The sequence below is a fragment of the Sulfitobacter sp. HI0027 genome, from assembly GCF_001634775.1.
Classification (GTDB): Bacteria; Pseudomonadota; Alphaproteobacteria; order Rhodobacterales; family Rhodobacteraceae; genus Sulfitobacter.
The window spans coordinates 1-50,219 of the sequence record NZ_LWER01000182.1 but is presented as its reverse complement, the minus strand read 5'-3'; the positions used below and the strand labels follow the sequence as shown (position 1 = coordinate 50,219).

General features: G+C 62.0%; 42 protein-coding genes. 10 read left to right on the top strand and 32 right to left on the bottom strand.

The window, feature by feature from the left end:
- Window positions 1-389, top strand: a 389-nt coding sequence (locus tag A3722_RS11400) for an HAD-IA family hydrolase (RefSeq protein WP_150120471.1), incomplete at its 5' end; no start/stop codon positions are given.
- 3 nt (window positions 390-392) lie between these two features.
- Here A3722_RS11400 and A3722_RS11395 read toward each other — a convergent pair.
- The 11 genes from A3722_RS11395 to A3722_RS11345 form a co-directional block, all read right to left on the bottom strand.
- Window positions 393-1,127: an ABC transporter permease gene (locus tag A3722_RS11395; protein WP_067627422.1), complete on the bottom strand. Its 735-nt coding sequence runs from the start codon at window positions 1,125-1,127 to the stop codon at window positions 393-395.
- Entirely contained in the window at window positions 1,124-2,059 is a 936-nt protein-coding gene (locus A3722_RS11390) for an ABC transporter ATP-binding protein (protein ID WP_067627420.1), read from the bottom strand. Before A3722_RS11390 ends, A3722_RS11395 begins: the two co-directional genes overlap by 4 nt.
- Window positions 2,056-3,222 carry an ABC transporter permease gene (locus A3722_RS11385; RefSeq protein WP_067916139.1) on the bottom strand — a complete coding sequence of 389 codons (1,167 nt, stop codon included), beginning with the start codon at window positions 3,220-3,222 and terminating at the stop codon, window positions 2,056-2,058. Before A3722_RS11385 ends, A3722_RS11390 begins: the two co-directional genes overlap by 4 nt.
- 17 nt (window positions 3,223-3,239) lie before the next feature.
- The gene (gene osmF, locus A3722_RS11380; RefSeq protein ID WP_067626232.1) at window positions 3,240-4,154 is read right to left on the bottom strand and encodes a glycine betaine ABC transporter substrate-binding protein OsmF; all 915 of its coding nucleotides are present in this window, start codon (window positions 4,152-4,154) and stop codon (window positions 3,240-3,242) included.
- 186 nt (window positions 4,155-4,340) lie between these two features.
- Window positions 4,341-7,391, bottom strand: coding sequence for an efflux RND transporter permease subunit (locus tag A3722_RS11375; RefSeq protein WP_067916137.1), 3,051 nt, complete (start codon window positions 7,389-7,391; stop codon window positions 4,341-4,343).
- Window positions 7,392-7,395: 4 nt separating this feature from the next.
- Complete coding sequence (locus A3722_RS11370) at window positions 7,396-8,475, bottom strand: efflux RND transporter periplasmic adaptor subunit (protein WP_082849459.1); 1,080 nt, start codon at window positions 8,473-8,475, stop codon at window positions 7,396-7,398.
- A 2-nt stretch (window positions 8,476-8,477) separates the two neighbouring features.
- The gene (locus A3722_RS11365) at window positions 8,478-9,068 is read right to left on the bottom strand and encodes a TetR/AcrR family transcriptional regulator (protein ID WP_067630886.1); all 591 of its coding nucleotides are present in this window, start codon (window positions 9,066-9,068) and stop codon (window positions 8,478-8,480) included.
- Window positions 9,069-9,186: 118 nt separating this feature from the next.
- Window positions 9,187-10,098, bottom strand: coding sequence for an AEC family transporter (locus tag A3722_RS11360; protein ID WP_067630889.1), 912 nt, complete (start codon window positions 10,096-10,098; stop codon window positions 9,187-9,189).
- A gap of 110 nt (window positions 10,099-10,208) precedes the next feature.
- Window positions 10,209-12,449 carry a TRAP transporter permease gene (locus tag A3722_RS11355; protein ID WP_067630892.1) on the bottom strand — a complete coding sequence of 747 codons (2,241 nt, stop codon included), beginning with the start codon at window positions 12,447-12,449 and terminating at the stop codon, window positions 10,209-10,211.
- A 111-nt stretch (window positions 12,450-12,560) separates the two neighbouring features.
- A complete protein-coding gene (locus A3722_RS11350) occupies window positions 12,561-13,541 on the bottom strand; it encodes a TAXI family TRAP transporter solute-binding subunit (protein WP_067630894.1) in 981 nt (326 codons plus the stop codon).
- Window positions 13,542-13,828: 287 nt separating this feature from the next.
- Window positions 13,829-14,815, bottom strand: coding sequence for a zinc-dependent alcohol dehydrogenase family protein (locus A3722_RS11345; RefSeq protein ID WP_067630895.1), 987 nt, complete (start codon window positions 14,813-14,815; stop codon window positions 13,829-13,831).
- Between the two features lie 157 nt (window positions 14,816-14,972).
- Between A3722_RS11345 and A3722_RS11340 the strand changes: the two genes are divergently transcribed.
- Window positions 14,973-15,878, top strand: a complete 906-nt coding sequence (locus A3722_RS11340) for a LysR family transcriptional regulator (RefSeq protein WP_067630897.1) — start codon at window positions 14,973-14,975, stop codon at window positions 15,876-15,878.
- 18 nt (window positions 15,879-15,896) lie between these two features.
- Here the strand turns inward: A3722_RS11340 and A3722_RS11335 are convergent, their stop codons facing one another.
- The 16 genes from A3722_RS11335 to A3722_RS11260 form a co-directional block, all read right to left on the bottom strand.
- Window positions 15,897-16,610, bottom strand: a complete 714-nt coding sequence (locus tag A3722_RS11335) for a hypothetical protein (RefSeq protein ID WP_236627394.1) — start codon at window positions 16,608-16,610, stop codon at window positions 15,897-15,899.
- A 47-nt stretch (window positions 16,611-16,657) separates the two neighbouring features.
- Window positions 16,658-17,017, bottom strand: coding sequence for a response regulator (locus A3722_RS11330; protein WP_067630899.1), 360 nt, complete (start codon window positions 17,015-17,017; stop codon window positions 16,658-16,660).
- A complete protein-coding gene (locus A3722_RS11325; RefSeq protein ID WP_067630901.1) occupies window positions 17,014-19,017 on the bottom strand; it encodes an ATP-binding protein in 2,004 nt (667 codons plus the stop codon). Before A3722_RS11325 ends, A3722_RS11330 begins: the two co-directional genes overlap by 4 nt.
- Window positions 19,004-19,969, bottom strand: coding sequence for a response regulator (locus tag A3722_RS11320; protein ID WP_067630904.1), 966 nt, complete (start codon window positions 19,967-19,969; stop codon window positions 19,004-19,006). The genes A3722_RS11325 and A3722_RS11320 overlap by 14 nt, the downstream gene beginning before the upstream one ends.
- A gap of 4 nt (window positions 19,970-19,973) precedes the next feature.
- On the bottom strand, window positions 19,974-21,389 hold the full coding sequence (locus A3722_RS11315) for a hypothetical protein (RefSeq protein ID WP_067630912.1): 1,416 nt from the start codon (window positions 21,387-21,389) through the stop codon (window positions 19,974-19,976).
- Complete coding sequence (locus A3722_RS11310) at window positions 21,386-23,278, bottom strand: glycosyltransferase family 2 protein (RefSeq protein ID WP_067630914.1); 1,893 nt, start codon at window positions 23,276-23,278, stop codon at window positions 21,386-21,388. The genes A3722_RS11315 and A3722_RS11310 overlap by 4 nt, the downstream gene beginning before the upstream one ends.
- 6 nt (window positions 23,279-23,284) lie before the next feature.
- Window positions 23,285-25,207 (bottom strand): cellulose biosynthesis cyclic di-GMP-binding regulatory protein BcsB, encoded by a 1,923-nt coding sequence (locus A3722_RS11305; RefSeq protein ID WP_067630916.1) that lies wholly within the window; start codon window positions 25,205-25,207, stop codon window positions 23,285-23,287.
- 33 nt (window positions 25,208-25,240) lie between these two features.
- On the bottom strand, window positions 25,241-25,576 hold the full coding sequence (locus A3722_RS11300; protein WP_067630919.1) for an Hpt domain-containing protein: 336 nt from the start codon (window positions 25,574-25,576) through the stop codon (window positions 25,241-25,243).
- Between the two features lie 235 nt (window positions 25,577-25,811).
- Complete coding sequence (locus A3722_RS11295) at window positions 25,812-28,112, bottom strand: xanthine dehydrogenase family protein molybdopterin-binding subunit (RefSeq protein ID WP_067630924.1); 2,301 nt, start codon at window positions 28,110-28,112, stop codon at window positions 25,812-25,814.
- A 4-nt stretch (window positions 28,113-28,116) separates the two neighbouring features.
- Entirely contained in the window at window positions 28,117-28,587 is a 471-nt protein-coding gene (locus A3722_RS11290; protein ID WP_007117687.1) for a (2Fe-2S)-binding protein, read from the bottom strand.
- 148 nt (window positions 28,588-28,735) lie between these two features.
- Entirely contained in the window at window positions 28,736-29,482 is a 747-nt protein-coding gene (locus tag A3722_RS11285) for an SDR family NAD(P)-dependent oxidoreductase (RefSeq protein WP_201722018.1), read from the bottom strand.
- A 39-nt stretch (window positions 29,483-29,521) separates the two neighbouring features.
- On the bottom strand, window positions 29,522-31,144 hold the full coding sequence (locus A3722_RS11280) for an ABC transporter ATP-binding protein (protein WP_067630931.1): 1,623 nt from the start codon (window positions 31,142-31,144) through the stop codon (window positions 29,522-29,524).
- Complete coding sequence (locus tag A3722_RS11275; RefSeq protein ID WP_082849458.1) at window positions 31,141-31,980, bottom strand: ABC transporter permease; 840 nt, start codon at window positions 31,978-31,980, stop codon at window positions 31,141-31,143. Before A3722_RS11275 ends, A3722_RS11280 begins: the two co-directional genes overlap by 4 nt.
- The gene (locus A3722_RS11270) at window positions 31,977-32,948 is read right to left on the bottom strand and encodes an ABC transporter permease (protein ID WP_067630932.1); all 972 of its coding nucleotides are present in this window, start codon (window positions 32,946-32,948) and stop codon (window positions 31,977-31,979) included. The genes A3722_RS11275 and A3722_RS11270 overlap by 4 nt, the downstream gene beginning before the upstream one ends.
- Window positions 32,949-33,023: 75 nt before the next feature.
- Window positions 33,024-34,598 (bottom strand): ABC transporter substrate-binding protein, encoded by a 1,575-nt coding sequence (locus A3722_RS11265; protein WP_067630939.1) that lies wholly within the window; start codon window positions 34,596-34,598, stop codon window positions 33,024-33,026.
- Window positions 34,599-34,699: 101 nt separating this feature from the next.
- Complete coding sequence (locus A3722_RS11260; RefSeq protein ID WP_236627393.1) at window positions 34,700-35,359, bottom strand: GntR family transcriptional regulator; 660 nt, start codon at window positions 35,357-35,359, stop codon at window positions 34,700-34,702.
- 123 nt (window positions 35,360-35,482) lie between these two features.
- On the opposite strand from A3722_RS11260, the gene A3722_RS11255 reads away from it, so the two are divergent.
- From A3722_RS11255 to A3722_RS11235, 5 genes are read left to right on the top strand one after another with little or no spacing between them, the layout of a single operon-like run.
- Window positions 35,483-36,511, top strand: coding sequence for a histone deacetylase family protein (locus A3722_RS11255; protein WP_067630945.1), 1,029 nt, complete (start codon window positions 35,483-35,485; stop codon window positions 36,509-36,511).
- The gene (locus tag A3722_RS11250; RefSeq protein ID WP_067630948.1) at window positions 36,508-38,070 is read left to right on the top strand and encodes an acetolactate synthase large subunit; all 1,563 of its coding nucleotides are present in this window, start codon (window positions 36,508-36,510) and stop codon (window positions 38,068-38,070) included. The genes A3722_RS11255 and A3722_RS11250 overlap by 4 nt, the downstream gene beginning before the upstream one ends.
- A 19-nt stretch (window positions 38,071-38,089) precedes the next feature.
- Window positions 38,090-39,379: an ArgE/DapE family deacylase gene (locus A3722_RS11245; protein WP_067630952.1), complete on the top strand. Its 1,290-nt coding sequence runs from the start codon at window positions 38,090-38,092 to the stop codon at window positions 39,377-39,379.
- Window positions 39,376-40,488, top strand: coding sequence for a phosphotransferase (locus A3722_RS11240; RefSeq protein ID WP_067630997.1), 1,113 nt, complete (start codon window positions 39,376-39,378; stop codon window positions 40,486-40,488). The genes A3722_RS11245 and A3722_RS11240 overlap by 4 nt, the downstream gene beginning before the upstream one ends.
- 3 nt (window positions 40,489-40,491) lie before the next feature.
- Window positions 40,492-41,823 (top strand): aspartate aminotransferase family protein, encoded by a 1,332-nt coding sequence (locus A3722_RS11235; RefSeq protein WP_067630954.1) that lies wholly within the window; start codon window positions 40,492-40,494, stop codon window positions 41,821-41,823.
- 12 nt (window positions 41,824-41,835) lie between these two features.
- Here the strand turns inward: A3722_RS11235 and A3722_RS11230 are convergent, their stop codons facing one another.
- The 5 genes from A3722_RS11230 to A3722_RS11210 form a co-directional block, all read right to left on the bottom strand.
- On the bottom strand, window positions 41,836-43,452 hold the full coding sequence (locus A3722_RS11230; RefSeq protein WP_067630958.1) for an ABC transporter ATP-binding protein: 1,617 nt from the start codon (window positions 43,450-43,452) through the stop codon (window positions 41,836-41,838).
- Between the two features lie 19 nt (window positions 43,453-43,471).
- A complete protein-coding gene (locus tag A3722_RS11225) occupies window positions 43,472-44,290 on the bottom strand; it encodes an ABC transporter permease (protein WP_201722017.1) in 819 nt (272 codons plus the stop codon).
- A 2-nt stretch (window positions 44,291-44,292) separates the two neighbouring features.
- Window positions 44,293-45,249, bottom strand: a complete 957-nt coding sequence (locus A3722_RS11220) for an ABC transporter permease (protein ID WP_067630964.1) — start codon at window positions 45,247-45,249, stop codon at window positions 44,293-44,295.
- Window positions 45,250-45,331: 82 nt separating this feature from the next.
- Entirely contained in the window at window positions 45,332-46,903 is a 1,572-nt protein-coding gene (locus tag A3722_RS11215; RefSeq protein ID WP_067630967.1) for an ABC transporter substrate-binding protein, read from the bottom strand.
- An 892-nt stretch (window positions 46,904-47,795) separates the two neighbouring features.
- Window positions 47,796-48,074 (bottom strand): metal-sensitive transcriptional regulator, encoded by a 279-nt coding sequence (locus A3722_RS11210; RefSeq protein WP_067630970.1) that lies wholly within the window; start codon window positions 48,072-48,074, stop codon window positions 47,796-47,798.
- 199 nt (window positions 48,075-48,273) lie between these two features.
- Here A3722_RS11210 and A3722_RS11205 point away from each other — a divergent pair, with 199 nt between their 5' ends.
- The 3 genes from A3722_RS11205 to A3722_RS11195 all read left to right on the top strand — a co-directional run bounded on the left by A3722_RS11205 (window position 48,274) and on the right by A3722_RS11195 (window position 50,076).
- Window positions 48,274-49,176, top strand: coding sequence for a DUF305 domain-containing protein (locus tag A3722_RS11205; protein ID WP_067630972.1), 903 nt, complete (start codon window positions 48,274-48,276; stop codon window positions 49,174-49,176).
- Window positions 49,177-49,318: 142 nt separating this feature from the next.
- A complete protein-coding gene (locus tag A3722_RS11200; protein ID WP_067630975.1) occupies window positions 49,319-49,699 on the top strand; it encodes a hypothetical protein in 381 nt (126 codons plus the stop codon).
- Between the two features lie 83 nt (window positions 49,700-49,782).
- Window positions 49,783-50,076, top strand: coding sequence for a hypothetical protein (locus A3722_RS11195; RefSeq protein ID WP_082849457.1), 294 nt, complete (start codon window positions 49,783-49,785; stop codon window positions 50,074-50,076).
- Window positions 50,077-50,219: the final 143 nt, after the last annotated feature.

Sequence of the window (50,219 nt, the reverse complement as noted above, 5' to 3'; positions counted from 1 at the left end):
CCGCCCTGCGCAAGCTGCGCGAGGCAGGTTTCCGGCTGGTCACGCTGACCAACTCGCCCCCCTCCCCCGCGCCGACACCTTTGGAGAAAGCCGGCATCGCTGACTTCTTCGACCGCAGCTTTAGCGTTGATGAGGTGGCAAAGTTCAAACCCCATCCGGCGACCTACCAGATGGTGGCCGATGCGTTGGACCTACAAACCGATGACCTTTGCATGGTGGCCTGCCATCTGTGGGACACCATCGGTGCGCAGGCGGCGGGCTGTCAGGGGGCCTTTCTGACCCGCCCCAACAACAACCTGATCAAGGCCGAAAACGTGCCGCAGCCGCACTACCTCTCGAACGATCTGGAGGATTTGGCCGAGCAGATCATCGCCGCGAACGGGGGCTGATCCTCAGCCCCCCATGCGCCGCGCCAGCCGCGTTTCAAGCTGCACCATCGCGTCATAGATCAGCACCGCAAACAGCCCCACCGCCAGCCCGCCTTGCACCACGAAAGCGGTGTTATTCGTCAGCAGCCCCGCGATGATCACCTCACCCAAGGTCCGCGCCGCCACGGTCGAGCCGATGGTCGCCGTGCCAAGTGCGATGACCACCGACAGCCGGATGCCCGTCAGCGTCACCGGCAGGGCAAGCGGCAGTTCCACCCGCCACAGCCGTTGCCAACGGCTCAGCCCGATGCCGCGCGCGGCCTCCATCGTTGCGGGCGGCAGATTGGTCAGCCCCGTCACCGCGTTCTCAAAAATCGGCAGAAGCCCATAGAGAAAGAGCGCCACCAGCGTTGGCCCGGCACCAAAGCCCAAGGCGGGCACGGCCAGCGCCAGAACCGCGACAGGCGGAAAGGTCTGCCCCATGTTGGTGATGGTGCGAGACAGCGGGCGGAACGCCGCGCCCGCTGGCCGGGTCACAAGGATCGCCAGCGTCACCGCCACCACCGTCGCCGCAGCCGAGGCCATCGCGACCAGCGCCAGATGGCTCAGCGAGAGCGACAGAAGAGAGGCGCGCGTGTAGATCACCGGACCATTGGCCGGGGCCAAAGGCGCAAGCAGCGGCGTGAACCACTCAGGCCGCAGGACCAAGGCCAGCAATACCGCCACCAGAAGCGGCCGCAGGAACCAGCTGATCCTCATGCGTGCTGCCCGGCCCGGGCGCGGATTGCGTCGAGGGTCACCCGACCCATCGGCACCCCGTCTTTCGCCACCGGCACCGCTGGGCGCCCCGTCCATAGGCAGGCCGAGAGCGCGTCGCGTAGGCTGGCGTCGGCGGACAGCACTTCGCCTTCGGCGCTGCCCTCTTCCACCAACTCGGCGGCGGGGATCAGCGAGAGAAGCCGCAGGGGCCGCTCCACATCGCCGACCATATCCGCGACGAAATCCGTCGCGGGATCGGCGATGATCTCGGCGGGGGTGCCGTGCTGCACCAGATGCCCCCCGTCCATCACCGCCACCCGATCACCCAGCCGGATCGCCTCTTCCATGTCGTGGGTCACCAGCATGATGGTCGAGCCAAGCCGCTGCTGGATGTGCCGCAGGTCTTCTTGCGCGCGGGTGCGAATGATCGGGTCCAGCGCGCCAAAGGGTTCGTCCATCAACAAAAGATCGGGCCGCGAGGCCAAGGCCCGCGCCACACCGACACGCTGTTGCTGCCCGCCCGACAGTTCCGCCGGATAGCGGTCGCGGAATTGCGCAGGGTCCATCGAGAATAGCGCCAGCAGTTCATCCACCCGCGCCGCGATCTTGTCGCGTGGCCAGCCCAGCAGTTGCGGCACCGCGCCGATGTTGCGCCCCACAGTATGATGCGGGAACAGCCCGTGCCCTTGGATGGCATAGCCAATCCGCCGTCGCAGGATATGCGGCTTGACCGATAACGTAGACTCGCCATTGATCCGCACCTCGCCCGAGGTGGGTTCCTCCAACCGGTTGATCATCCGCAAAAGCGTGGTTTTGCCTGAGCCGGAGGTGCCGACGATCACCGTGATCGTGCCCGTCTCCACCGTCATCGACACGGAATCCACCGCGCGGATGTCGCCATAGGTCTTGGTAATGCGGTCGATCTCGATCATGTGCTGTCCTTTGGGGTCTTGCGGGTCAGTTCGACCAATATGTCCATCACGATGGCTGCCGTAAGCGCCAGCACCACCGTCGGCAAAGCACCCAGCAGGATCAGGTCGGTCGCGGTCTGGTTCAGCCCTTGGAAGACGAACGTGCCGAACCCGCCGCCGCCGATCAGCCCGGCGATGACCGCCAGCCCGATGTTCTGCACCAATACAATGCGCAGCCCGGTCAGGATGATCGGCAAGCCCAGCGGCAACTCTACCCGAAACAGACGCTGCAGCGGCGTCATCCCCATGCCCCGCGCGGCCTCAAGCGCGGCTGGCGGGGCGGATGCGAGCCCCGCAACCGTGTTGCCGACCACGGGCAGCAGCGAATAAAGCACCAGTGCGAGAAAGGCGGGCGCAAAGCCGATGCCCGCAATGCCAAGCGCCCGCGCGCCGGGCAAGTTCGCCCCAACCCAGCCGAGGATCGGGATCATCAAGCCGAACATGGCAAGCGAAGGGATGGTTTGCAAAAAGCTCAGCACCGGCAAGGTGGCACCGCGCAGACTGGCGAGGCGGTGGCAGAGCACCCCAAGCGGGAAGCCAATCACCGCTGCGGCGGCAAGCGAGCCGAAGGCCAGCCCGAGATGACGCAAGAATTCCCGCCCGAAAGCATCCGCCCGGCTGGCGTATTCCTGCATCACCGACAGGTCAGACAGCGCGCCCGACCACAGGATCGAGCCCAGCACCGCGAGCACCGCCACCAAAACACCGCCGCGCATCAGCGGCCCCGGTGCCATAGCGGCCAGCGCATCTGCCATGAGCAACATGAAAACGCCCAGCAGGCACCAAAAGCCCACCGAGGGCGAAACACGGGCATAGTCACCGGCCTCGGCCAGCAAACCGGACGCCCCTTGGGTCAGCAGCCACAGCAGACCGCCGACGCCCAAAGCCGCTCCTGCAATACGCAGGCTGTTCCGTCCTGCGGGGAGCCCCATGATCAGACCCGCAGCAATCGCGGCGAGCCCCGGCAGCACAACGGGCAGAGAGGCCACGCCCCATGCCATCACCCCTTCACCCGCCACAATCCGATTGGCGGCGAGGGTCATGAAAGGCACGCAAAGCGCCGCCGCGCCCAACACGGCGAACAAAAGCCCCGGCGCAGAAAACCCTGCGCCGGGGCCGGTCAATGTCCGCGTGGCGGAGATCAGTCCAGCACCCCGGTCTCGGTCAGATAAGCACGGGCCACGGCCTCGGCTGGCTCCCCGCCGACCTGAATGCGACCGTTAAGCTTTTGCAGTGTCGCCATGTCGAGCCCGGCGAAAATCGGGTTCAGCACCTCGGCGATCTGGGGGTATTCCTCCAGCACCTCGGCGCGGACGATGGGGGCGGGTTCATAGACTGGCTGCACGCCCTTGTCGTCTTCCATCACCACAAGGCCGGTCGCACCGACACCGCCATCGGTGCCATAGACCATCGCCGCGTTCACGCCCGATGTGCCACGCGCCGCCGCCTGAATGGTCGCCGCCGTGTCACCGCCCGACAGGATCACGGTCTGGTCTTGGGTCAGCTCAAAGCCATATGTCTCCTGCATCGCGGGCAGCACGGCGGGGGAGGACACGAATTCGGTCGAAGCGGCAAGCTTCACCTCACCGCCCTCGGCCACCCATGCGCCGAAATCGGACATGGTGGTGAGGTTGTTTTCCTCGGCCAGCGGGCCGGTCACGGCGATGGCCCAAGTGTTGTTGGCCGGGGCGGAATCGAGCCAAGTGACGTTATTCTCACCCCCATCCAATTCCTTGGCGCGGGCATGGGCCTTGGCCGCATCTTTCCAGACATCGCTTTCCGCTTCGTTAAAGAAGAAGGCCGCGTTGCCGGTGTATTCGGGGTAAATGTCGATCTGGTCGGACAGGATCGCTTCGCGCACGACCTGCGTGCCGCCCAGCTGCAGACGCCGCTCAACCGGCAGCCCTGCGTCTTCGAGCGCCAGTGCGATGACGTTGCCCAACAGGCCGCCTTCGGTGTCGATCTTCGACGAAACGGTGATTTCCGCCGAGGCGGCAGAGGCCAGAGTGGCGGCAAGGCCAGCGGCGGCGGCAGTGGAAAGAATGCGGGGACCCATGGGCGAGAACTCCTTGAAACAATGGCCTGACACAGCGACATGCCGTTTGAAAACGGTAAGGTAGCTGGCAATTTCGCGAAACCAAGGCGGGATTGCAGGGCGGCGCGGAATTTTTACCGCCCGGGTACGACAAAGGGCGCGCCCGAAGTGACCGAACGCGCCCTTTGCCTTGCCGTCACGCGCCGATCAGGCGGCGCGGGCGGCCTCCGCCTCACGCGCGGCGCTGCGCTTGAAAAAGAGGAAGTACAGCACCGGTGCCGCAATCAGGGTCAAGACCGAGGCAAAGGCCAGCCCGCCCATGATCGTCGCCGCCATCGACTGGAAGAAAGCATCCGACAAAAGCGGCAGCATCCCCAGAATGGTTGTGGCCGCAGCCAAGAACACCGGGCGCAAACGCGAGGTCGACGCAAGCACGATGGCCTCTTTCAGATCCATGGTCGGATCAGCGGCACGGGTAAGGTCGATCTCTTCCACCAGCACGATGCCGTTCTTGATCAACATCCCCGAGAGCGACAAGAGCCCCAGAAGCGCGGTGAAGGTAAAGGGCAGCCCCGTCCCGAGCAGCGCAAGGCTGACCCCGTTGACCGCCATCGGCACCAAGAGCCAGATAATGATCGGCTGTTTCAGCGCGTTGAACAGCAGGACCGAGATCAGCACCATGATGATGAGGCTGAGGGGCAATTGCTTGCCCAAGGCGGCCTGCGCTTCGCCCGCGCTTTCCAACTCACCACCCCATTCCATGGCATAGCCTTCGGGGATTTCCATCGCCTCAATGGTTTCCTGCACCTCGGCCTGCACCTGTGCCGCCGTGACACCGCGCGGGATATCGGCCCCCACGGTGATCACATCGGCCCGGTCGCGGCGGTAGAGCAGCGTGTCCTGCGGCTCGAACCGGAAACCGTCGATCACCTGCTCCATGGGTATCAGCGCATTGGTGTTTTGCGCATAGATCACATGATCGGTCAGCGCCAGATCGGCATCCTGCGGGGCGCGGATCACGATGGGGATCTGACGATCCCGCTCGCGGAATGTCCCCCCGCTGGTGCCTTCGGTGGCGAACTTCAGGGTCTCCGTGATCTCGGTCCGAGAGATGCCCGCGTCCTGTGCACGCTCCTCGGCATAGATCGGACGCAGCACCAATTCACGCTCGCGCCAATCCTGCCGCGGGGTGATGATATTGTCCGATGCCGCCTGCATCCGCGCCATGGCTTCATCGGCCAGATCACGCAGCACATCGGGATTGCGACCCGAGAAACGCACCTCGATCGGGGCACCGCCACCGGGGCCAAAGGCCAGACGCTTGGCCCGGAACTCCCCCTGCGGGACCGCATCGACGGCAAACGCCTCCAGCGCGTTCATCTCATCTTGGATCACGTCAAGCGAGGTGACCCGGACGATCAGATGCCCGTAGCTGGGGTTGGGGTCTTCGGCCTGATAGGTCAGCATGAAACGCGCTGCCCCCTGCCCTGCGTAAGAGGTCACGTCCTCAACATTGTCCCGCGCCACCAGCCAGTCTTCGAGCACGGCCAGATCGTTGGAGGTCTGATGGATCGACGACCCCTGCGGCAGTTTGTAGTGCACGAAGTACAGCGGTGTGTTGCTGTCGGGGAAGAACTGCTGCTTGATCTGTCCAAAAAGGGCATAGCAGACCGCCGTCCCGGCAATCAGCGCCACGATCACCAGCCAACGCAGCTTGAGCGAGGCGCGCAGCACGGCGGCATAGCCCTTGAAGATCGCCCCGTCATAGCCGCCAGCCCCGCCTTCGGCGCCGCGCTTGAAAAAGTAATGCCCCAAAAGCGGCGTGGCAGTGATGGCCAAGAGCCAAGAGAGCAGCAGTGAGATCGCGATCACGGCAAAGAGGGAGAACAGGAATTCACCCGTCGCATCGGGGCTTAGCCCGATCCCGGCAAAAGCCATGATCCCGATGACCGTCGCCCCCAAAAGCGGGATCTGCGTCTTGCTTGCTGCCTCGGTCGCCGCATCGCGAGAGCTTTTGCCCTGCTGCATCGAGATTTGCATCCCCTCGGCCACAACGATGGCGTTGTCGACAAGCATCCCCATCGCGATGATCAGCGCCCCGAGCGAGATACGCTCCATCTCAATCGCGCCGAGCGCCATGAAAAAGAGCGTTCCCACCACCGTCAGCAACAAGGTGGAGCCCACCACGATCGCCGCGCGCCAGCCCATGAAGACGGCCAGCACGGCCACCACGATGGCAACGGACATGGCAAGGTTTAGCAAAAAGGCGTTTGACGCCTCTTCGACGACCGTGTGTTGGCGGTAGATCGATTCAATCGAGATGCCCAAGGGCAGCGTTTCGCGCAACTGCGCGAGCTTGTCGTCGACCCGTTTGCCGATGTCGACGATGTTCTCGGTCGCGATCCCGGCCACACCGACGGTAAAGGCCTCCTGCCCATTGTGGCGGATCACCAGATCAGGGTCGGCTTCGCGGGTACGGTAGATATTGGTCACATCGGCAAGGTTGATGACCTGACCGCCAACCCCCACCGACAGCGCCGCAATTTCGGACACACTGTCAGAGCCTTCGGGCCGCTGGATCAAAGTGCGCCCGTCTGCGTCTTGAATGGCGCCCCCGTCGACGATCTCATTGGCGCTGGATACCGCGCCGACGATTGCCGTGGGTGGGATGCCAAGCGTGGTGCTCAGCGCAAGCTGCGGCTCGACATAGATCACCTCATTAGGCACGCCCGAGAGCGCCACATCCGACACGCCATCGACCAGCAGCAATTCGCGCCGCAGATAGGTGGACAGCTCATTCACCTCGGCATCGGAGTAGCCTTCGGCGGTGACGGCGTAGTAAAGCCCGTAAACGTCGCCGAAACCGTCGTTCACATAGGGCTGCGTCGCCCCGCTCGGCATCGCGGCCTCGTTCACGCGGTTGCGCAGTTTGGTCCAGATTTCCGGCAGTTCGGACCCGTCAAAAGTGTCCTGCATATTGACCGTGATCCACGACAGACCGGGCTGGTTCATGGATTCGATGTCCTTGATCTCGGACATCTTCTGGATTTGCGATTCCAGCGGTTCAGTAACCTCTAGCGCCACCTCCTCGGCAGAGGCACCGGGGTATTGGGTCACGACCACGGCGGTTTTGATGGTAAAGGCCGGGTCTTCGAGGCGGCCAAGGGTTGCAAAGCCCCAGATGCCACCCAAAAGACAGATCAGCATGATGATCCAAGTATAGACGGGGCGGTTGATGGACAGACGTGCGATATCCATGCGCTCAGTCTCCGAAGCCGACAAAGCGGCGCACGGCGGCACCGTCTTCAAGCTGGCTTGCGCCGCTCACCACGATCTCCTGACCATCCGAAAGGCCTGTCTCGACTTTGACATCGCCGCGCGCGGTGGGGGTGATCTCAACCGCCGTGAGGGCGACCGTGCCCTCGCGTGCGCCGGTGGGGTCAAAGACCATGACATAGGTGCCCCGGTCATTGCCCACCACGATGGCGGAATCGGGCACGATGATGCTCGACCCGCCGATGTTCAGCGTGGCGCGCACCTCAACCGAAGCGCCGGGCAGCGGCAAGAAATCCTCGGGCAAGTCCGCGCCAAGGGTGATGCTGTAGGTCTGGCCGACATCCGCCGTCTCGGCGTTGTATTCGCGGATCTGCATCGGGTAGCTATTGGCGTTCGCCGGGAATTTGGCCATGAACCGTACGTTCGGGTCGCGCCCCGCGCGGAGGAACAGGGTCTCGGGCACGTCAATTTCGACCCGAAGCTCGGACATGTCATGCAGACGCACCACCGGCGTGCCTGCGCTGACGGTAGAGTAGTTGGGCACCAGGCGCGAGGCCACGATCGCATCGAAAGGCGCGTGCAGGGTGGCATTCTCAAGATCACGCTCGGCGTTGCGCACGGCGATATCGTTCACCGTCACGGCGGTTTCGGCGTCTTGCAGATTGACCTCGGCCACCGAAGACCCCGCTAATTTTTGATAGCGTTCCATGGTCCGGCGGGCCTGCGCGTCATTGGCCTGCGCCTGCTCTAACGCCAGTTCAAACGGCTCTAGATCCATCCGAGCGACGATTGAATCCTTGCTGACCGTGGCCCCCTCTTCGACCGGAAATTGCTCAATCTGGCCGCCGACCTGAAAGGCAAGGTCCACGGTTTCACGTGCAACCACCTTGCCGAAGAACACGCGTTCCATCTCGGCATCGCTGACTTTGACCGTCTGCAGCTTGACCACCGGGATTTCGGCAGCCGTGGCCATCGGCGCGGCCAGACCGCCGGCCAAGGTCAGCGCAAATCCCATTAGCCGCCCTGCGCCCGAACCGCGCACTGTCTTAACAAGCCACCTGGCCATGGTCAGTCTTCCTTATGAATAGCATCCGGCACGGGCCCAAGGGCGGCGGTCAGACTAAGTTGTTTGAGGGTGCGCAGCTGCGCGAGAAAATGGTCACGGTCCAGCGCATGCATGCCGGCGGCTTTGGCAGAACGCTGGATAAAATCGGCAAGTGCCTCGACTGTCAGGCCATTGCGGGTGAGCGCCGCCTCATGGGGCTGCAACACCTCGGCGATAGCGCCACGGAAACGCCCTGCGGAACATTGCAGCGCCTCCTGGCTGACCGCATTGGCCCCGGCGATGAAATCCTGCGCGTTGGGCATCGCCTGCATGGTGTCATAGCCGCGCACCGCCATCCGGTCAAAGATCAGGTCCAGCTGTGCCCCCAGATCGGGTGCATTGGGCATCTCTTCGGCGATCTCTTGCAACGCCAATTCGGTGTAACGCCCAATCAGCCCGCGCAGGATGTCATCTTTGTTGCGAAACCGGTTGTAGAGCGTCTGGCGCGAGACACCCGCCTCTTCGCAGAGATCGCCCATGCTGGTGCGCTTGACCCCATAGCGGGAAAAGACATGCAGCGCAGCGTCAAGCACGGTCTTTTCAAGTTCGGTCATGCGGGCTCCTTGGCTGTCGTCAAGGGCAATTGGACAGTTGGACCGAATATGTCAACCTGTAAATACTTGGCCATGCGGCAGGCGCAGATCACATTCGCGTTTCACACATGGTCCGGGCCTAGGGCGCGGAAATCAGGCTTCCCAGATAGAGCGTGAGCGGCAGAGTGAAAAAGCTCAGTAATGTCTGCGTGGTGATGATGGCCGCCATCAGTGGCGCATCGCCCCGCATCTCACGCGCCAGCGTATAGCTTGCCACCCCGGTCGGCAGGGCCGCGAAGATCAGCGCGATTTGCAGGGTCAGTGGTGCAGGCGTCAACACCAGCGCCGCCAGCAGCACCGCCAGCGGGTTCACCAGATGTTTGCCCACAATCGACAGCCCGATGACCGAGACAGACCCCGAAAGCCCGCGCAGCCGCAGATTGGCCCCAACACAGAGCAGCATGATCGGCAGAGCCGCATCGCCCAAGATGCGCGCGCTTTCGTGCAAGACCGGCACTTCGTGCAGGCCCGCGAAGTTGAAAAGCACCCCCGCAAGGATGCCAAGGATCAGCGGGTTCTTAACCAAGCCTTTGAGGATAGATTTCCCGCCCCCGCCCAACTGCCGGGTCATCAGCGTCACCACCGTCACATTCACCACCGGCACCAGCAGCGCCGAGCCCAGCACCGCGATCTGTAGCCCTGCCGTGCCAAAGACGGCTTCGGCAATCGCAAGGCCGATGAAGGTGTTGAACCGCGCACTGCCCTGCAGCAGCGAACTGGCCTGCGGCGCGGCATAGGCCCGGCCAAAGAGCCAGCCACAAAGGATCGCCGCAAAGAACCCAGCATAGAGCAACAGGGCATAATCGCCCAGGCCCCCGCTGAGGTCCGCCGCCGAGATCTTGGCAAAGAATAGCGCCGGCATCAGCACCCAATAGACCAGCCGGTCATTCAGGTTCCAGAATTTGGTTGAGGGGATGCCGCCCCGCCGCAGGCCATAGCCCATGAGGATCAGCGCAAAGACCGGCGCGATGGCCAGAAAGATAGTGAACATATTAACCGCCCGGAAGGATCGCGCGGACCGTAGGCGGCGCTTGGCCCGGATGCAACAGGGGCCGCTGCCTCAATTGAGGGCACCCCGGCCCCGAAGGGCCGGGGCGTGGATCAGTCGCTGCCGTGCACGGCAATCTGCGCGTCGGGCGCGGGGCGGAACTTCCACTGGATGGCAAAGATCAACGCCGCTACCGCGATGCCGATGAGGTCGGTCACCAAACCGCCCGCGATCATGCACAGCGCGGCAAGGATCAGACCCAACCGGATGAACCACGCGGCCCTGCTGCCCGCAAACCAGCCCTGCATCCCCGAAGACAGCAGATAGACCCCAAAGATCGCCGTGATGCCTGCACGGATCACCTCGAACCATGTGCCGTCCATCAAGATCGCGCCGTTGTAGAAGAACATGAAGGGCACGATGAAGGCCGAGATGCCGATCTTGAACGACGCCACCGAAGTCTCCATCGGGTTGGCGCCCGAAATCCCCGCCGCCGCGTAACTGGCCAGCGCCACGGGGGGCGTGATGGCCGAGACCACGGCGAAGTAGAAGACAAAGAAGTGTGCCGTCAGCAGCGGAATGCCTAGTTGCACTAGCCCCGGTGCCACGACCGACGCCGCCACCGCATAGGCCGCCGTGGTGGGCATGCCCATGCCGAGCAGAATGGCGATACACATGGCAAAGAACAGGGCGAGGAACTGGCTCGCCTCCGCCAGACCCAGCAGCACCGAAGAGAAGCGCGCGCCGACGCCGGTCAGGCTGATGACACCCACGATGATACCGGCACAGGCACAGACCGCGATGATCTGGATCGACATGATCCCGGCAAGGTCAAAGGCTTTGACAATGCTGCGCAGCCCCATGCGGAAGGGCGTGAACCACGACACAACCGCCGCCGCCGCCGTCGCCAGCGTGCCCGCGCGGATGATCGAATAGCCCATGAACAGCGCATAGATCAGGATGATGATCGGGATGAACAGGAACACCCGGCGCAGCATGTCCTTGAGCTTGGGCAGCTCTTCAGAACGCATCCCGCGCATGCCCAGCTTGGCCGCTTCGAAATCCACCATGAAGTAGATCGACACGAAGTAAAGCACCGCCGGGATGATCGCCGCCACGGCGATGTCGGTGTAAGGAATGCCCGTGATCTCGGCCATGATGAAGGCACCTGCGCCCATGATCGGCGGCATGATCTGCCCACCGGTCGAGGCGGCGGCTTCGACCGCGCCTGCGGTGCGGGCCGGGTAGCCGACTTTCTTCATCAGCGGAATGGTCAGCGAGCCTGTCGCCACCACATTGCCCGCCGAGGTGCCGTTGATCATGCCCATGAGGCCCGAGGCAAAGATCGCCACCTTTGCCGGACCACCGCGCGAACGGCCCGCCGCGGCGAAGGCGAAATTGACGAAGTAGTCGCCCACTTTTGACGCCTGAAGGAAGGCGGCAAAGATGATGAACAAGATGATATAGGTCGAGGATACCGCCGTGGTCGGCCCCAAGATGCCCGCATCGGTGTAGACTTGGCTAAAGAACCGCGTCCACTGGATGTTGGGCGCATTCAGGAAGCCCGGCAGCATATCCCCCACAAAGACGTAGATCAGGAAGATGCCCGAGATCACGATCAGCGCAAGCCCCGCAACCCGGCGCGTTAGTTCCATGATCAACGCGGTGCCTGCGACAGCGGCGATGGAGATACCGATGGGCGCGAAGGGCGTGCCCGTCGAGTTGCGCATCAAGGTGCTGTACATGGTGATCAGATAGATCGCCACGGCGATGCCACAGACCGACAGCAACAGATCCGCAGGCGAAACCTGCCCCCGCTCACGGCCCCGCAGCCAACCGACGACGATGCCGATGGCCGTCGCGCCCACCAGCGGCAGACCGTAGTGGTAAATTTCAAGGTTCTTGAACTCGGGGCTCATGCCGTTCCACTGCACCCCGGAGTTGATCTGGCTGGCGATACCCCAGGCAGTCCAAATCGAATAAAGCGCGGGGATCATCGCAGCCCATGCCACGAAATCTAGCGGGTGGCGGCCCTGCCCGGTGCCTTCGTCGACAAAGCCCCGCGCGGAATAGAGGGTGAAGCCAAGGATCAGCGCGCCCGCGATGTGCACGATGCGGAAGTTCCACGTCTCCATCGGGAAGGTCGGCAACAGCGGGAGGCGGATGCCGGTCAGCTCACCGATCGACATGCCGTTGAGTGCCGCCATGTGGAAGAAGGCATAGATCGCCGACATCGCCGCGACGACCAGATAGGTGCGCCCGGTGAATATGCGGCGGTTGCTTTCAACGGGTTCGTCGTCAACCCCTTCGGCGACAATCGGGCCCTGGGGGTCGGCGCTATGCTGGTCTGTCATGGAGGCTTCCTTTCCCGATATCTGCGCGGGATCTGTCCCGGCAATCAGGCGGGATGATGGCAAGATGCCGCCCCGATTAGGGACGGCATGCAAGTTTGTCTAGGCGTTTGCTTAGTTACCGTAGATCATATCATTGGAAATATCGGCATCCGCGTTCTCTTTGAACCATGCCGCCGCGCCGGGGTGCCATTTCAGAACGGTGTTCTTTTCCCAGTTCTCTGGCAGGGAGGACGCAGCCGCCTTGTGGATGCCCTTCATCCGCTCATTGTCGGACATGACCACATCCACAGCCGCTTTCACGAAGGATTCCGGCAGATCGCAGTTGGCGATGGCGAAGTTCCACATGGAGACCGATCGCGCATCTGCTTCAAGCGTGGTGTAGGTGCTGGATGCGATGTCGAACTGAGATACCGGGAATTCTTCGAGCAGTTTGGCCTGCTCTTCCTCGGTGAACTCGATGATGTTCACATCCGTCTGCACTTCGAGCTGGCTGACCGCGGGGACCGGCACGCCGGCAGCAAAGGCGATCACGTCCAGCAGACCGTCCTGCAACTGGCCGCCCAGATCGGTCCAACCACCGTTGCGGCGCTCATACTCGACGCCCAGCGTGTCCATCATGCGCGGGAAATAGGTGTCGGAGGTGGAGCCCGCCGGACCAAAGCCGATCTTGGCACCCGCCGGAATGTCAGCCACGGTTTCGATGCCCGAGGACGCAAGCGCGGTCACCGAGAAAGGTGTCTGGTACATCGGGAACATCGCGCAGGCTTGGGTCATTTCCAGACCGGGTGCGATGGGGTTGGTGCCAGCCAGCGATTCCGCCGCCGGACCCATCGTGGTCATGCCGAAGGCCGCCTCGCCGGTGTGGACCAGCGCCATGTTCTGCATCGGGCCGCCGGTGACTTCGCCGCCGCCTGTCAGGCCCAGTTCTTTGGCCACGAGGTTCGCCCAGCCGGAGCCATAGGCGAAGTAGGTGCCGCCTTGGCTGGCTGTGCCGACGGTAAAGCTGCTGGGCCAGTCGGATTTATCAACGTCCTGTGCGGCGGCAGCGCCCGCCAGAATAGTGGTTGCAGCGAGGATTGCAGTGAATTTCATGTCTCTCTCCCTTGGTTGCTCTTAACGGGCGTCGGCACAGAGTGCCGCACGCCGCTGCTGTATTCAGCTTGTCCGGCCAATTAACTGTACTCTGATATGCAGAGGCAAGACCGAATTTGCCGCCAATCGCGAGATGAGGAAGAAAGAGGCAGGCTACCGTAGGGTCAAGGACGATTTCCTTAGCGCTCGCCGCCCACCCTCCCTCTTCAGAGGGAAAGTTAGGGCAGCAGCCAGTCCCTACCCCGCCGCAAAAGATACGCGGCGGGGCCGGAGTATTTCAGGCCGGATCAGACCTCGATCACCACCTTGCCGAGGGCCTGCCCGCTTTGCAGCCGCGCATAGGCCTCGCCAACTTGGCTCAGATCAAAGGTCTTTTCGTCCAGCAAGGGTTTCACCGCGCCCTCATCCACCACCGTGGCGAGGTTGCCAAGGATCTCTCCATGTACAGCGCGGTTCACGTCGTGCAGCATCGGCAAGAGCATGAAGACCAGGTGCAGGGACAAGCCGCTGAAGTGCGCCGGGGTCAGGTCGATTTCCGAAAGTGCCACGGTTGTCACCACATGGCCGTTCAGCGCAGTGGCAGCGAAAGAGTTGGTCAGATTGTCCCCGCCGACGGTGTCGAACACTGCATCGAACCCGCGACCCTCGGTTTGCCCGGCCACATAATCTTCGATTTTCTGGGTCTTAAAGTCGATCGCCCGCGCGCCATAGCCTTCGATCACCGCAAGCTGGTCATCCCCGGTACCGGTCGAAGAAACCTCGGCCCCCAGATGCCGGGCCAGTTGGATTGCCAGATGACCCACGCCGCCTGCGCCGCCTTGGACCAGCACCTTCTGCCCGGCCCCGACGCCCGCCCGGTGAAGCCCTTCCCAAGCGGTGATGCCCACCAGCGGCAGGGCAGCCGCCTCGCGCATCGACAGCGATTTGGGTTTATGGGCGATCAGCCGCGCGTCGGCGCGCATGAATTCGGCCAAGGCCCCTTGCAGATCAGCCAACCCACCGGCGCAGCCATAGACTTCGTCACCAACAGCGAAACCAGTGACACCTTCGCCCAGTTCTTCGATCACCCCAGCGAAATCCATGCCTAGAACGGCAGGCAGATCGGGCGACAGGGGCAGGTCTTTGCCCGCGCCCTTGATCATGGTGTCGATGGTGTTCACGCTCGTCGCTTTGACGCGCAGCATCACATGACCGGGGGTGGCCAAGGGGCGCGGCAGTTCGGCTTCGACAAAGGGAGCATCAGCGCCGTAGCTGGTAAGGGTCATGGATTTCATCGGTCTATCTTTCGTTGAATGTTGCGTTGAGGCAGATATAGGCCAGCGGGATACGCTAGATAATCCGGCGACAGCTGAGTTCAGTTTCTTGATATTGAATACAATATCAGCCGGCTGTACGCTGGCCCTGCGGATGGCCCGCAGCAAGGACAGCCCCATGGACATCGACAACCTGCGCCTTTTCGTCATGGCTGCCGAACGGCTTAACATCTCGGCCGCCGGGCGCGCCTTGGGGATGGCCCCTGCCGTGGCCAGCGCGCGTTTGGCCAAGCTTGAACAGGAACTCGGGGTTGAGCTTTTGCGGCGCACCACGCGAAAGGTGTCGCTGTCGCTGGATGGGTCCGACTTTCTGCCCTATGCGCAGGAGATACTGGCGCAGGCCGATGCCGCGCGGGCCATTCTGGGCGGGACCAATGCGGGGCCGAAGGGCATTTTGCGCTTCGCCGCCCCCAGCAGCTTTGCCCAACGCCATATCATGCCGCTGCTGCCAAAGTTTCACGAAACCTATCCTGAGTTGACCCTCGATCTGCGCCTCTCCGACACCCGGTTTGACGCGATCGAAGGCAGTTTCGACCTCGCCCTGCGCAGCGCGCCTTTGACCGACAGCAGCCTGCGGGGGCGCAAGCTGGCCGATGACACCCGCGTGCTCTGTGCCGCGCCGTCCTATGTGGATACCTATGGGATGCCCGACACCCCTGCCGACCTGCGGGGTCATCACTTTATCGCATGGGGCGATCTTGAACCGCGCGCGCTGATCGGGCCGGAGGGCGAGGCCGCCACGCTAGCCCCGAGCGAGATGACCTGCCGCGTCATCATGGACGACGGCGATGCCCAGCGGGAAGCGACACGCGCGGGGGCTGGCATCTCGGTCAATTCGCTGTGGAGCGTGGCGGATGAACTTGCCTCGGGCCAGCTGCTGCGGCTGCTTCCGGGCTGGCGGATGAATGACCGCTCGGTGCTTTGGCTGGTCTACCCGCGCTCGAACGTGCTGACCCCCAAGACGCGGTTCTTCATCGACTTTCTGATTGCCCACCTCGGCAACCGCCCCGATTGGCGCGATTGAGAGGGCCCGGCGTGCGCCCTAGAAGCTGTGCCAAACCCCGACTTTGACCTTGGTCACGCTATCGGTGAATTCATGGGACAGGCCGAACTCCAGAAAGCTGTTCTCGGACACTTTGACCACATGCGACGGGGCGAAGACCAATGTTTCATCGCCGTCAGAGGGGGCCGCGAATTCCAGCTTGAAAATCGACAGGTTGCCATTGGCGTGGTTGATGCCAAAGGAACTGTCGATCTTGCCCAGACCTTCGCCGTCTTCGTAGAGGGCATAGGTGCTTTCCACCCCCAGCCAGCCGTTGCCCCATGCGCCCGACACCGGGCGGCCCCATGACAGGCCGGGCCGCAGGGCCGCCACCGCGCTGCCATCGCGCTCGGCCCAGCCAAGACCAAGTTCAGCGGCGAAAACGTTGTCCCCCTCAGGTGCCCCCAATGGATAGCGCAAAAAGGCGATGGCGCTGACCTGACCGGCGTCTCGGCTTTTGCCGATGTCGAGACCGAAGGTCAGTTTCTCGGTGACACCGTATTCATAGTAAAACGCGCCGTAATCGCCGAAGTCGGGGCCATCTACCGTCGATTCATATGACAGCGCTACAAAGCTTTTGTCCTCGCCCCGTGGCCAAGCTGCCGAAGTCACCTCGCTTGCCGGCACGGTCAATGCCGCAAAGGCCGAGAGGAAAACGAGGCCGGACCATATGAGCCGCGTGGATCCTGTGGGCATCTGTGCTGTTTTGGGCATGATAAGTTCCGCTTAATCAAAGCCGCGAGGGGCTGCGCGATGAGGTATTAGGCGATCGACCGAATGAAATCCGCCAGCTTTAGCGGTTTGAACGGTTTGTGCAGAATGTAGTCGGCCCCAAGGGCGCGAAACTTCTTTTCCGATTCCGGCGAGGTTTTGGCGGTGCACATCACGATCTTCGTGTCGTCCAAATCCGCATTGGCCCGCGCACAGCGCAGCACCTCCATGCCATCGGGGGGTGGCATCATCACATCCAGCATGATCACGTCGAAAGACTGGGTTTCCATCGTGGCAATCGCGTCCAGCCCGGTGGCTGCGAATGTCGGTTCGATGTCATCTTCGGTCATGATCGCAAACTCGATCAACTCGCGGATGTCATCCTCGTCATCGACGAACAACACTCTCATGCCGCACCCCCCTGCTCGGGCGTGGCACCAGTATCACGGGCGAACCGCACGTAGAATGTTGTGCCGGGGTTTTCGTCTCCGTCTTCTTCAGAGCGCGTCTCAAAGCTTATATCGCCATCTTGTCGCAACACCAACTCCCGCGTGATGGCCAAACCCAGCCCCGTGCCATTCGCTTGGTTTTCGCGAGAATGCACAGGGTCAGCGAACCTTTTGAACATACGATCATGCGCGGATCTAGGGATGCCCGGCCCCGCATCGCAGACATAGAACGTGACCCATTGATCGTCCACCTCGGCGCCGATTTTTACCGTCCCGCCGCGCGGCGTATATTTGACCGCGTTCGAGATCAGGTTGGAAAAGATCTGCTGCATGCGCACGGTGTCCACCTGCACATAGGCCTCTTGCGCCGCGTTTGGCCCTGCGTGAATGTCGAGTTGCACATCACGGTTCACCCCATAACCGGTGTTGGCGGCAATCGCCTCTGACAGCACTTCTGACACCGCGACCCGCTCGGCTTGGATGCTGAGTTGGCGTTGGTCGATGGCCTGAAGGGTCAGGATGTCATTGACCAGCACCAAAAGCCGGTCGGCGTTGCGGGTGGCCATCGACAACAGTTTGCCCGCGTTCTTTGGCATGGTATCGCCAAAGCGGTCGTGCAGAATTTCAAGCGACCCGGCAAGGGATGTAAGCGGCGTGCGCAATTCGTGATTGACCGAAGTAACAAAGGCCGTGCGCGCCGCCACCAGACGCTCTTCGGCAGAGATATCCTGAAGCACGTTATAGGCGATATAATCCCCATGCAGATGCAGTTTCATCACCCGGCATTGCACCGCCACACTCTCGTTCTCTGCCGTGGGGATCTGAACGCGGTGAACGGCCACGTCTTCGTCCATCTGCGAGAAGGAAGGGACCATGCCGCGCAGCTTTTGAACGGCATCTATATCTGATGAGACGCCCATCAGTTGCCGCGCCTTGCGGTTGGAGCGGTGCAGCTTGTTGTTGTCATTGTAGACGATCAGCCCGTCGCCGACATTCTCGAAAATCGCGTCGAATTCGCTCTGCGCCACACGAATGCGCTCGCGGTCGCGTTCGGAGTTGCGCAGGGCCTGCGCCAGTTGGGTCGACTGCCGTCTGGCGCGGATCGCCGCGTTGATCACCGTCAAGAACAGGATCGTCGCAAGGCCCGCAAACGCCACCGTGCGCTGCCAGTAGCTTTGCAAGACCGCCGCTTTGCTGCGCGTCACGTCGATATAAAGGTCAAGCGCCGGGATCTCCTTGCGCGCGCGGAACACCGGCGTGTCGGGGTCACGCTGGGGCCGCCCCGAGGCAAAGGCGCGCTCTCCGTTGGAGGTCACCACCTCGACATACATGTCCTGTTGCAGCCCATCCAACGCAAGCAGTTGGGAGTAGTAGTCCTCGCCCAAAGACGACGCCAGCACCCCGCGCGGTTGACCGTCGATGCCGATCAAGGGCCATGCAATCGGCGTCAGCCGCCGCCCTGTGGCGCGCGATACGATAGGCACCCCGACCGTGTATTCATCAACATCAAGCCCGATCGCTGCCTGAAAATAGGCCCGGTCCCCAAGGTACCGCCCCATCAGAGGTTTGATCGTGGCCCAAAGCACGACCCCATCCGCACCGATCAGCACCAGCGCATCGACCTGTTTGGTCTCTTGCACGGCGGAATTCATCAACGCGCCATATTGCGCTTCGAATTGATCCGGGTCGCTCAGACGCGCGGTCGACAGCTCGTCGATGAGCCCCCACATCCTCACATTCGCAACCGAAAGGGAGGCATCGACCGCCTGCTCATAAAGCTCTGCGAAATGCTCCAGCTCCACTTCCGCACGGGTCGTGGCGCGGTTGTAGTCGGACCACGTGAGAAACGCGAGCCCAACGAAATAGATCAGAACGACCGTTGAGATCAGTCCCCAAAACAGGGTTTGCGAGCGCGAGGAAGGCTCCGCGTCGACTTTGTTGGTGGGCTCAGTGCTGACCATTCCTTGGCAGATGTCCTATATCGTTGGCGGCAAGGCAGATCGTGCCCGTCGCGCCTGTTTTTCCAGCACTTTCGACGCCCTGAATGCCCCGCGCAAGCGACGTGGCGACAGCCGCGTCGGAGGGCGGTACGACACAGGCACTGACGCTCAAAGGACGGGATGTCCAGCCTTCTTTCACAGAGGCCGACGCCTCTGCCACGGCAGAGATATACTGCTGCGCCCGCGCTTCAAGCTGCGCGTGATCGGCATGAAGCGAGCCGTAGACGAACAGGTCATCCTCCCAATGGGAAAAACCGTCCCGTGCGGGCATATCGACCTTACCAAAAAGCCCAGCCACGAGGCGCTGAAGCTCTTGCCGCTGGCCACGCGCCGCATCTGATTGATCGCGGTCACCGTCGATCCGAAACACGATCAAGCCAAGGTCTTTTTGCATCGCGGGGGACAACGACATGAGGTTGCCCTGAAAGCCGCCCTTGCTGCCAAAAAGGCTGGGCACCGTGGCCTCTGAAAAGCTCTGCACGGCGCGGCGGCGCGCGCCCCGGTTTTCGCCCGACCGGCGGCGGTCCAACTCTGATTTCAAGCGCAGGCAACTGCGCATTCGGGCCTGAAGCTCAATCTGGTTAAAGGGTTTGGTGACATAGTCATTGGCCCCTGCCATGAAGGCTTCGGAAAGGGAGCCCATATCTGTCCGGCTGGTCAGCATAATGATCGGCACATCGCTCCATCTGTCTAGGGCACGGATACGGGCACAAAGTTCGATACCATCGATATCGGGCATCATTATGTCCATCAGGATCAGGTCGGCGGGGGGCTCATCGCTTTCGATCGCGTCAAGTGCCGCGCGGGGATCAATGAAGCTGACGACATCGTCGAACCCAAGCTCCGAAAGCGTGGCATTGATGAAATCCTGCGCGATGTCCGAGTCGTCAACTGCGATAATTCGTGGGCTCATGACTTTATTTCCACTCGTTAATTCTTTCAAAAACAAGCCATTGGCTGTTCTGAAAAACCTCCTCATACCCCGGCAGCTGCGATAGTCTCAGCTGCGGGAACCTGCGCAGAATTCTGTCTGCTGTGATCTGCCCCTCGGCCTGCCGCGGGACGACAATATAGTTTGTCCGCGGCACGCCCCCCTCAAGCGCCCAGTCGTAGGCAGGCTCTCCGGCGATCACCAGCCGGTCTATATTCCCCAAACCGACCACGATCTGGGGATTTTTTTCAACATCTACCATAATTTCAGACTTGTCGCGCAAGAATGAAACAACTTCCTGCGTGGGGCGCGACGCTGCGTTCTCTTTCCCAAGCATTGCATTGGTCCAAACGCGGGTTTCGTTATGGGCGACATGGCGCATGACAAGCGCAGAGGTCAGCAGCGACAGCGCCATCAGGGTGATGGCAATGGGTTCGCGCAGCGGCAAGTTGGGCCAAAAGCGGATCGCGGCGATCAAGACGCCCAGCATGGGCGCCAGCGCCATGGCCGGATCGCCTTCGACGTGGAAGAATGTGTTCAGCGTATACCCGCCCAGCACAGCGCCCACGGCGGCCAGCAGCGGCATGAACAGCCGCGGGATCAAGATGTTGCGCAGGATCGCGACAAAGGCCGCGGGGCCAAGCCCGGCCAGAATGACCAAATGCTCGCGCAGGGTCAGCGGCGTCGCGGTTTCCGACAAAAGCGGGACAAGGCGGCTGTCGAAGATCATGCTGACAAACATCAGCGACCCCACGGCGGCAAGCACCGGATAGAACATCGCCACAAGATACCCCGTGGAAGAGGCCGCAATCATGCTGGGCCGCGCCGCCACGATCATGAAGGGCATCGCGCCCAAGCAGAGCATCAGACCGTAGCTGTCCGAAAGCGCCACCACCAAAAGCCCCACGGCCACCTTCATCATGTCCGGCGCGTTGCCGGTCAGCCGCAGATTAACGATGCCGCGCGCGAACAACCATGTGCCCAAGATACAGAACATCGTTTCAGGCCCATCGGCCAAGGCGCGCAGGAAGAAGGGGTTCAACGCCAGCAGAAGCACGACCAGAGCCGCAGTCACACCCGAAAACTGACCGGTATCGCGCAGATTGAGGAACCACATGACCAGCAGCCCCGCCCCCACCAGCGCAGAGAGCACGAAGGGCACTGGCACCTGTGTGTCAGGCAAGACCGCCTGCCCCAACAGCGACAGCGCATAGGGCACGGGCGGATAGAAGGCATCCGTGGCCTTGAACTGCACCGGCCCGTCGATCTGCACGATGGACTTGGCCCAAAGGTCGGTCACATCCATTGACAGAAAGCCATGCGCCTCGGTCCAGCCGAGGCTGAGCAAGAGCACCAGCGCCAACACGACAAAGCCAAAGGACCAAGAGGCGGCGCGGATCACTGCGTGGCCTCCGTCGCTTCGGCGCTGGCTTCGGCGACCTCATTGGCGGTGTGTTTGGACAGGCCATGCTGGGTCTTTTCCCAGTAGAACGGGTTGAAGATCAGTTGCGACAGCGCCTTGTAAGAGGCCACGGTCATCAACACCCAATAGCCCACTACGGTGATCCCCCAAGGGGCCAGATCGGTCCATCTGCGCCTAAAGGGCGCGACCATCGTGAGGTAGATCAGCAGCCCGTTGCCCGCCAAAAGGTTGACCAGCGAAAGATACAGAACCGGCAGCGGGAAATAGGGGGTGATCACCTCGGTCCCGAAGATCAGCCAAATGGCAAAGATCGACCAGAACACCGGGTTCAACAGGCCCGACAGCACCGTGCCCCCGATGAAGAAGATAAAGCCAAAGACCCCCGCACTGCCGACCGATTGCCACAGGTGAATCGGTCTGCGGCTGTGCACAAGGAAGGTCTGCATATAGCCCTTGATCCAGCGCGACCGCTGGCGCACCCAGTTCGGGATCGAGACATTGGCCTCTTCAAAGGTCGTGGAATCGATGACGCCGACGCGGTAGCCCTTTTGCGTCAGACGAATGCCCAGATCGGCGTCTTCTGTGACGTTGAAGGGATCCCATGCGTTCAACTCGCGCAGCACGTCCATGCGGAAGTGGTTCGAGGTGCCGCCCAGCGGGATCGGCACACCCAAACGCTCCAACCCCGGCAGCATCAGGTCGAACCACAGCGAATAGTCCAAGGTGAACATCCGTGTCAGCCAGTTTTCCCGCGCGTTGTAGTAGTTCAAACGGCACTGAATACAGGCGGTATTGGGCGCGGATTGGTTGAAGGCGGCGATGACCTTTTTCAACTGATCCGGCTCTGGCTTGTCCTCGGCGTCAAAGATCACAAGGAAATCGCCCTGCGCATAGCGCAGCGCAAAGTTGCAGGCTTTGGGCTTGGTCTGCGGGTGGGAGGCCGGGACGCGGATGATCTCAAACACGCCTTCGAGGTCCAGCTTGCGCGCCGCGTCGATCGTTTCGTGGTCGCCCTCTTCTAGCACGATCTTGATGTCAAGCTTGGCCAGCGGGTAGTCGAGGTTGCGCAGCGCTTGGGCAAGGATCGGCAGCACCTCGGGCTCGCGGAACATCGGCACCAGCACGGTATAGATCGGCAAGTCTTCGTCGCGCAGCAGCGACGCCTCAGCCGCGATGGCCCGCGATGAGGTCTCCTGCGCCGCACCGCCTAGCCAAACCAACAGCGCTTTGAATAGGAAGTTGCCCGTGTAGAAGATCGTCAAAAAGACGTTTAGCACGATTAGCGTGACCACTGGCGAAAACGCCAGTCCCAGCAACAGGGCCGAGACCAAGAGGTAAATCACCAAGATCTGCGGCGGCGTCACCACATTCTGCGCCGACATATCCGGGTCAAGCTCTGCCAGAGCAAAGACCGCCTCATGGGAATGTTTCTCCCGGAAGGCGCGTTGTAGCTGCCATGACACATCGAAATGCGACGCCACGACGATGGTCACGCCGGTGCCGTAAACCTCGCGGATGTGCAGCAGTGTGCGCGGCCCGGGCCGCGAGGTGGCCACCGTCAGGGTGCCATCCTCTGCCCGGCCAATCGGCACCGTCATAAACTGGTTCATCACCACCGGATCATACTGCCGGATCAGATCATCATCGGCGCGGTCTTCGATCAGATCGACCAGCGTCAGCCCGTGGTAAAAGGCGATCTCCCGGTAGAGTGTCTGCGTGGTCAGCCAGCGCCGCGACAGTAGGACCTTGACCAGAGAGACGTTCCAGTCTTCGGCCAAATCCTCTGCCGCGTCGAGCTGTTCAGCCGTCAGCGCGCCACGGTCAAGCAGCAGCGAACCAATGGCTTCGCTTTCGGCATCCAACGCCACGGTGACTTACGTCTCGTCTTTGCCGCGACGCGCGCGGTAGACGCGCTGGAAGACGACCAGCACAAGCAGCGTCACCAGCACCCAGATGGCTCCCACGATCCAAGGGCGGTACTTGGCCAGCATCTGCGCAAGGCTGCTGCGGTCAGGGTAGACGACATCAACAAGCGGGCTGCGGTCAGTGGCAGTGGCAAGGATCACCCCGTCCTGCCCGATGAGGGCCAGATCGCCCCGGTCCAGCATCATGGGACGTTCGGGTGTCAATTCCGGCGCCGGGCCGTTGCCCGGACGCAGCCACAGACCACGGGTATCGCCACGGGTGACGATCTGCACCACACCAAGGCGCGACAGGTCTTCGCCCGAATAGATCAAGTTGTCTTGACGGTCGCGCACCTCAATGCGGCCCTGATCAAAGGTGATCAGCGGGTCGCCATCTCCGGGGTTTTGCTCAGAGATCACAAAGAAAGGCTCGTCCCCCTCAAGCGCGTCAACCGAGGCGCGGGGCAGGATGGTGGCACGGTCCGGGATCACACTGCCCGCAACGCCTGCAAGCCACGGCAGTGTTTGCGCGAAATCCAGCGAAAGTGCTGGGTCGAGCACGACCTGAACGCCATTGCCGAACTCCTGTCGCAGGGCAAAGAAATCCTGATCCTGCGGCGCGGCATCGGAAAGCAACAAGGCGCTGCCAGGCAGGATCTGCGCCGGATAGCCCTGCGGTTTGAACCGGCATTCGCCGCCCGTGGGCTGACGCTGGATCGACACCCGTAGCAGGTTATCGCGCCCCAGCAGCCCGCTGGGCACAGAAAAGGTCAATTGCTCGGGCTTGCCACTGCCAAGCGGGCGGTTGCCCAAAAGCGTGTCATTCAGAAAGACCGAGGCCGTCGCCCCGCGCCCTTCGGGATCAAGCGCTGCGGCCACATGCAGGTTAACACCGGCCACGCCCTTGCCCGCTGGAAGGTCCGAGGACTGGAACGGAACAAAGAAGTCTTCGGTCGAGACCACGGCGCGCGGGGTGAGATCGGCCTGCAAAGCAGAGAGCGGCAAGCGGTCATCGAACAGAGCCTGAGCCCCTGCCACATCGACCACGGTCGCATCCGTGTTCGACAGGGCCGACCATTCCGACATCATCTGCCACAGCCCCACCTGCGGATCACTGCCGCGCAGGGCCAAGACCGGCAGGCCCGCTTGGGTGTCCACGGCCATCTCACTCGCCACGCCAGAGGCAGTCACGTCAAGCTGGATGACACCTTCGGACCATGCGCCCGCCGGGCTTGCCGTTTCCTCAGCAAAGGTCAGTCGCCCTGCCTCGGCGTCAAACAACGCCGCGGCGCGGGTCGCGGCAGCCAGAGCGGCGAGGGAATCGTTTCCGTTGATCGCAAGGCGCGTATCCGCAGGACGCAGCCCCGCGAAGGCAGCGGATGTGTCGATTTCCGAGGGGTCCAGTTGCAACGTCACGGAAGACGCCGCCGTAATCTCAAGGAAATCCCCCGAGGCACGCTCGTCCACACAGACCCGATCACTAAGGGCGCCGGAATAGGACAGGCCCACGGCGATAAACCCGCCAGAGACGTCTTCGGGGTTGAGCGGCACGGGCAGGCTCAGACGCCCTGCCCCATTCGGCAGCGCCTGCGAAGTCACGGGGCGGCCCGCGACCGACACTTGCAAATAGCGGTCCACCTCGGTGGTGGAGGCGTGTTCAAGCTCTAGCTGCAAACTGCCCGAGTTCAGCGCATCCGCGTCGGGCAGCGGAATATAGATCGTCGCATTTCCAGACAGTTGGCGGAAAGAAATGCCGTTTTGAAACCCAAGCTCCGCCAGATCGAAGGTCCGTGCGATCAGCCCCTCTTGGACCTGCTCCGCGGGGGCACGCGCCGCGTCCTCACCCGTGGTCGTTTGAGCGTGAACTTGAAACGGCAGCAAAGCCGCCAGCAAACCAATTGCGGGATACTTCGTGGAAAGGCTTTCTTAGATATTTTCGACGACGCTATTGGCATCGGCCAGAGCCGTCTCAATTATACGAACATCATCGGCTGACAAGGGCGAAGAGGACTCATCGGCATCTTCGGCGACGCGCAGCCCCTTGCGCAGACAATCTTCAATCTCAAGGTATTCCAGCATCGCGGCGTTCCCGGCCAGATCGTGCAGCATGCGGTGGACCTTACGCGCTTTCGTCTCGCGCGGATCGGCCCCGTCCGTCTCGCGCAGTGCGTCAGAGACGGCCTGCAAGCGATCCGGGATCCCTTCGATAAAGCGTTTTCGCGTGGCGGCAACGCGCTGCTCATATGTCTCGGTAGGTGCCACAGATTGTCCTTCGTACCAGCCCGCAACCGGGCATAGATCGCGCGTTTATATTATTGTTCGAAACCTGTCAGAATTATGGCCCGGCGGGTGAATTTCTATGTTTTTAAGGGAAAACAAGCGAATTTCGGGCCATTGAATTTGGGCAGCCTTTGCGCCGCCCGCCGATCCGCTTCGCAGGACGCCGCCCAAGCAGAGATAGAAGACGGGCGCGGCATGTCGCGCCCGTCTCTTGGTATCAGCTTTCCAGCGCCGCGAGGACCGCATCAGCGGTGATCGGCAGATGACGGACCCGCGCCCCGGTGGCGTTGAAGATCGCGTTGGCAACCGCCGGCGCGATGACCGTGGTGCCCGGCTCGCCGAGACCGACGGGCGCTTCCGTGCTCTCGACAAAGGCCACTTCGATGTCCGGCACATCAACCATCCGCAACGGCGTATATGACCCGAGGTTGAGATCAACGACATTGCCGTCTTCGATCCGCGTGCCCTCATGCAGAGCCATGGACAGGCCCCAGAGCGCCGCGCCTTCGCATTGCGCGCGCGCCCCGTCGGGGTCGACCACGGTGCCACAATCGAAGGCCAGCCACATCTTCTCGACAGCGACCTCGCCCGTTTCGGTATCCACCGCCAATTTGACGGCGGCAGCGGTCCAGGTTGGCATGGTCCGCGACTGGCCAAAGGTGGTGGCGATTCCAATTGCCGTGCCCTCGGGCAGGTCGGTCTTGCCGTAGCCCGACATCTCGGCCACGCGCTGCAAGACAGCCGCCTGACGCGACGCACCGCCCACCGCATTGGGCGCAGAGCCCCCGTTGATGCCTTCGGCCTTCAGGTGATCCAGACGGAACTGCAACGGATCGGCGTCGACCTTATGCGCGGCCTCGTCCATGAAGCTTTCGACAGCAAAGTTGGTCCAGCCCGGCCCGACCGAGCGCAGCCAACCGGGACGGAAGGTCGCATTCGCCAGATCGTTGGAGATCGCCCGCACGCGGTGCGCGCCCACGCTGTACCAGTGATCCGCACCGTCGATGGCAAAGGGATCATAGGGTTCTTCGTTGACGCCTTTGGGCATGAAGCCCGGTGCCATCACCTGCGTCGGCCAACCGGCGGCGGCGTGGTGTTCCATGCCCATGACGGCTTTGCCATCGTCAAACGCCATGCGCAATTTCTGCACCGAAGGCGAGCGAATGCTGTCAAACTGGGCGTCTTCCTCGCGGGAGAAGACCAGTTTCACGGGCTTGCCGACAGCTTTGGACGCCAGCGCTGCAGGCACGATATAGTCACCGTTCAACCGGCGGCCAAAGCCCCCGCCCAGCATATAGCTGCGCATCACGATCTTATCGGCGGGCACCTCCAACGCGACGGCCAGCGTCGGCAGGATCAGCGATTGCCACTGGTTGCCCGCGTGAGTTTCCCAGACGCCATCGGCGTTCTGGAAGACGGTCGCGTTCACCGGCTCCATCTGGAAGTGCAGCACAGATTGCGTGGTGTACTCGGCCTCAAGCGTCTCTGTGGCGGCGTCGAAAACGGCGCTGGTCTCGGGCTGTTCGGTGTGCAGGATCGACCCGGCGTCGCTTCCGATCAACTCGCGCGAGCGGGCTTGGATATCGTCTTCGGAGACATCGGCCGTCTCGCCTGCGGTCCAATCGACGCTGATCTCATAGGTGGCCATCCGCGCGGCGTGGAGCGTTTTGCCCAGCACCACAACCCAGCCCGGCACGGTGCCCGACGGGTCATCCAGCACCACGGTCTCAAGGTAGCCTTTGACCTCTTTCGCGGCGCTGTCATCGACTGAATTGACTTTCGAGCCATAGCGCGTTGGCGGCAGCATCGGCACGCCGTAGACCATGCCATCGACCTTGGCATCCAGACCATAGATCGCCTGACCGGTGGTCTTTGTATCCAGATCAAGCGGATGCACATCCTGACCCACAAGACGCAGATCGGCATGGGGTTTCAACGGCAGGGCTGCCAATTCGTCTTCGGTAAAGCTCCGGTCGAGCCCTTCGGCTACCAGATCGCCGTAGCTGACGCTTTGCGTGCCATCGGTCACAGCACCGTCGCGTGCGGTCAGGCCAGAGGCATCAACGCCCCACTTGGCCGCCGCCGCTTCGATTAGCGCGGTACGGCCCGCAGCGCCTGCCTGACGGTAGACCGGCCAGCTTTGCCAGATCGACCAGCTGCCGCCGGTGACCATCAGGCCCCATTTCTCGGCTGAATCCACATGGGTGATGTGCACATCTTCCCAAGCCACTTCCAATTCATCCGCCAGAATACGCGCGATGGCGGTGCCGACGTGTTGGCCCATCTCGGCGCGGATGATGTTGACGTTGACCTGACCGTCGGCGTCGATCCAGTACCACATCGACGGCTCGAACGCCTGGCCGTTTGGCGTGATCGGTGTGCCATCTGGCACGGCAGGGTTCATCGCGGCGTTCGACGCCTGCGGGAAGCCAAAGGCAACGCCAGCGGCGGTCATGGACACCAAAAACCCACGGCGGGTCATTTGCGATTGATTGTCGGAGCCTTTCAGGCGGGACATCAGATTAGCCATTGTCGGAGCCTCCCATTGCGGTGGCGGCGTCGCGCACGGCTTGACGGATACGGGGGTAGGTCATGCAGCGGCAAAGGTTGCCGGTCATCACCGCGTCGATGTCTTCGTCGCTGGGGTTGGGCGTGTCTTGCAACAGCGATGCTGCCTGCATGATCTGGCCCGACTGGCAGTAGCCACACTGCGGCACGCGCAGGTTGCGCCATGCTTCTTGAACGGGGTGGTTGCCCTTCTCGTCCAGCCCTTCGATGGTGGTGACCGACTGGCCCTCTACATCCGCCAGATAGGTGATGCAGGACCGTGTCGCCGTGCCGTCGATATGCACGGTGCAAGCGCCACAGGCGCCGATGCCACAGCCAAACTTGGTGCCGGTCAGACCGATTTCATCGCGGATCGCCCACAACAGGGGCATGTCCGGGTCTGCGTCGACAGAGATTTGCCGCCCGTTCAATTCGAATTTTATCATGAAGTGGTGTCCCTTGGGGTATGCTTTGCCTGAGGGGAGCGCGCGTATAGCTGCCCTGATGTGAACGGTTGAACATAGTCCCAATGTCCTGAGATGACAGCGCAAGACTGCGCTGATCACGCGATTGTCAGATCACCCGCGCCGCCCCTTAGACGTGCTGCCCGCCGTTCACCTCAATCTCGGTTCCAGAGACATAAGAGCTTTCTTCGCTACACAGGAAATAGATCGCCCGCGCCACCTCATCCGGCTGGCCGAGGCGGCGCATGGGGATGTCGCGTACAATCTTGTCGGTGCCTTCGCTGAGGATTGCCGTCTCCACCTCGCCCGGTGCGATTGCGTTGACCCGCACGCCGAGGGGGCCGAAATCATGGGCCATCTCACGGGTCAGCGCAGCAAGCGCCGCCTTTGAAGTGGCATAGGCCGCCCCGGCGAAGGGATGCACCCGCGACCCGGCGATAGATGTGACATTCACCACCGATCCGCGCCCGGCAGACAGTTCATCCTGAAGCCCCCGCGCCAGCACCACGGAGGCAAAGAAGTTCACATGAAACACCTGTCCCCAGGTCCGCAAATCGGTGTCGAGCGTGCTAAGCCTTGCCCCGCCCTCCCCCTTTGGCGAAATACCTGCATTGTTGACCAGCGCATGAAGGGGGTTGCCGTTCAGCAGCCGCTTGACCTGCGCGACGGCCTCAATCGTCTGGTTCGGGTCGCTAAGGTCGACCTGCACATGATCCTGCGCCCCGCCGGGCCAAGGGCATTCGGGCGAGAACGCCTGCCGGGAACAGCCAATCACCCGCCAGCCCTTGCCCGCGAAAGCCTTGGCCGTGGCATGGCCGATGCCCCGGCTCGCCCCTGTCAAAAGCAGCGTCTTTTGGTCTTGAACCGCAGTATCCATCGCTTGATCCAAATCTGGCATAACGCCTGAAATAGCGCCCTAGTCGGCAGCCGCCAGCGCGCGTTCATAATCCTGCCCCGGAATAGCGTCGAGCAGGCTGCGCGTATAGGCGGTATCGGGATCGTGCAACACTTTGCTGACCGGCCCGGCTTCGACGATCTGGCCCTTTTGCATGACGATGATCCGGTCGCAGATCCGCGCCGCGACCCGCAGGTCGTGGGTGATAAAGAGCATCGACAGGTTCAGCCGGGTCTTCAACTCGGCCAGCAGATCAAGCACCTGCGCCTGAATGGACACGTCGAGCGCCGAGACGGCCTCATCCGCAATGATGATCGACGGCTCCAGCGCCAGCGCACGGGCAATGCCGATCCGCTGCCGCTGCCCCCCTGAAAACTCATGCGGGAAACGCTTCATCGCGCTTTCATCCAGCCCAACCAGTTCGAGCAATTCGCGCGCTTTGGCCTTGGCCTCTTTATCCGGCGTGCCATATGCGATCAGCCCTTCGGTGAGGATGCGCGACACGCGGGCGCGCGGGTTGAGCGACGAAAACGGGTCTTGAAAGATCATCTGCAACTTGCGCCGCTGCGCGCGCAATTCCGCGCCGGACATATGGGCGATGTCGACATCATCCATCAGCACCCGCCCGCCATCTGGGTCCAGCAGACGCACCAGACAGCGGCCGACGGTGGATTTGCCAGAACCGGATTCTCCGACGATGCCAATCGTCTCGCCCGCGTAGAGGTCAAAGCTCACGTCCTGCACGGCCTTCACCACGCGGCGCTTGCCAAAGAGCGTGCCAGAGCCGGTTGAAAAGGTTTTTTGCAAGCCTTCAACCTTCAAGAGCGGCGCGCGCTCGACCTGCTCGGGCGCATCGATCTGGGTCAGCCGGGGGATCGCGTCGATCAGGGCGCGGGTGTAGGGGTGCTGGGGTTTCAGCAGCACCTCCTGCGCCGGGCCAGCCTCCACGATCTCACCCATTTTCATGACGATCACCCGGTCGGCGATATCGGCCACCACGCCAAAATCATGGGTGATGAAAATCACCGCCATGCCGCGCTTGCGCCGCAGGTCTTCTATCAGCTTGAGGATCTGCGCTTGGGTGGTCACATCAAGCGCCGTGGTCGGCTCATCCGCGATCAGGATGTCAGGCTCGAGCGCCAAGGCCATCGCAATCATGACCCTTTGTCGCTGCCCCCCCGACAGCTGGAAAGGATAGGCCCGGATCGCCGCTTGGGGGTCGGGGATGCCGACCTCCTCCAGCAGTTTTAACGCCCGCGCCCGCCGTTCCGAACCGTTAAGCGCGCCATGCGCCTCAAACACCTCAGCGATTTGCGCGCCGACGCGCATCAGCGGGTTCAACGCGCTGAGGGGTTCCTGAAAGATCATCGAAATGCGGCTGCCACGCAGCTTCAACATCTCTTTCTCAGACAGGCCAAGGATCGACTGGCCGTCAAAGGTGATGCTGCCCTTGTCGGGCTCAACCCCCTGCGGCAGCAGCCCCATCACAGCATTGGCCGACATAGATTTGCCAGACCCGCTTTCGCCGACAATGCAGAGGATCTCCCCCGGTGCGAGGTCAAAGTTGATGTCTTTGGCCGCATAGAGCCGGTCGGCCCCCACGGGCAAAGCGATAGACAAGTCACGGATGCTAAGCAGGGTCATTCGGATTTCCTCGTCAATCGCGGGTTCAGCGCGTCGTTCAGGCCTTCGCCGATCAGGTTCAGCGCCAGCACGGTCAACAGGATCGCCATGCCCGGCAGGAAAGAAAGCCACCATGCGGTGCGGATCACAGTCCGCGCGGCCCCGATCATATAGCCCCAAGACATGATGTTCGGATCACCCAGCCCCAGAAAGGACAGTGAGCTTTCCAACAAGATCGCCTGCGCCACCATGAGCGAGGCCAGCACGATAATGGGCGGCAGCGCGTTGGGCAGGATGTGGCGGGTGATGATCTGAAGGTTGCCAAGCCCCGAAAGGCTCGCCGCCTCGACAAACTCGCGGGTTCTGAGCGACAGCACTTCGCCGCGCACCAGACGCGCGACTGGGGGCCATGACACGATGGAGATCGCGATGATCACAAAGGTCAGGCTGGGCTGAAAGATCGCCAGCAGCACGATGGCGAGCGCAAAGCTGGGGATGGTCTGAAAGAACTCGGTAAAGCGCATGAGCGCGTCGTCGATCCGGCCTGCGAAATACCCCGCCGCCGCACCAACTGGCACACCAATCGCCAGCGCCACGATGGTTGAGACCAAGCCGACCAGCAGGCTCACATAAGCGCCATGGGCCAGCCCCGCCAGCACATTGCGGCCAAGCGCATCTGTGCCCAACATCAGCCCGTCTTGGGTAAACGGCGGCAGGAAGGGACGCTGCACCATTTTCCACGGGCTTTGCGGGAAAAGGATGGGCGCGAGGATGGCAGCGGCCACGACGAAGGTCAGGATGACCAGACCAATGACCGCGCCCCGGTTATAGCTAAAACGTTTCCAAAAGCTCATCATGTTGTCAGCCTTATCCGCGGATCAACAATGACATAGATGACATCCGTGATCAGGTTGAACAGCAGCACCATGGCCGCCGAGATGTAAAAGACCCCGAGGATCACGTTGTAATCCCGCTGGTTGATCGCCTCGAACATCAGCCGCCCGATGCCGGGCCATGCGAAAACAGTCTCGGTCAGGATGGCCCCGCCAAAGATTTGCCCTGCCTGAAGCCCGGCCAGCGTGATGACCGGCAACAGCGCGTTGCGCAGGATGTGGCGCCGCTGGATCACGCCGCGGGTCAGCCCCTTGGCACGGGCGGTTTTGACGAAATCGAGCCGCGAGACTTCCAGCATCGAAGCCCGCGTCATGCGCATATAAATCGCCGTGAAGAACAGCCCCAAGGTAGAGGCTGGGAGGACGAGGTGTTTCGCCACATCCAACACATGGGCAAACCCCGTATAGCCCGCCCCGATGGTCGAATACCCAAAGCCCGGCAACCATTCGAGCCAGACTGAAAACACCAGCGTCGCCATCAGCGCGACCCAGAACAGCGGCGTGGCATAAAACAGCAGCGCGAAGGTCGAAATAAGCGTGTCACCCCACCGCCCCTGCCGGGCCGAGGCCGCGACACCGGCGGTCACACCCAAGACCAGCGACAGCACAAAGGCCACGCCGGTCAGCAAAAGCGTCGCTGGCAGACGGTCGCCGATCATCTCGGCCACCGGCATCTGCTGGCGGAAGGAATAGCCCAGATCAAGCTGCACCGCGCCTTTGATATAGAGCCACAGCTGCATGTAGAGCGGCTGGTCCAACCCGAAACGCGCCCGCAGGTCTGCAAGGAATTTCTCATCCGCCGCCCCGGCCTCGCCCGCCATGACCGCCGCAGGGTCACCCGGTGCCGCATGGATCAGCAGGAAATTGAAGACAAGGATCGCCAGCAGGATAAACACCGCCTTGACCAACCTGCCCAATATGAAACGTATCACGCTATCCGCCCCGTGTTGTTCTGATAGATGCCCGAGCCGCCGTGGCGGCTCGGACCTTGAGCGTTGTCGCTCTCTTTATTTGTCGATCCACACGTCGCGGAAACCGTCGTTCACGCCAAAGGCGGTGTTGACGGGGTTTTTGACGTCACAGCGGTAGATTGTGGGGAAGCCCAGTTCCAAGAGCCAGATGTTCGGCACGTCCTCGACGATTTTGTCTTGGATTTCCTTATAAGCCGCCTTGCGCTCTTCGGGGCTGGCCATCAGTGCCGCTTCGGCGAACAGCTTGTCCGTCTCGGCGTTTTGATAGTTCGCCACGTTGTTCCAAGGCGAACCGGGGGCAGCATTGTCGCCCATATAGGTCCGCGAAACGCCAAGTGCGGGATCACCGTATTGGTAGAGGTAGGTAAAGGCGAGATCATAGTCACGGTCCGCGACTTTCTGGTTCCAGCCCGCCACGTCCGAGGGCACGATCTCGGTCGTCATGCCGATCTCGCTCAGGTTTTGTTTGACCGCCTCGGCCCAGCGCTGCCACGTCTCACCGTAAGGCAGACCCAAGATGCGGATGGTTTCACCGTCATAGCTGCTTTCTTCCAGCAGGGCTTTGGCCTTTTCCGGATCATAGGAGATATCCGGCGTATCGCCGTCATAGAAACGGGTGGAGGACGACAGCGGCCCGGTCGAAACCTTGCCCAGACCATTCCAAAGCGCGTCCTTGGCGAATTGACGGTCGACGCCATGCATGATCGCCTTGCGCACTTTCACATCATCAAGCGGCTTGTTGTCGTTGTTCACCCACATCCAAGACAGCGGGCCGAAGTATTCCCAGCCCTTGTCGGTGATGCAGGTGTTGTCCATCGCCTGAATACGCGCCACGTCGAAGTTTTCGACCGACCCGCCGGGCAGCACATCGACCTTGCCGGTCTCATAGGCCACCGCGCGCGAGGCCGCATCGGGGATCACGTGGTAATAGACTTCGTCGACGTAGGGCTTGCCCTCCATGTAGTAGTCTTCGTTCTTGACCAGATGGATAAAGCTGCCCTTTTCCCATTTGTCGAACTTGAAGGGGCCGGTGCCGATGGGCGTGTTGTTCGCCTCATTGTTGGCGAAATCCGTCCCTTCGTAGATATGCTTGGGGATCATCGGCGCGGTGCCGGGCTCGAAGATGCCGATGAAGGGGCCGAAGGGCTGCTTGAGGTTAAAGACAACCGTATATTCATCCGGCGTCTCGATGCTTTCGACATGCTCCATATAGGTGCGCATCCGCGAGTGGCTCTCGCGCAGGAACTTATCCATGGAGAATTCGACATCTGCCGAGGTGAAGGGCTCTCCGTCATGGAACACCACACCTTCGCGCAGCTTGAAGGTATAGGTCTTGCCGTCCTCTGAAATCTCCCAAGATTCAGCCAATTGGCCTTCGGGTTTCAGATCGAAATCATAGCGCAGCAGGCTTTCATAGATATCGCCGCCGACCATCTGTGTCGGGCCGTTCTGCACAAGGCCGATCATCAGGCTGGGCGGTTCGGGCTGGATCACGACGTTCAGCGTGCCGCCGGATTTCGGCTCGCCATCCTGCGCGGCCAGTGGTCCAGCCAGTGCCAGCGCCAGAACGGCTGCGGTTAATTTGGTAGTGTTAAGCATTTCAATCCCCATTGGTTGTGTTGAATCTTGGCCCTTTGAAAGCGTCCGATCTGACGTCGGCTTCTTGCAGTCGGTTGGGACAAGGCCGCGCGGTGCGCAGGACTTGGAAAAACTCATTCACCTATGGTGAACGATTCGATGTATCTGATGATCCCCTCCTTTGCGTCATCTATGTCTGCGCGCATCTCCGCGGCAGCCGCCGCAGGATCGCGATTTTCGCAGGCGGCAATGATCGCCTGATGATGTCGAACCAGCCCCAGCTTCTCGCGCCCGTAGTATCCGGCAATCAGTGGCCCCATACGCAGCCACAGCCCGCTGAGAATGGCCAGAAGGATCGGCATCTCCGCCGCCTCCACCAATGCGAAGTGGAACTCTTGATTGTACTTCACCGCCTGCGGCCAGCGCCCGGCCACGGCTGCGGCTTCATTCCTCTCCACGATCTTTTTCAGGCGGCGGACCTCCTTGGGGCCCACCATCTCGGCGGCGCGGCCTGCGGCAAAACCCTCCAACTCGCGCCGGATGCTTGCGATCTCAAGATACTGCGTCTCTGTCAGCACCGGCACGCGCACATCGCGCATGCTGCGCTGGATCAAAGCCTCATCCCGCAAAAGCCGCTGCACTGCGTCGCGTACCGGGGTCGAACTGGTGCCCAACCGCTCAGCCAACCCGCGAATGGTGACCTTTTCATTCGGGCGCAGCTTGCCTTCTACCAAGTCCTGACAGACCCGATCATAGATCGCATCGCCCAATGAAACTTGACTGATCTCGGCCATCGCGCCCTCGTCCTTACCGACCGAACCATGGCCAGTTTTGATGCATGATGCATCATTTCTATTGAGCCTGCAAATTAAAACTGCAATGCTCTGCCGCAGCGACATCAGACCACAGGGAATGTGATGAAAGTCTTTTTCGACGAACGCCAGCTTGGCCATGCACCGACCCACTACTTTCGGCGCGGCGCGGCCATGCCGCATCAAGAACAGCCACAACGTGCTGAAATTCTACGCGATATGTTAATCGGCGAAGGGTTTGAGATCACCAAACCCCAAGACCACGGGCTTGCCCCGATCAAGGCCGTGCACAACCCTGACTATGTCGACTTCCTGCCCGACGCCCATGCCCGTTTCGTCGAAAGCGCGGGCCCTGATGCGCTGGCCATCCCAACCATGCACCCCGGCGTGCGGCGCGGGAAAGAGCCCAAGGACATTCACGGTCAATTGGGCTGGTGGATGACCGACACCTCGACCCCGCTGACCGAAGGGTCATGGGACGCGGCCTATTGGTCGGCCCAAACCGCCATCGAGACGGCCCAGACGGTGGCGGCCGGTGCCCGCGCCGCCTATGCGCTTTGCCGTCCGCCCGGCCACCACGCGATGCGCGATTGCTCAAATGGGTTTTGCTTTTTCAACAACGCTTGCATCGCGGCGGAGCATCTGACCCAGACCTACAAGAAAGTCGCGCTGATCGACATCGACGTGCACACCGGCAATGGCTCTCTCGACATCCTCTATGAACGCGGCGACATCTTCTTTTGCTCGCTCCACCCCGATCCGGCCACCTACCCCACCTTTTATCTCGGCCACGCCTATGAAACGGGCGAAGGCGACGGGGCGGGCAAATCGCTGAACCTGCTGCTGGAACAGGGCGCAAGCCAAGATGACGTGCTGGCCTTGCTCGACAAAGGCATCGCCGCGATCCGCGAATTCGGAGCCGAGGCGCTCGTGGTCTCCCTGGGCTTTGACATGGCCGCCGATGATCCGCTGGCCGCCGTAAATGTCTACCCCGACGGCTTTGCCGAAATGGCGCGGCGCTTGGCGGCACTCAACCTTCCCACGGCATTGATTCAAGAGGGCGGCTACCTTGGCCCCTCCCTTACCGATAACGCAAAATCATTTCTTACGACATTCCGCGAGGCCACAGCATGAGCAAGACACCCAAAGAGATGAACGGCGCTGAAAGCGTTGTCCGCAGCCTGCATGCGGGCGGGGTGGAGGTCTGCTTCGCCAACCCCGGTACCTCCGAGATGCAATTCGTCGACGCGCTGGACCGCACCAAACTGATGCGCTGCGTCTTGGGCCTGTTCGAAGGCGTGGTGACGGGCGCCGCCGATGGCTATGCGCGCATGGCTGGGAAACCGGCAGTGACCCTGCTGCACCTCGCGCCCGGCTTTGCCAACGCTGCCGCCAACCTGCACAACGCCCGCAAGGCACGGGTGCCAATGGTGAACCTTGTGGGCGATCACGCGCTGCGGCACCAGAAATACGATGCCCCCCTCTCGGCAGATGTCGAAGGCGCATGCGCGCCGTTTAGCGATTGGGTGCGTTCGGGCCGTGATGCGGGTAGTTTTGCCGCTGATGCGATGACAGCGCTGGCCGTGGCGCAGAGCAAGCCCGGCAAGGTCGCCACGCTGATCGCCCCTGCGGATATCGGCTGGGATGCGGGCGGCAAGATGGCCGAGGCCGTGGCCCCCGCTGCCCCTGCCCCGCTGGATGAACGCGCGCTAGATGCCGCGATCAACGCTTTGGAGAGCGGTGAGAAAACCGTGCTGCTGGTCGGCAGCGCGTTGCTGGAAAGCCAAGAAGCGATGGCCCTACTGCACGGCATCGCAGAAAAGACCGGGGCCGACATCCTCGCGCCCACCTCGAACCGCCGGATGGAGCGTGGGCAGGGCCGTTTTGCGATCAACAAAGTCCCCTACCCGATCAACGCCGCCCTCGAATGCCTTGCCCCTTACAGCCGCGCGATCCTGATTGAGACGCCACCTCCCGTGGCCTTCTTTGCCTATCCCGGCAAACCGAGCCTGCTGCTGCCGGTCGATTGTCATACCGTCACATTGGCCGCCGTCGATGCGGACGGCTCCACGGCTTTGGCCGCACTCGCAGACCGCATCGGCGCGAAACCCGCCACCCCGCGCGACCACGAACGACCCGCCGCACCGCAGGCAGGCGGCATCACCCTGCAAAACCTCGGCGCGGCCTTGGCGAACGCATTGCCCGAAGATGCGATTGTGGTGGATGAAGCCGTCTCCTCCGGCGGAGCCACCTTCCCCGCGGGCGACAGTGCGGCGCCGAACACGTGGCTGGCCCTGACCGGCGGGTCCATCGGCATCGGTATCCCGCTTTCTGCCGGAGCGGCCATCGCCTGCCCCGACCGTCCGGTCATCACGCTGCAGGCAGATGGGTCGGCGATGTACACGATCCAAGGGCTTTGGACCCAAGCACGCGAGAACTCCAACGTCACCACGATCATCCTCGCCAATCAGTCCTATGAGATCCTCAAGGGCGAGTTGCACAACGTCGGTGCCCAGCCCGGCCCCGATGCGCTGAGCATGTTGAACCTCGACCGCCCGCAATTGGATTTCGTCGCGATGGCCAAGGGCATGGGCGTGCCGGGCAAACGGGTCGAAGACATCGCCGACTTGATGCGCACCATCGAAGAGGCCGCAAAAGAGCCCGGCCCCTTCCTCATCGAAGCGATGCTTTAACCCCTCGAAAGGACACGACATGACCCTCGATCCTGATCTGAAATCCCGCATCCTTCAGGCTGTCGAAGATGGCTTCGCTGAGCAAGTGAGCTTTACCCAACAACTCGTGCAGACCCCTTCCCTGCGCGGCCATGAACATGCGATCCAAGACCTGCTGTTTCGCAACCTGCAAAGCCGTGGCTACGCGATGGACCGTTTCAAGATGGACCGCGCCGCGATTGAGGCGCACCCCGGCGGCTCGAGATACTCGGACGATCACTCCGACGCGCCCATCGTCGTGGGCATTCACCGCCCGCGCGATGAGCGGGGCCGCTCGCTGATCCTGCAATCGCATCTCGATGTGGTGCCCGAAGGGCTGCACGACATGTGGGATGATCCGCCCTACTCGGCCAAGATCGACGGCGACTGGATGTATGGCCGGGGCGCAGGCGATATGAAGGCGGGTGCTGCGGCGAATATCTTTGCCCTAGACGCGCTGCGCCGCATTGGGCTGCAACCAGCGGCGACCGTCTATGTGCAATCCGTGGTGGAGGAGGAATCCACCGGCAACGGCGCGTTGCAGACCTTCCTGCAAGGCTACACCGCCGATGCGGTTTTCATCCCCGAGCCGGAAGAAGAGATGCTGGTGCGCGCCAATACCGGCGTCATCTGGTTTCAGGTGCAGGTGCGCGGCGTGCCGGTCCACGTGCGCGAGATGGGCGAAGGGGCCAATGCGATTGACGCGGCCACCCGCGTGATGACCGCCCTGCGCGAGATGGAGGAAGACTGGAACGCCGAGAAAGGCGACCACCCGCATTTTGAAGACGAGGCCCATCCGATCAACCTCAACATCGGCAAAATCGAAGGCGGCGATTGGGCGTCATCGGTGCCGTCATGGTGCAACATTGACTGCCGCGTTTCCATCTATCCGGGCCGCAGTGCCGAGGGTGCCGCGCGCGAGATTACCGAGCGGGTCAAAGCCTTTGCCCAGACCGACAGCTTCCTGTCCAACAACCCGCCCAAGGTGGTCTTTAACGGTTTCCACGCCGAAGGCTATGTGCTGGAGCCCGGCAGCGATGCCGAAGCGGTGCTGGAACGCGCCCACGAATACGCCATCGGCGCGCCGCTGCAGTCCTTTATGACAGCAGGCTATCTCGATACGCGGGTCTATGCGCTGTATAACAAGATCCCGGCGCTCTGTTACGGGCCGAAGTCTCGCAACATCCACGGGATCAACGAATCCGTCAGCCTGAGTTCGGTCAAAAAGATCACTCAAGCCATGGCGCTGTTTATCGCCGAATGGTGCGGGACCGAGGGCATCACCCCATGACCGAGGTCGGGATCACGCCTCAGGGCGGCTTGCCCCCCTTTCTCAGCGGTGTGCTGGCCGAAGAGAGCGGCAACAAGACCGATCTTCTAGCGCAAGATCCGCCCGCCTTTGACGCGGCACGCGCGGCAGAGGTTGCCTTGCAGCGCTATGGTATCTCGGGTGAGATCGAACCGCTTGCCGCTGAGAAAGACGCGAACTTCCTGATTACCCTCACTACGGGCGAAAAGGCGCTACTAAAGATCACCAACGCCGCCGAAGACCGCGCGGTGACCGACATGCAGACTGCCGCGCTCATGCATCTGGCCACCGCTGATCCCGAACTGCCCGTGCAACGCATCTGCGCCAGCCTCAATGGCAAGGCGGCCGAGGTTGCCACAGCGGCTGACGGTCAGCCCCATGTCGTCCGCCTGATGTCTTTCCTCGGCGGCACCGTCCTCAGCAATGCCACGCCGCGCCCCGGCCTGCACCGCGCCTTGGGCGATTTTCACGCGCGGGTCGCCCTTGGGCTGCGCGGTTTTTTCCATCCGGCGGGGGGGCATTTTCTGCAGTGGGACATCAAACAGGCAGGCCATCTGCGCCCGCTGCTGGCGGATGTGCAAGACGCCGAGCTGTGCGCCCAACTGGGGCGCACCCTCGATCACTTTGATGCAGAAGTCGCGCCCCAGCTTCCACATCTGCGGGCACAGGTCGTTCATAACGACTTCAATCCGCACAATATTCTGGTCGACGCGCCAGAGGCCCAGCACCCCGTCGGACTGATCGACTTCGGCGATATGGTGCATACGCCGCTGGCCTGCGATCTGGCGGTGGCCTGCTCCTATCAACTCGGCCAAGGCGCGGACCCGCTGCAAGATGTTTGCGAGATGGTCACGGGCTTTGCCAAACGCCTGCCGCTGGAGGCTGAGGAAATCGCGCTTTTGCCCAGTCTGATCCGGCTGCGCCATGCCACCACCTTGGCGATCGGCGCTTCCCGCGCCCGGCGCTATCCCGACAACGCCCCCTATATCCTGCGCAACGCCGCCGCCTCGCAACGCGGGTTGGCCGCACTCGACCATGTGGGCGACGCCGCCGCGATCAAAGCCCTGCACCGTGCTGCGGGAACGGAGTGACCGATGACCATGATCAACGCCTATGACAGCGCCCAAGCCGACGCCCTCAGCCCGGACGACCGCGCCCTGATCGACCGCCGCGCCAAGGCGCTCGGCCCCGCCTACCGGCTGTTCTACGACCAGCCGCTGCATATCACGCGCAGTGAGGGTGTCTGGCTCTGGGATAAGGACGGACGCAAATACCTCGACGCCTATAACAACGTCGCCTCGGTCGGCCATTGCCACCCCCGCGTGGTCGAGGCGATCACCCAGCAGTTGGGCGTGCTGAACACCCACACCCGCTATCTGCATGAAAACGTGGTGACTTACGCGGAACGGCTGCTGGCCACCATGCCCGGCGCACTCGGTCATGTCATGTTCACCTGCACCGGGTCCGAGGCGAATGACATCGCCCTGCGCATCGCCCGTAGCTATACCCGGCGCGAGGGCGTCATCGTCACCCGCCTTGCCTATCACGGGCTGACCGAAGCGGTGGCGGAACTGTCCCCATCCTTGGGCGATTTCATCCCGCGCAGCCCGCGCATCCGGCTGATCGACGCGCCCGACACGCTGCGCATTCCAGCCGCGGAGCAGGGCGCGAAACTCGCCGCCGATCTGGCCCAAGCGATTGCCGAGATGCGCGCCGATGGGATCGAGCCTGCGGCTTTCATCGTCGATACGATCTTTTCCAGCGACGGGCTGCACCCCGATCTGGCAGGGTTCCTGCAACCGGCGGTCGATCTGATCCGCGCCGAGGGGGGGCTCTTCATCGCTGACGAAGTGCAGCCCGGCTTTGCCCGCACCGGCGACGCCTTCTGGGGGTTCCAGCGCCACGGGCTGGTGCCTGACATGGTCACGATGGGCAAGCCGATGGGCAATGGCTTCCCCCTTTCCGGCACCGCGATGCGGCCAGAGTTGGTGCAAGAATTCGGAGAAAAAGCGCGGTATTTCAACACCTTTGGTGGCAACCCGGTGGCCGCGGCTGCGGGTATGGCGGTGCTTGACGTGATCGCGGATGAAGGGTTGCAGAACAATGCTGCCACGGTCGGCGGGGCCCTCAAGAACGGCTTGCAAGACATCGCGGCGCGTTACCCCGAGATCGGCCATGTGCGCGGCGCGGGGCTGTTTCTGGCCGTTGAATGCGTCACTTCGCGCGCAACCAATGCCCCCGACGCCGCCCGCGCCAAATTCGTGGTGAACCACATGCGCCAGAATGGCGTCTTGATCAGCGCCACCGGGCCGGGGGCCAATGTGCTGAAGATCCGCCCGCCCCTTGTGTTGCAGCAGCCCGAAGCCGCTCTGTTTCTCGACGTGGCAGAGGCCGCCTTTGCCGCGGCGCGCGCCGCGGGTATATAAACCGCCAGCGCCCTACTCCGCCTCGCGCAAGGACCGCTCCCGCGCGCGGGCCTCGGTCAGCCATTCCGGATCCATCTGCGGCACCGAGGTCAGCAACCGTTTGGTATAGGCCTGCTTTGGCGCGCCGAAGATCTCATCGCGCCCGCCCTGTTCGACGATCTGGCCGTTCTTCAGTACGATCACCTTATGGGCAATCGCCTCAACCGTGGCCAAGTCATGGGTGATGAACATGAAGGTCAGGTCCAGCTCGGTCTGCAAACGCACCAGCAGCCGCAAGATCCCCTCGGCCACCAGTTGATCGAGCGCACTGGTCACCTCGTCGCAGATGATGAACTCCGGCTCGGCGGCCAGCGCGCGGGCGATGCCAACGCGCTGCTTCTGACCGCCGGAAAGCTCGCTGGGTTTGCGGTCAAGGAAGGCGCGGTCAAGATCGACCAAATCCATCAGTTCCTCCACCCGCGCCCGAAGCACCCGGCCCTTGCGGCCCGTGAACTTGCGCACCGGGCGGGACAAAATCTCGCGGATATTGTGGCGCGGGTTCAACGAGGTATCCGCCGATTGATAGATCATCTGGATATTGCGCAGCGTCTCGGCCCCGCGTTTGGCCAATCGCGGTTCCAGCGGCGCGTCGTTCCAGAAAAACTGCCCCGAGGCGGGGGGCAGCAGCCCCGCGATCACCCGCGCGAGAGTGGATTTCCCCGACCCGCTTTCCCCCACCACCGCCGTGGTCTGGCCGCGCGGAAAGGTGAAGTTGAGATTATCCAGCACGGTCATCGGCCCATAGGCCGCCGAAACCCCCTCGCAGCGGATCAGCGCCGGAGCCTCCCCCGCCTCAGCGTCGGGGCGGCGAAACGACCGCACGGCCCAGAGCGAGCGGGTGTATTCCTCCTGCGGAGCGTCCAGCATGGTCTTGGTCGGTGCGGTCTCGATCGCCTCACCATCCTTCATCACGCAGATGCGGTCGGCCATCTGGCTGACCACCGCCAAATCATGCGTGATGTAGATCGCCGCCGTGTCATATTGCTCTACAATGTCGCGAATGGCGCCTAGCACTTCGATCTGGGTGGTGACGTCTAAGGCGGTCGTTGGCTCGTCAAAGATGATCAGGTCGGGGCGACAGGCCATGGCCATGGCCGTCATCGCCCGCTGCAACTGGCCGCCCGACACTTGGTGCGGATAGCGAAAGCCGATCTCTTCGGGGTTGGGCAGTTGCATCTGGCGGTAGAGGGCCACGGCGTCCTGCTTTGCCGCCGCGCGGCCCGAGACACCGTGCAGGCGCGGCGCTTCGGTATATTGGTCGATCAGCGTCTTGGCGGGGTTAAAGCTTGCCGCGGCGGACTGGGCGACATAGGCGATCCGCTTGCCGTGCAGACGGCGCAAGTGCCCGCCCGCCATGCCGATCAATTCGGTCCCGTCGAATTCGACGCTGCCCCCGGCGAAACGGACCCCGTCGCGGACATAGCCCATCGCCGCCAACCCGGCCGAGCTTTTGCCCGCCCCGCTTTCACCGACAAGGCCCAGCACCTCCCCTCGGTCGAGTTCCAGATCAAGCCCTTTGATAATCACACTGGGCCGCGCGCGGCTGCCTGCCTCAAGCCGGAGACCGCGAATGTTCAGAAGATTTCCCATATGCTTGGCCCCTGCTCGGTTAACTTTTCAGACCGCTGGCGCGGTGCAGCATCCAATCGACGATCAGGTTGATCGCAACGGTCAGCAAGGCGATGGCCGCCGCCGGGATCAGCGGGGTGATATCCCCAAAGCTGATCAAGGTGGCGTTTTCCTTTACCATCGATCCCCAGTCCGCCGTTGGTGGCTGAATCCCGATGCCGAGAAAGGACAGCGCCGCGATAAAGAGGAACACGAAACAAAAGCGCACCCCAAACTCGGCGATCAAGGTCGACCAGATGTTGGGCAAAATTTCGCGGCGCAGCAGCCATGGTGTGCGCTCTCCGCGCAGCCTTGCGGCTTCGACGAAATCAAGGCCGACCACATTCATCGCCGCAGCCCGCGACAGCCGGTAGACTGGCGCCACATAGATCACCGCGATCACCCCGACCATATTGGGGATCGACGGGCCGACGATGGCCAAGAGCATCAGCGCCAAGATCAACGGCGGCACGGCCATCAGCACATCGACCAAGCGCGACAGGACTTCGTCCAGCCAGCCGCCTTTGAGCGCGGCCAGCATCCCCAGCGTTGACCCGACCGAAAAGGAAATAGCCGTCGTCAGCAGCGCCAGCCCGACCGTATTGCGCGCCCCAAAGATCATGCGCGACAGCATATCGCGGCCCAGATTGTCGGTGCCCAGCGGATGCGCCGCACTCCATGGCAAATAGGCATCGCCCACCACCTGCGTCTCGCCATAGGGCGCGACGATAGGCGCGAATACCCCCGTAAAGGCGACGATTGCCAGCACCACCATCCCAAAGATCGCCGAGGGGGGCGCGGATTTCAGCAAAGATTTCATCGTTATCTCCCGTGCCGCAGACGCGGGTTCGACATAATCGAGATGATGTCGGCCAAGACGTTGAGCGTGATATAAACAGCGGCAAAGAATAGCCCCACCGCCTGCACCACCGGGAAATCCCGGCTTGAGACCGCATCCACCAACAACTGCCCAAGACCGGGGTAGGAAAAGACGACCTCTACCACCACCACGCCGACCACCAGATAGGCAAGGTTCAGTGCCACGACGTTGACGATCGGCGCCAATGCATTGGGCAGCGCGTGCTGCACGATGATGCGCCAGCGCGGCACACCCTTAAGGCGGGCCATCTCGATATACGGCGAGGCGAGCACGTTGATGATGGCCGCCCGCGTCATCCGCATCATATGGGCGACGACTACCAGAATAAGCGTCAGCGCGGGCAGAAAGCTGCGGTAAAGCGCGTCCCACAGCCCCGTGGCGCTGTCGATCCGCGCCAGCGTCGGAAAGACGCCGGCCTTGATCGACAGAAACAGGATCAGCACGTAGCCCACGAAAAACTCCGGCATGGAGATCGCCGAAAGCGCGGTCAGGTTGACGCCCCGGTCAAACAGCGTGTTGCGCCACAGGGCGGCCAGAAGCCCAAGGATCACCGCCAGCGGGGCGGCGATGACAGCGGCATAGGTGGCCAGAAACATGGTATTGGCAAGCCGCGGGCCCAAAAGCTCGGACACCTCGCGCCCTGAGGCCAAAGAGGTGCCAAAATCGCCGCGCAGCACACCACCAAGCCAATCGAGATAGCGAAGATGCGCAGGCTGATCGAGGCCGAGTTCGGCGCGAAAGGCGGCGAGGGTCGACTCGGTCGCCGATTGGCCAAGAATCTGCTGCGCCAAATCACCGGGTAAGAGTTCAATGCCAACGAACATCAGGGCGGATACGACAAAGAGGGTCAGAATGCCGAGGGACACTCGGCCGATAACAAGCTTCTGAAGCCGGGACATTTTAAGGTTTTCTCCGGCCCGGTTCGGGCCATTGGTGCGGGAAACGGACGGCCCCTTGGGGCCGCCCGGATGAGGCTGTGGCTTAGGACATCCACCAGCGTTCGATGAAGCGCTGGCTGTCGAGATCCCACATCTCGGACACTTCCTCAGGCATCTGAACGCTTTCGCTCATGGCCGAGACATATTGACCAAAGGCCGGGATCAGCGCGCCGCCCTGCTCTTTCACGATCTTTTGCATCTCGCCGTACATCTCGGCGCGGCGGGTCTGGTCCAGCTCAGGCCGCGCTTGCAACAGCAACTCATTAAAGCGCTCGTTGTCCCATTTGGTCTCGTTCCACTCCGCATCGGCGGCATAGCCGGTCGAGAACATCAGGTCAGGCGTTGGACGGCCACCCCAATAGGAGCAGCAGAAGGGCTTTTGCAGCCAGACATTCGACCAATAGCCATCATCCGGCTCACGCTTCACCTCGATATTCAGCCCCGCAGGCCGCGCGCTTTCAGCGAATAGAACCGAAGCATCCACCGCCCCGTTAAAGGCCGCATCCGAGGTGGACAGCGTTACATCAAGGCTTTCCAGCCCCGCCTGTTTCAGGTGGTACTTCGCCCGCTCCGGATCATAGGTGATCTGCTCAAGGTCGTCGTTGTAATAGGGCATCGAGCGCGAGATCGGTTGGTCGTTGCCCACGGTGCCATAGCCGCGCAGAACCTTTTCGATCATGTCTTCGCGGTTGATGCCGTATTTCAACGCCATCCGCACGTTCATGTCATCGAAGGGCGCCGTGTTGGTCTGCATCGGCATGATGTAATGCAACGTGCCGTCTTGGGTGTGGATCTTCACGTTGGGCGCGCGGCCCAGAAGGTTGATGGTCTTGAGGTCGGGCCGGTCGATCAAGTCAACCTCACCGGTCATCAGCGCGTTCATCCGGGCCGCCGGGTCGCCGACTTTCAGGATCACAACCTTGTCGAAATGCGCGCGGCCGTCTTTCCAGTAGTCATCGCGGCGCGTCAGTTCGACCCGTACGCCCGGCTCGAAAACGTCGATCACATAGCCGCCTGTGCCGATGCGGCTGTTGGGGTCGATCGTGCCATCGCCGGTATCTTGGCGAATGCCGAGGTGGTAGTCATTGAAGATAAACGGGAAATCCGCGTTCCCTGCGGCCAGTTCAAAGATCACGACCTTGTCGCCATCGGCGCGGATGTCGGTGATCTGCTCTAGCAGCGGTTTGATACCAGATTTGGACTCTGGCCCCATGTGGTGACGGATCGAGGCGATCACATCATTCGCTGTCGCCGTTTTGCCGTCCGAGAATTGCGCGTTGTCGCGCAGGCGGAAGGTCCATGTGGCCGCGTCGCTGCTGGCCTCAAAGCTCTCAGCCAAGTCGGGCTGCGCGGTGCCGTCGGGGGCAATTTCCGTCAGAGTGTTGAAGACCGCATAGCCGCTGGCGAACATGAAGTCGTTGTTGAAGGTTGCAGGATCAAGGCTGTCGGAGGTCGACCCTTGGGTAAAGCCAACCCGCAGAGTGCCACCCTTTTTGGGCTGGGCCTGTGCCCGTGCGCCCTGTGGCAGGATCAGCCCTGCCCCCACCGCAGCCGCGCTCCCGGCTAGAAAACTGCGACGGCTCGGTCCGTTTTGACGTTTTGTGAAATTGGTCATTGTATCCCCCTATGTTTGTTTTCTTGGTCAAACGCTCTGACAAAGCGCTTAGCGTAATGGTCGGTTACGCGGCGTTTACCGCCGCCCCTCGCGATGGCATGGGCCAGTCGCCCCGCCTGCTATCGCGGTCGAAACACCGCCATCGCTGAACGACAGCGCGTCTCTGCCTGCAATGCGATCAGCCGCGGCAGTTTGCCCGCCGCAACGATCTTGGTCATAGGCATAGCCGGTTCCACCGCCGGGGTATAGATGCCCGGCGCGCGTGTCGCGAAGTTACGCTACGGCTAGAGAGGTTTTTCGGGGAGAACTAAAGTGTTGTGGCCGGACTAGGAATGCGCCGAGCGCATCGACCTTTGCCGCGAGCGCCGCAAGACCGAGGGGCTGATCCCGCCCCGTCCGCGGCACCCTTAGGGTATTTTTCGCCCGACAATAAAAACTGGGCGATACGAGAAAGCAGCGCGGGAATTTCGCACTGCTTTCGCGTTCACTTCTCTTTCTTCACCGCCTTTTGCGGGTTCTTTGGATCGAACTCTTCAGGACGGTGCGCCGCGCCTTCGCGGTCATCCTGCGCATTGTGGCGCTCCCGGTGGGGTGGGCGTTTCTCTTTGGCATGATCTGGCTCGTTTTGGCATGACGTTCTCCTTTCGGGCTGTTTGTGCGGCAGCGATCCGCAGTCGGGAATTCATTAGCGCGGACGCCGACCATCTATTGCGTCCCTAAAAAGCGGGGCGTTCGAAAAATTTACGGCTACAAAGAACTAATGTTCGCCTCGGAGGTATGGTTGCACCACGAAGTTGCGATGAGAGGAAACCTGCGCATTACGCTTGTGACCAAGCCGCCGGTTTCACCTCTTGGGTCCAAGGCCAAAACCGCCCACCTCAAAAACGAGCCCCTAGTCGCGTGCCTTTTCCAGCAAGGCGACCAATTCACGGAACTTCTGGCGCTGCTCTTCGCGGTCGCCCGATAGGATCGCCTCTTCCATACAATGGTTAGCGTGATCCTCGATCACCAATCGCTCGACCGCGCGCAGTGCCGAGCGGACGGCGGCGGTTTGCACCAGCACGTCCACGCAATACCGCCCCTCGTCGACCATCCGTGTGACGCCGCGCAACTGCCCTTCCAGCCGCGCCAGTCGCTTGAGGATCGCTGCCTTGTTCTGCTTTGCTTCCACGTTTGATGCCTCCACCTAACGGAACTAAGACGACCGTGGCCAGTTAACATACCATAGGGGGGTATCTAGGGCCGCCTCATTCGCATTTTGCCGGCGCGTTGCTAGGCCCGCATTGGCTTCGGCGATCATAGCCCCCCTTGTCCTTGATTGCCACGGTGCGCGCCGCAATCGCGCAGAAATTTGAAAGAGGAGACACCCCATGTCCTACTGGCGTTTCGCCGCAATGATCGCGACTTCGACCATCGTGATGTTTGGCCTGATGTACCTGAACACCTACGCATTTGAGCATGTCTTTTTTAGCGAAACGCGGACCTATATGGCGCTGCTGATGGGGGCTGTGATGGCGGTCATCATGCTCAGCTTCATGTTGTCGATGTATTCCAACAAGGCCATGAACATTGCCATCTATATCGGCTCCATCGCGGTCTTCGCCCTGACCCTTTGGCTGGTGCGCAGCCAAGTAACTGTGGGCGATACCAGCTATATGCGCGCCATGATCCCGCACCACTCGATCGCCATTATGACCTCTGAGCGGGCAGAACTTTCGGATCCGCGCGTGCGCAAGATGGCCGATGGCATCATCGCCGCGCAGCGTAAAGAGATCGCCGAGATGCGCAGCTTGATCGCCGACATCGAAGAAAACGGCGACGCGGTTGATCCGGAATTGGGCGAGACCGAAAGCCAGCCCGAAGTTGGTACGGTGGACGAGGCACTATCTTCCGCAGAGGTCGCAAAAGTCGACCCGGCGGGGCTGACCCCTGAGAACGTCGAAAGCCTGCTTGGCAGCGCCGCTACCTGCCAGTTTGGCCGCACCAACGAAGGCGACCCAAGCCTTGTGATGGCGGGCAACGTCGGGGGGATCAAACTCTCGGGCACCTTGATCGAATTGCAATCCGATGAGGCCATTGACCAAGCCGCGCTTGCCGATGGCGCCCGTTTCACCGCCGATGGCGTTGACGTGACCGTCACCCCCCTTGCCGGGGCGGATTGGACCGATACCGAAAGCAACCTGCGCCGCTCAGAAGCCGAGATGAAATTCCATCTCGACCGCGGGCTGACCGTTGGCTACCGCGGATTCTTGGACTGCTCGAACGAGATGTGACCGTCGCCAAGGGGGGCCTGCCAACCGGGTGGGCCTCCCGTCGACTTTCGCGGCTTTGATGCAAAGGTCGAAGATTTAACCGCAATCCTTCCAGCGCTGGACACGTTGACAGGCTCTGCGACTTACGACATTGCTAACCCCTATGCGTGCTCTGGCAAACATAACAGACCTCTGCCGCGCCCTTCTGGGTGTGGTTCTGGCCTGTGGTCTGTTGCTGCTTCCCCCCTCTTCGGTTCATGCCGAAAGCGGAATGCACGAAAGCGAGCAGGCGGCGCATCACGCGGGCCACCAGATGACCGCAGCGTCAGAACTGCAACAGGATGTTGCCGCGCTACCTGATCTGACAGACATACCAGAGAGTTTCGAAGGCGAGCCTTGCTGTGGTGGCATCTGTCTGACGGCGGCGCTGACCGCATCGCAGGACGCCAAGATAACGGCCGTGCGATCCGTTGAATATGCCAGCGTGTCGCATTCTGTCGCCTCTGGCCAGCCCACGGGCCAATTGCGCCCGCCTCAAGCCTGAGTTGATCCCGGCCCCCTGACGGCCTTTGCATCTGCGGCGTCTGGCTGCGGGTAAGATCACCTCTTTCTCAGGCAAAAAAACCAATGAAATTACCACTGATTGCAGGGGCGATGTCCCTGACCCTTGGGGCTTGCGCCTCGACGCTCCCCCCATTTCCAGACGTCACAGCCGCCTATGTGCAGCAGCCCACGCCTCTGCCCGAAGTCGCCGCGATGACCGCCGCCGACAACAGCACGCGCGGCAGTGCCACGACCGCCGAAGAGCAACCCTTTGCAGGCTACCGTCGTCGCGGCGTGGTGGAGCCGCTCGATTGGCGACGATTGAACGCTGAACAGGCACCTATGCAAGGGATGGATATGCAGGGGATGAACCACTGATGCGTTGGAAATTGAAAACCGCCGCAGTCATTACACCACTGATCTTGGGCGCCTGCACGGCAACGGACCTGCCGGTGAGTTTCTCGGCCCGTGATGCTGGCTTTGCCACTGTTGAAGCGCGCACCTCCAAGGCCATCGGCAAG

What these genes read in the sequence shown, in the direction of transcription:
- A3722_RS11395 (WP_067627422.1), bottom strand. Translation starts at nt 1,127, where the DNA reads ATGAGGATCAGCTGGTTCCTGCGGCCGCTTCTGGTGGCGGTATTGCTG.
- A3722_RS11390 (WP_067627420.1), bottom strand. Translation starts at nt 2,059, where the DNA reads ATGATCGAGATCGACCGCATTACCAAGACCTATGGCGACATCCGCGCG.
- osmF (WP_067626232.1), bottom strand. Translation starts at nt 4,154, where the DNA reads ATGGGTCCCCGCATTCTTTCCACTGCCGCCGCCGCTGGCCTTGCCGCC.
- A3722_RS11375 (WP_067916137.1), bottom strand. Translation starts at nt 7,391, where the DNA reads ATGGATATCGCACGTCTGTCCATCAACCGCCCCGTCTATACTTGGATC.
- A3722_RS11370 (WP_082849459.1), bottom strand. Translation starts at nt 8,475, where the DNA reads ATGGCCAGGTGGCTTGTTAAGACAGTGCGCGGTTCGGGCGCAGGGCGG.
- A3722_RS11365 (WP_067630886.1), bottom strand. Translation starts at nt 9,068, where the DNA reads ATGACCGAACTTGAAAAGACCGTGCTTGACGCTGCGCTGCATGTCTTT.
- A3722_RS11360 (WP_067630889.1), bottom strand. Translation starts at nt 10,098, where the DNA reads ATGTTCACTATCTTTCTGGCCATCGCGCCGGTCTTTGCGCTGATCCTC.
- A3722_RS11355 (WP_067630892.1), bottom strand. Translation starts at nt 12,449, where the DNA reads ATGACAGACCAGCATAGCGCCGACCCCCAGGGCCCGATTGTCGCCGAA.
- A3722_RS11350 (WP_067630894.1), bottom strand. Translation starts at nt 13,541, where the DNA reads ATGAAATTCACTGCAATCCTCGCTGCAACCACTATTCTGGCGGGCGCT.
- A3722_RS11345 (WP_067630895.1), bottom strand. Translation starts at nt 14,815, where the DNA reads ATGAAATCCATGACCCTTACCAGCTACGGCGCTGATGCTCCCTTTGTC.
- A3722_RS11340 (WP_067630897.1), top strand. Translation starts at nt 14,973, where the DNA reads ATGGACATCGACAACCTGCGCCTTTTCGTCATGGCTGCCGAACGGCTT.
- A3722_RS11335 (WP_236627394.1), bottom strand. Translation starts at nt 16,610, where the DNA reads ATGCCCAAAACAGCACAGATGCCCACAGGATCCACGCGGCTCATATGG.
- A3722_RS11330 (WP_067630899.1), bottom strand. Translation starts at nt 17,017, where the DNA reads ATGAGAGTGTTGTTCGTCGATGACGAGGATGACATCCGCGAGTTGATC.
- A3722_RS11325 (WP_067630901.1), bottom strand. Translation starts at nt 19,017, where the DNA reads ATGGTCAGCACTGAGCCCACCAACAAAGTCGACGCGGAGCCTTCCTCG.
- A3722_RS11320 (WP_067630904.1), bottom strand. Translation starts at nt 19,969, where the DNA reads ATGAGCCCACGAATTATCGCAGTTGACGACTCGGACATCGCGCAGGAT.
- A3722_RS11295 (WP_067630924.1), bottom strand. Translation starts at nt 28,112, where the DNA reads ATGTCCCGCCTGAAAGGCTCCGACAATCAATCGCAAATGACCCGCCGT.
- A3722_RS11290 (WP_007117687.1), bottom strand. Translation starts at nt 28,587, where the DNA reads ATGATAAAATTCGAATTGAACGGGCGGCAAATCTCTGTCGACGCAGAC.
- A3722_RS11285 (WP_201722018.1), bottom strand. Translation starts at nt 29,482, where the DNA reads ATGGATACTGCGGTTCAAGACCAAAAGACGCTGCTTTTGACAGGGGCG.
- A3722_RS11280 (WP_067630931.1), bottom strand. Translation starts at nt 31,144, where the DNA reads ATGACCCTGCTTAGCATCCGTGACTTGTCTATCGCTTTGCCCGTGGGG.
- A3722_RS11275 (WP_082849458.1), bottom strand. Translation starts at nt 31,980, where the DNA reads ATGATGAGCTTTTGGAAACGTTTTAGCTATAACCGGGGCGCGGTCATT.
- A3722_RS11265 (WP_067630939.1), bottom strand. Translation starts at nt 34,598, where the DNA reads ATGGGGATTGAAATGCTTAACACTACCAAATTAACCGCAGCCGTTCTG.
- A3722_RS11260 (WP_236627393.1), bottom strand. Translation starts at nt 35,359, where the DNA reads ATGGCCGAGATCAGTCAAGTTTCATTGGGCGATGCGATCTATGATCGG.
- A3722_RS11255 (WP_067630945.1), top strand. Translation starts at nt 35,483, where the DNA reads ATGAAAGTCTTTTTCGACGAACGCCAGCTTGGCCATGCACCGACCCAC.
- A3722_RS11250 (WP_067630948.1), top strand. Translation starts at nt 36,508, where the DNA reads ATGAGCAAGACACCCAAAGAGATGAACGGCGCTGAAAGCGTTGTCCGC.
- A3722_RS11245 (WP_067630952.1), top strand. Translation starts at nt 38,090, where the DNA reads ATGACCCTCGATCCTGATCTGAAATCCCGCATCCTTCAGGCTGTCGAA.
- A3722_RS11240 (WP_067630997.1), top strand. Translation starts at nt 39,376, where the DNA reads ATGACCGAGGTCGGGATCACGCCTCAGGGCGGCTTGCCCCCCTTTCTC.
- A3722_RS11235 (WP_067630954.1), top strand. Translation starts at nt 40,492, where the DNA reads ATGACCATGATCAACGCCTATGACAGCGCCCAAGCCGACGCCCTCAGC.
- A3722_RS11230 (WP_067630958.1), bottom strand. Translation starts at nt 43,452, where the DNA reads ATGGGAAATCTTCTGAACATTCGCGGTCTCCGGCTTGAGGCAGGCAGC.
- A3722_RS11225 (WP_201722017.1), bottom strand. Translation starts at nt 44,290, where the DNA reads ATGAAATCTTTGCTGAAATCCGCGCCCCCCTCGGCGATCTTTGGGATG.
- A3722_RS11220 (WP_067630964.1), bottom strand. Translation starts at nt 45,249, where the DNA reads ATGTCCCGGCTTCAGAAGCTTGTTATCGGCCGAGTGTCCCTCGGCATT.
- A3722_RS11215 (WP_067630967.1), bottom strand. Translation starts at nt 46,903, where the DNA reads ATGACCAATTTCACAAAACGTCAAAACGGACCGAGCCGTCGCAGTTTT.
- A3722_RS11205 (WP_067630972.1), top strand. Translation starts at nt 48,274, where the DNA reads ATGTCCTACTGGCGTTTCGCCGCAATGATCGCGACTTCGACCATCGTG.
- A3722_RS11200 (WP_067630975.1), top strand. Translation starts at nt 49,319, where the DNA reads ATGCGTGCTCTGGCAAACATAACAGACCTCTGCCGCGCCCTTCTGGGT.
- A3722_RS11195 (WP_082849457.1), top strand. Translation starts at nt 49,783, where the DNA reads ATGAAATTACCACTGATTGCAGGGGCGATGTCCCTGACCCTTGGGGCT.